Genomic DNA, 57354 nt, shown 5'->3' with positions numbered 1-57354 from the left:
ACCTGCGTGTAATAAATCCGGTACCCAGGGCCATGGGTCAGGCGCATCTCGGAAACGTGATCACCCAGCGATTTGTGATCTCCAAAGTTTCCTTCTTCAGCCCGGTCTCTCCTGGCCAGAACTTTGTCTTTCGCCTTCTGGTCCTTCAGACCATCCACCCAATCATTGAAAAGCTGAGATGCGTAAATTTTGTACATGATCAAAGTGTATCCAACCGAATACAAAAAAACAATGCAGAAATAGTAGGGAATAGTGCAGAAAGATTGACCGCCCCGAACCGCCAGGCCTATACTAATCTTGTCGCTGCAAAATCAGCGATCGGGTTTGGCGACCCGACAACCGGAGAGCACACCGCATCTCCATTCGAGTCTGCGGTTTTTTTGTGCTCAGTGCATGGCACGCTCAGCGTTATGGGGCGGGCCGTGTGGGAGGCCTTCGGGCCTGCCGGTACCGGTTGCCGGTTCGCCAACCCATGCGGTCCCGCCCTCCCTGTTTGGCGACAGGGTGGCGGCACGAAAGCCGACAACCGGAGCATGAACCATGCATAATCACACCCAAGGTGCGCCCGCACCGTCCGGATACCTGGTATTCGAAGGCACTGAACTCACCGTTATTGATCACAATGGCCGCCCATGGCTAACCACTGCTGATCTTGCGAAAGCACTGGATTACTCTGACCCTCGGTCAATCAATAAGATCTACGACCGAAACCAAGATGAATTTACCGATGAAATGACCTTGGTGGTCAATTTGACCACCAAGGGTTTTGGCAACGGCGAATCTATACGACCGGTCAGAGTTTTCTCTCCTCGCGGATGCCACCTCCTGGCCATGTTCGCCCGCACCGACAAGGCAAAGCACTTCCGCAAGTGGGTGCTGGATGTCCTGGACAAAATTTACATGCAACCGCCCGCCGATCGCGCACCCTACCAACTACGCGAACAACTGGCAGCCGCCATCCGTTCCGTTACCGTCGGCTTTCGTGGCAAGGGTGCCTCCTACGCTATCAACGAACGCATCCGCAACCACTTCGGCGTGCGCCGGGTAGAAGACCTCACCACCCAGCAGGCGCAAGACGCCATCTTCATGGTCAAGCAACTGCAGGGCGTTTCACACCGCTGGATTCGCGCCGTGAACAAAGCGGAGAAAGATTTCATCCGCCAGGTGCTGAAAGACGAAACAGGGCCAACCCTCAGTGCGCCTACGCTGGTCTGCCTGGATATCGACAACCAGGGCATCGTCACCCCACTGAAACACCCCGAACTGCAAAAGCTCCAGAAAGCCAACCGCGGCATGCACGACATGCTGGCCCTGTTCCAGGACGAGGAGGAATGATCATGACAAAGGCAACCCAACCACTCAATATCGAACAAATGACTGAATGGCTGTACGGCCGCGCGGAAGAGATCTTTTTGTTGTGCTGCATCATAAACCGCCGGGGTCTGGCGCATGCGTTCTGCGATCTGTCGGGCCACGCGGAAATGCTCGACAGCCACATCCAGCCGATTGATGCCAGCTATCAGACAGGCAACTTCACACCCCCAATAGCAAAGCTCCGGCTGTTTTTGAGAATCGATGATGATTTCTCTGAGGAGACTCAGCAAAGACAATACCTGGAGCTTCAAGAGGAACTAGACACTTACGTCAGTTACCTAGATTACCTCATTGAGCGAAACGAACCAGTAACCATTGAAAGCCAGGAGCACGCTGCGTGAAGCAGACCGCCCTGTTTCCTGAGGATATCGTTATCACCACCGATATGTTCGTCCTGCTCCAGCTTTTCACGAACTACCGGAATATCGATATCGCTCAGGACTTCCATGGGCTGAGCCACGTTTACCACAGCGTCTACACCCAGCCGGACAAGATACCGAAAACCAGCTGGAGCACCGAACGGGTGATGCGCGCCATCGAGAAATGTGAAGAGGCCGACCTCATTGCCTACGGCGAAACCATCACCGGTCACAAGTGGACGATTACTGAGAAAGGGATTGCAGCCAGGCGCGCTGCCTTCCAGGTGAAACGAAGAGGAGAAACTTCACCATGACTGAGCCCGAAAGCTACCACTGCCCAGAATGCGGCGCACCAATGCAGCCCACTAACCCAGCAGCCCCCAGCTGCGATGTCTGGTTTTGCGGTGAGTGCGGTTTCAATGACCTGCAAGAGGCTTATAAGCAGCTGGAGGAACCGCAATGAAAGCAACACAGATCCGAAGAACACTGCAGGCAATGGACATGCTGGAACCAGCGCTGGAACTGAAGCAGATGGATCTTGAAGAGCAGCGTGAAGTTCTGGAACTCCTCGAGGAGCGCGGCAAGTCCATCGAAACCATCAGCCTGCGGGAGCTGTCCCTCGTCATCCAGTATCACCAGAAGCAGAAACGGATATGAGCGACGAGAAACCCAAAGGCGGATATCTGGCCAGGAAAGCTGCAATGCTCTGCCAGGACGATCAGTTCAGGCTTTATCTGGATAGGCGCAGAGCAGCGAAATTCGGGCTGAAGACCCCGGACGGCACCCACACTGAGGAAGACGCCCGGGATTTCATATTGCAGGCCTGCGGCATTAGCTCCAGGGCCGAACTGGATCATAACCATGAAGCTGCAACCATATTCAGACAAATCAAGCATCATTATCGGCGCTGGCATGACAGGCAGATCCGGCGAGGTCCCGGATCTCCATGAAGAGCCCTTCACACACTTCTGCAACCCGATTTGACGCAACGCCGGTGGCCAACACCCTCTGCAACATCCCACCACTGGCAGCAATATCTGCGATCACAACCAGAGTATCTTCGCAGGCAGGAACATCATTGAGTTTTTCATCCATTGTCATCTCGTTACTCCATTGAGAATTGAAAGAAATGTGGCCACGTTTTCGACGCTATACCGAGTCGTCAAAGATGCAAGAGCAAAAATCGGCTTTGGTTACAATTCTTTACATTTTCCAAACCGGTTTTGGCAGCCTAAAATTCGGCTCAACATTGAATTTCAAGCTAACCAATACCAAAATTACTGTATATTTATACAGAAAGGAATTCTACCATGGCGACACAGACAGGCATTGAGTGGACCGAGCAAACTTGGAACCCGGTAACTGGCTGCACGAAGGTGTCACCTGGCTGCAAACACTGCTATGCCGAAACAATGGCGAAGAGACTCCAGGCTATGGGCGCCAACGGCTATGAGAACGGATTTGCAGTATCACTCCACCCGGAACGACTGGGCCAACCCCTGCAGCGCGCCAAGCCGACGACCTATTTCGTCAACTCCATGAGTGACCTCTTCCACGAGGATGTGCCGTTTTCTTACATTGACTCAGTGATGTCGGTGATCGAGCGGTGCCCCCAGCACATCTTCCAGATACTTACGAAGAGAGCCGAACGCATGGCGGAATATGGAAAAGAAGGGAAGATCCCCGAAAACGCCTGGATGGGAGTATCTGTAGAAGACAAGAAATATGGCCTCCCACGCATCGACGTTTTGAGGAATGTACCAGCTGCAACCAGATTTCTATCCGTTGAACCTTTGCTGGAAGATCTGGGATACATCAACCTGGAAGATATCCATTGGGTGATTGTTGGCGGGGAATCTGGATCCAAGGCCCGGCCGATGAAAGCCGAGTGGGCGCTGAACATCAAAGACCAATGCTTGGCAGCGAAGGTACCCTTTTTCTTTAAGCAATGGGGTAACTGGGGCGCGGATGGCGTACGCCGGTCCAAAAAGAAGAATGGCCGGGAGCTCTATGGCGAGCTCTACGACCAATACCCTCTTATCGCGTCGAGTACTTCTTGATAATCTGGCCGGACACCTTTCTAGCCAAGCCTATCGCAACGTTAGAAGGGTTCGATACGGCCAAAAAGAATAGGAAAAGAGGACTATTGTTGTTACGCAAAGTCACGGGATCTGAAACGAAGGGGAACTGCTCCGACAAGCGGTTCTTAACGAACTTCGAAACCCCGTCTACGTTGAGCCTTTCGACTTCACTCTCAGGCTCAGCGCCAAACATATCCTCGATCTGAGGAGCTTCCTTCGGTTTGTATAATTCAGTAATCCAGCGATCAGTCCCCAGCAACCGATTTAGCGTTGCCTCCCACTCTGGCCTGATTCGATTTCCATCTCTCGGGGTCATCCGGAGCAATGTCGATAATGGAAACAACAACCAAAGATCGATCCGCTGAGAGCTTGCAACCACTTTCAGTGATTCCCAATCCAGCTCTGTATTGTAGGGGTCTAACAACAAGACAGCACGATCGTTACTGCCCAGACCAGCACAGAATTCCCGCACAAAATCATTCGCATCCAACTGAGTGATACGGACATCCACTCCGGGATATTCACCAGATAACCTATGAAGCTGTTGGCAAAACTCTTCAGATATATCGTTGAAGTGGTAGACCTGAAACGATTCATTTAGGCTGAGCGCCACCCTTACAGATCCTTCAAAGTCTTCCTCTGGAAACAAAACCGGCTGACCTTCTTCAGTCTTGAGATTCTGATTCCCAGTACCAGCAAAAGCATCTGCATAATGCAGATTAAAGTTTTTATTTTTGAGGGCGGTGGTAAAAAAGCGTACGTAATCCCTAAAAACGTCCAGCTTTAGCTGAGTCCATGGGCCACCGAATTCATGTTTAGTCATACCTGACAGAACTCTCCATTAAATTGTTGGAATCATTCCCACATAGATAGCATGGAATTAATTAGGACGCCAAACCCATCCATCGTATTTGTCGTGAGGCTCCTGCTTGCTGAGGTGCGTATACCGCTGAAGCGTTGACCAGGTTGTGTGCCCGCTCACAGAAGCAACGCGGGGAATATCCCACCCTCGCTCAAACAACCAGCTGATACACTCATGCCGGAGATCATGGAACCGCAGGTCATCGATCCCCAGGAACTTGCACCACTCCCGAAACCTGGTACCGATGCTTTTGCTGTTATCTGGAAATATGCGATCGCCCCGCTTCGGCTGCCGCTGGATGATGGTCCACGCCTCATCAGTTAAGTAGACGCGCTTGTGATTGCCTCGCTTTGCGGTCGGGTGCTTCATATCAGATACGATCACCGTCCGGTTCTTTTCATCAAGACCATCCCAACGGATCCGCGTGATTTCCTCTTGTCTCCGGCCGGAAAACAACGCAAACAGAATGATCTCCCCCATCGGAATGGACCGCTTTCCACTGGGGCGATCGGCATATTCCATCAGCTTGTTGAGCTCTTCCAGTGTCGGGCGACGATCCCTCGAATCTGGCTTGGCAACCAGGCGCTCGCGACGGCAGGTTTCCGCTGCGTCATTGATCACGTTGAGATCGACGGGCATACCCCAGGCTGTCCTCGCCACTTTGAATACCGACCTGAGCCAGATGATGTCATTATTCGCGGTCTGAGGTTTTACGTGCTGAAGCCTGCCCATAATGTGAGTGACGATATCTTTCGTCTGGAGCTCCAGCGCATCTAGCTTTGCAAGATCAAAGGTGAGCATGTATTCCAGGTGTGACGCTTTGCTGCGACCAAAATTCGCGCCGAACTCCAGCTGGTACCGCTCTATCAAATCACCGATTGTCACGCCACGGTGACGCACTCTGTCGATCGCGCCAGGCTCCTGGAGCTCCAACTCACGACGAGCAGCCCAATCCTTCGCCAAAGCCTTACGGTCAAAGGTGCGGCTTTCCTGATAGACTAAACGTCCTTTCCGTTTGATGCGTATGTCAGCTCGGTAGGATTTGGTCCCGTCTGCTCGAGTACGGGCAATGATTGAGGCCACGGTGCTACACGTCCTTTTCTGTAGGATTTTTGTAGCACCAATAGTAAGAAAATGGGTAAAAACGGGCAAGAAATGACTGAAAATAGTGCAGCTAAAAAGGCAGGAAATTCAGCGGTAAGCAGCGGAATTACAGGGAAGGAGCCTTCACGCAGGTTCTGCATCGCTCCAATGATGGACTGGACCACCCCCCATTTCCGGTATCTCGCCCGCATTCTTAGCCACCGCGCCCTGCTCTATACGGAAATGGTGACCACCGGGGCGCTGATTCATGGCGACACCGAACGATTCCTGCGTCACGATCCTTCCGAGTATCCGCTGGCACTGCAGCTTGGCGGCAGCGATCCTGCGGAACTGGCCCAATGTGCGCGGCTGGCGGAACAGTTCGGTTTCGATGAAGTGAACCTCAACGTGGGCTGTCCAAGCGACCGGGTGCAGAACAACATGATCGGTGCCTGCCTGATGGGCCACCCGGAGAAAGTCGCCGAAGGTGTGGCTGCGATGATCGCGGCGACCGATTTGCCGGTCACGGTCAAGCATCGGATCGGCATTAACGGCCGGGAATCCTGGGACGAGCTGTGCGAGTTTATCGAAAAGGTCTCGGCGGCCGGCTGCAGGACGTTTATTGTGCATGCCCGCATCGCCATCCTTGAAGGTTTGAGCCCCAAGGAAAACCGGGACATTCCCCCGCTGAAATACGACTGGGTCTATCGTCTCAAACAGACGTTCCCGCACCTGGAGATCATCATCAACGGCGGCATAAAGACGTTTGATGAGTGCCACGAGCATCTTGGGCACACCGATGGCGTGATGCTGGGGCGTGAGGCGTACCACAACCCCTGGCTGCTCGCTGGTGTTGATACCGAATTCTTTGGCGAGCCTGCGCCCATTGCCAGCCGCCATGAAGCGTTACGGGCCATGCTCCCGTTCATTCAGTCGGAACTGGATCGGGGCGTGTATCTCACGCATATTTCCCGACACGTGATGGGACTGTTCCACGGCATGCCGGGCGGCCGTCAGTTCCGTCGCCATATCAGTGAGAATGCCCACAAACCGGGCAGTGGCCTGGAAGTCATTGAGGCCGCTCTGGCAAAGGTTCGTGAACCCGAGCCGGTCACGATGGCCGAAGTCTGAACACACCCTAACCATTTGTTGTCTTGTTCCTGTCAGAACAGCCCGTTATTGTAGGGAAAAGACCGGCATTCAGGATTGGAATGCCAGAGAACAGCGACCATCAGGACGACAGGACGAATGACGAACAAGCTCGACCAACTCAAGACCATGACCACGGTGGTGGCGGACACCGGTGACCTCGAAGCCATCGCCCATTGGCGCCCGGAAGATGCGACCACCAATCCCTCACTGCTGCTGAAGGCGGCTGCTTCCGAAGCCTATCGCCCCATGCTGGACAAGGCAGTGGCGGAGGCCCTGCGCCAGGGCGGATCCAGCTCGGAACAGCTGACGGTAGCCACCGACATGCTGGCCGTACTTGCCGGCCAGGAAATCCTGCAACGGATTCCCGGCCTCGTCTCTACCGAGGTGGATGCGCGGCTGTCGTTCGACACCCAGGCAACCCTGGACCGGGCGAGACGGCTGATCGAGTTCTACGACCAACAAGGTGTCGATACCAATCGGGTACTGATCAAAGTGGCCGCTACGTGGGAAGGCATTCGCGCGGCGGAGCAGCTTCAGAAAGAAGGCATTCGCTGTAACCTGACCCTCCTGTTTTCGTTCATCCAGGCAGCCGCCTGTGCTCAGGCCGGCGCCTTTCTGATCTCGCCATTCGTCGGGCGTATCCTGGACTGGCACCTGGCCAACAGTGGCCGTGACCACTTCCCCGCAGCCGAAGATCCCGGAGTGCAGTCGGTCACCCGCATCTACCAGTACTACAAGGCCAACGGCTTCGATACCGTGGTCATGGGCGCCAGTTTCCGCAACACCGGCGAAATCGAGATGCTCGCGGGCTGCGACAAGCTGACCATCAGCCCGACCCTACTTCAGGAACTCCAGGACGACTCCGGCGAACTGACTCGCCGACTGGCACCGGATAATGCCAGCACGCAGGATCGCTTTGGCAACATTGACGAGAAGCTGTTCCGCTGGGAATCCAATGAGGATGCGATGGCTACCGAAAAACTGGCAGACGGTATCCGACGATTCACGGCAGATCAGATCACCCTGGAGAATCAGGTGCGTCAATTGGCCAGCGCGGCATAATTCGCACTTTGTCAGGGGTAATCGCCTGTCATGATTGAACATCTGAAACGACTGTTTTCCGGGCCCGAACCGCAACGGGAGAAGCCGGACCATCAACAGCTGGCTGTGGCAGCCACGGCCCTGATGGTGCAGCTCTCACGGATTGACCGGGATCAGGATGAGCGGGAACTGCAGACCATCGTCGATTGTGCTGTGGCTTCCCTCCACGTAACCCGGCAAGAAGCTCAGGCCATCCTCCAGGAGGCACTGGATCACGCGGATGACGCCACATCCCTGTACGAATTTACCGGGATGATCAACGATCAGTTCGACCAGGACGCCAAGCAGGTGCTGCTGGAGAACATCTGGCGAGTGGCCTTCGCGGACGGGCGTATCGACAAGTACGAGGAACACCTGATTCGCCGTATGGCAGAGTTGCTGCATCTTAACCACAGGGAATACATGCAGGCGCGGCATCGGGCAGAAGCAGCCGGCTGATATAAGGAGAGAACATGCTTGCCATTCTTCACCCCAACACAGCCCTCGACAGCGAGGCCTACCGGCAGACGATGCACTACCTGGAGAATATTCCGGGCGTCTCGTTGAGAGTTCATGAAATTCAGGGCGCCAGCCAGCGGCTGACGGAGATCTACCTCCTGGGCGACACCAAGTCCCTGGACAAGGAGGAAATCGAAGCCCTGCCGGCGGTGGAACGGGCAATTCGCATTTCCGAGGATTACCGGATTCTGGGGCGTCACCACGACGACCGGCGGCAGAGTGGCTTCAGCTATAATGGCGTGGACTTCAATCAGCAAAATCTTAACGTTTTTGCAGGTCTCTGCGCCGTGGATGTGCCCGAGCACGTTGAAATGATGATGCAGGCACTGGAGGAGCACGGCGAGGTTTGCACTCGCATGGGTGCCTACAAGCCGCGCACCAACCCCTACTCGTTCCAGGGACATGGCAAGGGCTGCTTGCCATGGGTCTTCGAGAAGGCCGGCAAGCATGGCATCAAGGTGATTGCCATGGAAATCACCCATGAGAGCCATATTGAGGAGATCGACACCTGCCTCGAAAAGCTCGGCCGACCAACCGGAGTGATGCTGCAGGTTGGCACCCGGAATACCCAGAATTTCGAACTGCTCAAGTCGATTGGTCGCCAGAGCACCTACCCGGTTCTGTTGAAGCGTGGCTTCGGCATCACGCTGAACGAATCACTGAACGCCGCGGAATACCTGGCCAGTGAGGGTAACGCCAACGTCATCTTCTGCCTGCGCGGAATGAAAACGGAAGCCGGCCAGCCCCACCGTAATATGGTGGATTTCGCCCATGTGCCGGCGGTTAAGCGCCTGACACGCATGCCGGTGTGCGTCGACCCATCCCACTCTGTCGGCAGCCGGGAACAGTCACCCGACGGAATCCTGGACGTCATGCACGCCACGGCCCAGGGGGTGGTGGCGGGCGCCAACATGGTGCTGGTGGACTTCCATCCGAAACCGGAAAAAGCCCTGGTGGATGGCCCTCAGGCACTACTGATGGAAGAGCTACCCACTTTCCTGGAAGATGTGCGCCTGTGCCATGACACCTGGAAGAAACGGCAACAGATCCACCAACGCCTGAAGGACGCCGCGTCAGAATGATTGTCTACGGACATCGGGGAGCCAAAGGCGAAGCCCCGGAGAACACATTGCCCGGTTTTGAGCATGCCTATCGGCATGGTATCCGGTATTTTGAGCTCGACCTTGTGCTGTCGAAAGACGGGATTCCGGTGATGGTGCACGATCTCACCGTGGACCGCACAACCGGCCTCAAGGGTGGCGTCTGTAATTACACGGCGGCGGAGCTCCACGAGATGGATGCCCGGCGCAATACCAGCTCATGGCCTCGCAAGGTGGGTATCCCCAGGCTTGAGCAGCTTCTGGACCGGTTCGGAGACCTTGAACACCTGCAACTGGAGGTCAAAAAGGATTCCAGACAACGTCTGAACGTGCTTTGTAACCGCCTGACCGAAATCATACAGAGACGAAACCTCTACCAGATGGTCGCCATCACATCGGCGGACACCTGGTTCCTCAAGGAGATTCGGCGACGGGACAAGAAAATCGCCATTGGTCTGGTGGCAGAACGAAAGTTTCCCCGCCCGCTGAACATTGCCACTCGCCTCGGGTGCACCTATTTCTGCGCGAACTGGAAGATTCTGAGCAAGCCGATGGTGGAGATCGCCCACCGCCGGGGCATGCATGTCTCCACCTGGACGGTGAACCGGATCCACGACATGCTGCAGATGGAGGAGATGGGCGTGGACAGCATCATCACGGACTATCCGACCAGCAGCCGCATGTTCTTCGACAACCGTGCCCGGGCACTCTTGAGCCTGCCCAGCCGCGGCAACCTCCCGGAAGCCAGCGAACTGCCGCATCCGGAAGCCGGTGTCAGATCGGATCCGATCTGACACCGCTACCCTTCCCGCAATCAGAAGATACGGTTCAGCCCATTTAACGCCGCCACCCGGTAGGCTTCCGCCATGGTGGGGTAGTTGAATGTGGTATTGATGAAGTAATTCAGGGAATTGGCTTCACCCGGCTGGTTCATGATGGCCTGGCCGATGTGCACGATCTCCGCGGCCTGGTCTCCGAAGCAGTGAATCCCCAGAATTTCCCGACTTTCCCGGTGGAACAGGATTTTCAGCATGCCCACCGCCTCACCGGTAATCTGCGCCCGTGCCAGATCCTTGAAGAAGGCCTGCCCGACCTCGTAGGGCACTTTCGCCTCGGTCAACTCCCGCTCGGTTTTGCCGACGGAACTGATCTCGGGAATCGTATAGATACCGGTGGGCACGTCGGACACGAACCGGAAATATTCATCCTTGACGATATCGGATGAAGCAGAACGCCCCTGATCATAGGCCGCACTAGCAAGGCTCGGCCAACCGATCACATCACCAACGGCGTAGATGTTCTCCACGTCGGTGCGATAGTGGTCGTCTACCGCCAATTGCCCTCGTCCGTTTGGCACCAGCCCCACGTTCTCCAGCCCGAGCGTATCGGTATTCCCGCTTCGGCCATTACACCACAGGAAGGCGTCCGCCCGGATTTTCTTTCCGGATTGCAGCGAGAGTACAACACCGTGATCGTCGCCCACGACCGACTCATACTGCTCGTTGTGACGCACCAGCACGCCGTTGTTACGGAGGTGGTAGCTCAGGGCATCGGAAATCTCATCATCCAGGAACGTCAGCAGCCGGCTGCCCGGGTTGATCAGGTCAACCTTCACGCCCAGCCCTGCAAAAATCGAGGCGTATTCCGAACCGATGACGCCAGCACCATAGATCACCAGTGTCCGGGGGGTGTGGGACAGGCTCAGGATGGTATCCGAGTTGTAGATCCGGTGGTGCCGGAAATCCACATCGGGTGGCAGATAGGGCCGGGAACCCGTGGCGATGATCGCCTGTTTGAAATGCAGGGTCTCAACCGACTTGTTACCACGAATCTCGATCCGGTTGCGGTCGAGGAACGAGGCGCGACCGTTGAGCAGGTCAACACGGTTCCGGGCGTAGAACTGGGTGCGGAGTTTGACCTGCTTGCCAATCACCTTCTGCGCATTCTGCAGAACCCGGGGAAAGGAAAACCAGCGGGGCTCGCCAATATCCCGGAACATCTGATTGGTGTTGAAGGTAATGATCTGCTTGACCGAGTGGCGCAATGCCTTGGACGGAATGGTTCCCCAGTGGGTGCAGTTACCGCCAACCGTTGGCTTGTCTTCGATGATCGCGACACGCTTCCCGTGTTTGGTCGCATTCATCGCCGCGCCTTCGCCGGACGGACCGGCGCCGATAACGACGACGTCGTAATGATGCTCTGCCATGCGCGCAGCAACTCCTTATCTACGTCGTGTATGTGTGTGTGTCGAGTCGGGTCTTACCGGAAATCAGCGACCGTCCGGACGGGCCGCATCGTAGGCCAGATCCTCTGCATCCACACCTGCCTGTTCGCGGCGCTCGTTCTCTTCCTTGCACTTCTGGGTATTGCCGCCACAAATATCACAGGACGTACCCAGCCCCAGTGCACCGATGCCGCCACAGGTACCGCTGATTGGCTTACGACCGAAAATGACGCCGACGGACATGGCGGCCACCAGCAGAATCACGATGAACAGAACCAGAAGAAAGGTACCCATGTTGCCCTCCCCTTATTGAATCACGTAGGACGAAAATGCGGGCGTCTGATGCGTTTCAAAGCCCTTGTCCGTCCGTACGATGAAGTAGGCCGGAATGTTTTCCCGGGTCGCCAGCTCGGAGGCCCGTTGCCACCCCATCACATTAAACCCGGTTGCCAGCGCATCTGCAGTCATACAATCGTCTGTAATGACACTGACCGACGCCAGATGATGCGTGATCGGGCGACCGGTTTCTGGGTTTATTGTATGCGAAAACCGCTTCCCGTCAGATTCGTAATAGTTACGATAGTCTCCGGAGGTTGCCATCGCCTGGTCCGTCAGCGCAACCACACGGTTCACCTGGCGGCCCTCGGTAACCGGCTGTTCAATGGCCAGTCGCCAGGTTTCACCCCCGGGCTTCTTTCCCCGTACCCGGACTTCACCACCGATTTCCACGAGGTACGAATCAATCCCGTGAGCGTCCAGATAACGGGCTACGGTATCCACGCCATAGCCCTTGGCAATGGCTGACAGGTCGAGATAGAGGCGGGAGTCCGCCCGTATTGCACGCGGCTCTTCCCGGAGGTGGAGCTTCTCATAGCCGACCTCAGACAACCTCTGGGCCAGTTCCTGGTCGGAAGGCACCTTCTCCGGCCGAGACTCGGGACCGAATCCCCACAGGTTCACCACCGGACCAATGGTGATATCAAAGGCACCGTTGGTCACTTTCGAGATTTCCTGCGCCTTGGAAAGGACGGTGTACAGGGATTCGGACACCGGTACCCAGTCGGTCTGGTCCTTCAGTTCGTTGAAACGGGACAGTTCGGAATCCGGTTTCCAGGTGGACATGGTCATGTCCACGTCTTTCATGGCCTTTTCGATACCATCGGCGAGCTTGGACAGGCGCTCCTGGTCGTCTTCCATCACCAGGCTGATGTGATAGGTGGTACCGAAAATGCCGCCGGACACTTCCCAGATTTCTTTCTCAGGCTTAAACGAACAACCCGCCAGGGCGGCGAGCGCCAGCGCGATAAACGCGCCGGCCAAAGCCACCCTGGCGGGTCGGATCATGCGGGATGTCATGTGAGTAAATTAACCCCCGAAATCGTCCAGCATGATGTTTTCGTCTTCCACACCAAGATCCTTGAGCATCTTGATGACAGAGGCGTTCATGATGGGGGGCCCACACATGTAGTACTCACAGTCTTCCGGAGCCGGATGGTCCTTCAGATAGTTTTCGTACAGCACATTGTGGATGAATCCGGTCGGCCCTTTCCAGTCATCGTTGGGAAGCGGGTCGGACAGGGCTACGTGCCACTCGAAGTTGTCATTTTCTTCCGCGAGCTGGTCGAAGTCCTCAACATAGAACATCTCACGAACACTACGCGCACCGTACCAGAAGCTGATCTTGCGCTTGGACTGCAGACGCTTGAGCTGGTCGAAGATGTGCGAGCGCATCGGGGCCATACCGGCACCACCACCAATGAACACCATCTCGGCATCGGTCTTCTTGGCGAAGAACTCCCCGAACGGTCCCATGACGGTCACCTTGTCGCCCGGCTTCAGGTCGAACACATAGCTGGACATGATGCCCGGTGGATAGTCCGTGCCCGGGGGCGGCGTTGCGATACGGATGTTGAACTTGAGCAGACCCTTCTCTTCCGGATAGTTCGCCATGGAATAGGCCCGGATGGTCTCTTCCTTGTTCACCGCCTTGAAACGCCAGATGTCGTGCTTGTCCCAGTCTTCGTGGAACTCTTCCTCGATATTGAAATCCTTGAAGTCGATTTCGTAGGGAGGGCACTCGAGCTGCACGTAACCGCCGGCACGGAAGTCCACTTCCTCGCCTTCCGGCAGCTTCAGGACCAGCTCCTTGATGAAGGTCGCGACGTTGTGGTTGGAGATAACCTCACATTCCCACTTCTTGACGCCGAAGAACTCTTCCGGCACTTCAATCTTCATGTCCTGCTTCACCGGAACCTGACAGGACAGGCGCCAGCCTTCCTTTTCTTCCCGGTTGGTGAAATGGGTCTTTTCCGTCGGCAACATGGCACCACCGCCGTCAAACACCTTGCATTTACACTGCGCACAGGTACCGCCGCCACCACAGGCGGAAGACAGATAGATACCGCTATTCGCCAGGGTGCCCAACAACTTGCCGCCGGCACTGGCCTTGAGCGTATGCTCAGGATCGTCGTTAATTTCGATGGTCACATCACCGGTGCTGACCAGCCTGGAGCGGGCCGCGAGGATAATCGCGACCAGCGCCAGAACGATCACGGTGAACATGACCACGCCGAGAATGATTTGTGTACTCATGATCTCGCCTTTTCGTTAAACCGAATCACCGGATGCGTTACAGGGATATGCCGGAGAACGACATGAAGCCCAGAGACATCAGCCCGACCGTAATGAACGTGATACCCAGACCGCGAAGTCCCGGAGGCACATCGCTGTATTTGAGCTTTTCACGAATGCCGGCCAGTGCCACAATCGCAAGGGCCCAGCCCAGTCCGGCACCAAAGCCGAACACCACACTCTCACCGAAGTCGTAGTCACGCTCGACCATGAAGAGGGCCGCACCAAGGATGGCGCAGTTAACGGTGATCAGCGGGAGGAACACACCCAGGGCGGCGTACAGCGCAGGGATGTACTTGTCCAGCACCATCTCCATGATCTGAACGATGGCGGCAATAACGCCAATGTAGGTGATCAGGCCAAGGAAGCTCAGATCCGTGTTCGGCAGGCCGGCCCAGGCCAGCGCACCTTCACGCAAGACGTCATTGTAGATCAGGTTGTTGATCGGAACGGTAACGGTCAGAACCACGATGACCGCGATGCCCAGACCAATGGCCGCTTCGATCTTCTTGGAGATGGCGATGAACGTACACATCCCCAGGAAGAACGACAGGGCCATGTTTTCAATGAAGACGGCCTTAACCAGAAGGCTCAGATAATGTTCCATCAAAAGGCCTCCTTGACTTTATGGCGGGACAGTTTGTAATCCGCTTCTTCAACCTGGTCCGGCTTCCAGGTACGCAATGCCCAGATCGTCAGACCGATAATGAAGAACGCACTCGGCGGCAACAGCAGCAGACCATTGGTAACGTACCAGCCGCCCTCATTAACCGGAGTCAGAATGGTAAAGCCGAACAGGGAACCGGAACCGAACAGTTCGCGCCAGAAACCGACGAACAGGAGCAGAACCGAATAGCCAAGACCGTTACCCACGCCGTCGAGGAAGCTCAGCCAGGGACCATTCTGCATGGCAAACCCTTCGGCGCGCCCCATCACGATACAGTTGGTGATGATCAGCCCCACGAACACCGACAGCTGTTTACTGATCTCGTAGGCGAAGGCCTTGAGCAGCTGATCCACCACAATAACCAGGGAGGCGATGATGGTCATCTGGACGATGATCCGGATGCTGCCCGGGATCTGGGCCCGAATCAGCGACACCGCCATGCTGGAGAACGCCGTCACCGCGGTGACGGAAATACACATTACGATGGTTACACTCAGACTGGAGGTAACCGCTAGCGCAGAGCAAATACCCAGAATCTGCAGTGCGATCGGGTTATTGCTGAAAATCGGTTCGAACAGAACCTGTTTGGCTGATGCACCTGCCATGATCAGACCTCCCCATTCCGCAAATGTTTCAGGTATTCCGCGAAGCCCCGCTCACCCAGCCAGTAGTTCACCAGGTTCTGGACACCGCGACTGGTCAGAGTCGCACCCGACAGAGCATCCACTTTATGCTCCTTGTTTTTGGTGTTCTCGCTGACACCGCCCTTGACCAGACGGATTTCCGGCTGGGTCATGTCGTTGCCATACACGACCTTGCCCTGCCACTGTGCTTTCCAGCGCGGGTTATCAACCTCACCACCAAGACCCGGGGTTTCGCCCTGCTGGTAGAAACCGAGGCCCTCAATGGTATTTGCGTCACCCTTGAGTGACACGAAACCATACAGCGTGGACCACAGGCCATACCCGTGAATGGGTAGAACCACTTTCTGCAACGCACCAGAATCGTCACGCAGTACGTAGACCTTGGCAACATCCGGACGACGGCCAATGCCGGCCATGTCCTGATCCTGCGGAATGTCCTTGGACAACTTGGGGTTGGAAGCCGCCTTGTACATGTCGTACTTCATCGGGTCCTGGACGCCGACGTAATCCGGCTGCACGTACTCACCGCTGTCCAGCTTAACGAGCTTGACCTCGAACCTGGAGAACAGGTCCTCGATCTGCTGGGCACTGGCGCCGTTCGGCAACATGTCTGCAGCTGCCAGGATGTTGGTCTTGATGTTCAGGTTCTGGTTCTTCACCTGATACGGCTTGAGCAACACCGCCGCGGTGGACACGATCACCGAGAAAAATACACTCAGAACCAGCGCCACAATGACCGTTCTGGAGACAGTTTCTTTACCTTTAGCCACGAGCAAGCCTCCGTTTGATGTTGGCCTGAACCACAAAGTGGTCGATCAGCGGTGCAAACAGGTTGCCGAACAGAATGGCCAGCATGATGCCTTCCGGGAAGGCCGGGTTGACCACACGGATCAGCACGGTCATGACACCGACCAGGATACCGAAGCACCAGCGCCCGGTGTTGGTCATGGATGCCGATACCGGATCCGTTGCCATGAACATCATGCCGAAGGCAAATCCGCCCATCACCAGATGCCAGTATGGCGGAACTGCGAACATCGGGTTGGTATCGGAACCGATCAGATTGAACACCAGAGACATGCCAATCATGCCGATCAACACACCGCCAACGATACGGTACGAGGCAATTTTCATGACCAGCAGGATCAGGCCGCCGATCAGGACAGCCAGCGTCGAGGTTTCCCCGATGGATCCCTGGATGTTGCCAACAAACGCGTTCATCCAGCCAATGTGTTGCTGCAGGGCCTCAACACCGCCAGACGCCGCCCAGCTCAGGGAAGTCGCGCCGCTGAAGCCATCGACTGCCGTCCAGACGGTATCGCCGGACATCTGCGCCGGATAGGCAAAGTACAGGAACGCTCGACCCGTCAGCGCCGGGTTCAGGAAGTTCTTGCCGGTTCCACCAAACACTTCCTTGCCGATCACCACACCGAAGGTAATACCCAGGGCAACCTGCCAGAGCGGCACGGTAGGCGGGCAGATCAATGCAAACAGGATAGAGGTCACGAAGAAGCCTTCGTTGACCTCGTGGCGACGGACAGTCGCAAACAGCACTTCCCAGAAACCGCCGACCACGAAAGTCACGAAATACACGGGAATGAAGTACGCCGCACCGTAGACCAGATTATCCCAGATGCCTGCACCGGCACCGGTGACTGCCAGGGACTGGATAAACGCTGCGCGCAGACCACCACCGGCCACCATGGCGTCCGGATTGGCCGCCAGGAAGCTGTTGGCCTGGAAACCGATGTTCCACATACCAAAGAACATGGCGGGGAACGTACACAACCACACGGTGATCATGATGCGCTTCAGGTCGACGCCGTCGCGAACATGAGCCGTGGTGGAGGTTACCTTGCCCGGGGTGTAGAAGATTGTGTCGACCGCTTCGTACAGCGCGTACCAGCGCTCGTACTTGCCGCCTTTTTCAAAATGATGCTCGATGCCATCGAGAAACTGTCTGATTGCCATCGTTTTAGCCCTCGATCTCGATTCGGGTCAGGTTCTCTCGGAGAATCGGACCGTATTCATATTTGCCGGGGCACACGAAGGTGCACAGCGCCAGGTCTTCCTCGTCCAGCTCCAGGGCACCCAGTTTCTGTGCCATTTCGGTGTCGCCCACGATCAATGAACGGAGCAGCTGGGTGGGAAGGATATCCAACGGCATCACCTGCTCGTAGGAACCGACCGGCACCATGGCGCGCTCACTGCCATTGGTTGTGGTGGTGAAATTGAACCGTTTGCCACCGGCCAGCTTGGACAGGTAGATGTTCAACACCGAGAATTTGTTGGCACCCGGAGAGAGCCACCCCAGAAACTCGCGCTTGTTGCCTTCTTCCAGGAGAGACACCTGGTTGGCAAAACGCCCGAGGTAGGCGCAAGGTCCTTCGCCACGCCGGCCGCCAAAGACCGAACCGGAGATCGCCCGGACCTCGGTATCTGTGGCAGCTTCACCCTCCAGAAGTTCCTGAAGGCTGGCACCCAGGCGGGTGCGAACCAGGCGAGGATTGACGGCTTTCGGACCGCCGATCGCCACCACACGCTCAACCGGCAATTCACCGGTTTCGAACAGGCGCGCAACGTCGATAACGTCCTGATATCCGATGGACCAGACGGTTTTGCTGGCAGACACGGGATCAATGTAGTGAATGTGCGTGCCCACGTTGCCGGCAGGATGGACGCCGTCGAACTGACACACTTCAATGGCGTCGGATTTCGGCACGGACACGTTTGAGCCCGGCTTACCGGTCACGAACACTTTGCCACTGGTCAGCCTGGAAAGGATCGTCAGACCCCTCTCGAAGGCCTCGCTGTTGTCGCCGATGATAACCGTCGGATCGGCCGCCAGCGGGTTGGTATCCATCACCGATACGAAAATGGAATGGGGCGCAGAGTCAATGGCGGGCACTTTGCTGTAGGGGCGGGTCTTGAAAGCCGTCCACAGGCCGGATTCGACCAGATTGTCGACCACTTGCTGGCGTTCCAGCCCGGCCAGATCCGCATCGCTGTAGCGCGCAAAGGATTCCGCGTCATCACCGTCGATTTCAATAACAATCGACTGGAAAACGCGACGCTCACCCCGATTGATTTCTTTCACCACACCGGCCGCCGGTGAGGTATAACGAACGCCTTCGGTCTTCTTGTCCGTGAACAGCAGCGACCCGCGCTTGACACGGTCTCCTTCTTTAACAGCCATCGTCGGCTTCATGCCGTTGTAGTCAAAACCGATCAACGCCACATGGCGGACAGGTTTGCCGTCTGTAATGGTCTGTTCGGGAGCGCCGCTGATGGGAAGATCCAGGCCTTTCTTGATCTTGATCATTAGCCTCGTCCAATCATCAGAAACTGGTTTATGGATTCGTAACGCCCGGCCCCTGCGGCCCAGGTTTCCTTCCGGGTTGTACCAGAACGGCTGAACCTTGTCTGTCGTACGTTCGTGCTATTGCTGCCGACCAACGTCCGACGCAGGAAAGGATGAGAAACGGGGTGCCAGACATACCCAAAATCGCGCCAATTATAGAGATTAAGGAATCCTATTTCCACCAGAATGCGAAACAGGTTTGCCGAAAAACGAAACACCAACCGGCGCGACGGCCAATCACAAAAAAGCCCCGGCGCATGCGCAACCGGGGCTTCTCGGGTCCTGGCGACCCTAGCTGTCACCGACGGAGTCAGTCACGAGCACGTTTCGGAAAAATCGGATACGTGACACCTGCCATCTGGTTGACGCAACGAATCACCTGGGCGCTGTAGCCGAATTCGTTGTCGTACCATACGTACAGGATCAGGCGCTTGCCATTGGCAATGGTGGCCTGCGCATCAACGATGCCCGCGTGACGGGAGCCAACGAAATCCGTGGACACCACCTCCGGAGAGTTCACAAAGTCGATCTGCTTCTGGAGTTCGGAATGGAGCGCCATGTCCCGCAGATACTCGTTCGCACCGTCGACAGTCACGTCCTTTTTCAGGTTCAGATTCAGAATCGCCATGGAAACGTTCGGCGTCGGAACCCGGATCGCGTTGCCACTCAGCTTGCCTTTCAGCTCGGGCAGAGCCTTGGCCACCGCTTTGGCCGCACCTGTTTCGGTAATTACCATGTTCAGCGGGGCACTGCGGCCACGACGGCTGCCCTTGTGGTAGTTGTCGATCAGGTTCTGGTCGTTGGTGTAGGAGTGAACGGTCTCGACGTGGCCGTCCTCAATACCGAATTCGTCATTGATGGCCTTCAGAACCGGCGTGATGGCGTTGGTGGTACACGAGGCGGCCGACAGGATCTTGTCCTCGTCGGTGATCCAGTCGTTGTTGATGCCATAGACGATGTTCTTGATGTCGCCCTTGCCCGGCGCGGTCAGGATCACACGGCTGACACCCTTGGATTTCAGGTGCAAGCCCAGGCCTTCCTCGTCGCGCCACTTACCGGTGTTGTCGATGACGATGGCATTGTGGATGTCGTACTGGGTGTAATCCACCTTGTCCGGGCCATCGGAATAAATAACCTTGATGTAGTTGCCGTTGGCGATCAGGGCCGACTCTTCCTGATCGACAGTGATGGTGCCATCGAACGGACCGTGCACCGAATCACGACGCAGCAGGCTGGCACGTTTCTCGAGATCGTTCTCGGCACCACCCTGGCGAACGACGATCGCACGCAGGCGCAGGTTGTTACCGCCACCCGCCTTTTCGATCAGGATGCGCGCGAGCAGACGACCGATCCGGCCGAAACCGTACAGAACAACGTCCTTGGTGTCCTTGTGCGCGTCTTCTTCTGACTGGGACTGGTACTGACCCACGATCGGGCCGATTTCCCGCTTGAGGAACTCGGTGAGATCTCCGCCCTCCTCCTTGAACTTGACCGCCAGCTTGCCGATATCCACGTGGGCGCGACCGAGGTCCAGCTTGTCCATGGCTTCAAGAATCGGCAGCGTGTCGCACACGGACAGCTCGCTGTCCTCAACCTGACGCACAAAACGGTGAGCCCGAATGATATCAATGACGGACTGATTGATGATGGCACGGCCATACACCGAGGTAACCACATTGTTCTTGCGGTAGAGACGGCCGATCAGGGGGATCATCGCCTCAGCGGTGGACTCACGTTCCGTCCAGTTAGACAGGTGCTGATTGATCTGTTCGTGACTCACGATTGGGACCTCTGTTTCGCACTGGTAATATTTGGGGGCGCACATTATCCAACTTATGCACCCGGACGGCAAATACGTTCCTACCCAAACATCGTATGCCTTGAGCTGGCTCAAATGCCGGCTTGCCGCGACGCCATGACACTGTCATTCGCGGACGGTAGAATACGTCGCTTTCTCTCCCCGGATACCAGCTTCAGGAGATTCCAACCGATCATGAGCCAGGCGCCCAAGCGATCAGACCAGCGACTTGTTGCCCCCGAACTCCCGAGCCGGGCTGCCGACCACCGAATCTGGGGGGAACTGCATGGCAGCAGCGACGCATTGGCCATCTGTGAAAGTGCCCGGAATCATCCCGGACTGACACTGGTGATTACCCGTAGTACCAGCGATGCAATTCGCCTGGAGCAGGCCCTGCGGTTCTATCTGGGGCTGCCAGCCGACGAGGAAGGTCGCGCGGTCACCGCCGACGGGCTGGAACTGCTGTCGCTGCCGGACTGGGAGACCCTGCCCTACGACCTGTTCTCCCCACACCAGGACATTACCTCACGCAGAATCCGCACTCTGCACCGGCTGCCGTCCATTCACCGTGGCCTGCTGGTGGTTCCCGCCCGGACGCTCATGCACCGGCTGCCGCCGGTGAACTACCTCCAGGGCAACACCCTGATCCTGGAAGTCGGGCAGACACTGGATATCGACAGCTGGCGCCTGCAACTGGAGTCGGCTGGCTACCGGTACTCGGAAAACGTTTATGAACATGGCGAATTTGCGGTCCGTGGTGCCATTCTCGATATTTTCCCGATGGGAGCCGACCAACCCTACCGCATCGACCTGTTCGACGACGAAATCGAAACACTGCGCACCTTTGATCCGGAGACCCAGCGTTCCGTGGACCGGATCGAGCGCATAGAACTATTGCCGGCCTACGAGTTTCCCTGGCACAAGGAAGCCCGCTCCGGCTTCCGCAACCGGTGGTTCGAGCAGTTTCCCGACGCAGACCGGGACAGCCCGATCTACCAGGATGTCAGTCATGGCATTACCCCGCCCGGCATCGAATATTATCTGCCCCTGTTTTTTGATAACACGGCCACCCTGTTCGACTACCTGCCAGGCCAGAGCCTGGTGTTCACGGCCGAGGGTCTGAACGAGGCCGTCAACCAGTTCGACAGCGAGACCCGCAACCGGTACGAGGATCGTCGCCACGACCGCCTGCGCCCGATCATGCCACCGGAAACCCTGTTTCTTCGCCAGGACGAACTGTTCGGTCACCTGAAGGCATTCCCCCGCATCACCACGACTAACGAACGAGCCGACGCAGCCGGCGCCGTGAACTGTCCGACCCAGGCACTTCCGGATGTCAGCATGGACGGACGGGCCGCAGATCCGGCGGCTCGCCTCAAAGCCTTTCTTGAGGACTTCGGCGGCCGCGTGCTGATTGGTGCGGAATCCTCGGGGCGCCGTGAAGCACTGATCGACAACCTCACCACCCTCGGCGTAAAGCCGCAGCACCAGGACAGCTGGCAGAACTTCCTGTCGGACGCGAGTTGTTCTCTTGGCATCACCATCGCACCGATGGAACAGGGACTCGCCCTGCCCGGGCACAAACTCGCGCTGATCACGGAGACCGCGCTGTTCGGAGAACGGGTGCTGCAACGCCGCCGACGGGAGAAGCCGACCGAAGTCGATGACAGCGGCTACAGGGACCTGTCGGAACTTCGCATCGGTTCGCCGGTTGTTCATATCGACCACGGCGTTGGGCGTTACCTTGGCCTGGAAACCATTACCGCCGGTGGTGAATCGAATGAATTCCTGATGCTGGAATATGCCGGCGGTTCCAAACTGTACGTGCCGGTATCCAGCCTGCACCTGATTTCCCGCTACGCCGGCGCCGACACCGAGCATGCCCCGCTGCACAAGCTCGGGACCGAACGCTGGAGCAATGCCAAGCAGAAGGCCCTGGAAAAAATCCGGGATACCGCTGCCGAATTGCTGGACGTATACGCCCGTCGGGAAGCCCGCAAGGGATTCCAGTTCGAGGATCCGAAGGAAGCCTACCGGGCATTTGCCGCCGGCTTCCCCTTTGAGGAAACGCCGGATCAGGAGGTGGCGATCCAGGCCGTCTTCGAGGACATGACCGGCGAACGACCGATGGACCGGCTGGTTTGCGGGGATGTGGGTTTCGGAAAAACCGAAGTCGCCATGCGGGCAGCGTTTCTTGCCACCTGGTCAGGCAAGCAGGTAGCCGTCCTGGTGCCGACAACCCTGCTGGCCCAGCAACACTACGAATCCTTCCGGGATCGCTTCTCGGACACGCCGGTGCAGGTGGAACTGCTCAGCCGGTTCCGCAGCGCCGGCCAGACCAGCAAGGCGGTCGAGGCCATCGAGAGTGGCAACGCCGACATTGTCATCGGCACCCACAAGCTGCTCCAGGGCGACATTCGTTTTAAAAACCTGGGACTGGTCATCATTGATGAGGAGCACCGATTCGGCGTGCAGCAGAAGGAAAAGCTGAAAGCGCTCCGGGCGGAAGTCGACATGCTGACCCTGACCGCCACGCCGATCCCGAGAACCCTGAATATGGCGATGGGCCACCTGAGAGACCTTTCCATTATCGCAACGCCCCCCGCCCGCCGGCTCTCGGTCAAGACCTTTATCCGGCAGCGGGACGAGCCGATGGTGAAGGAAGCCATCCTCCGGGAAATTCTGCGCGGCGGCCAGGTGTACTTCCTGCACAACGACGTAGCCACCATTGAAAAGACCGCCGAGGATCTCCGGCGCCTGATACCCGAAGCCCGGGTCGCGGTGGCCCACGGCCAGATGCGCGAACGTGATCTCGAACAGATCATGTCCGATTTCTACCACAAACGCTTCAATGTGCTGGTGTGCACCACCATTATCGAAACGGGCATCGACATACCGAGCGCCAACACCATTATCATCGAGCGCGCCGACAAGTTTGGCCTGGCCCAGCTGCATCAGCTTCGTGGCCGGGTGGGCCGGTCTCACCACCAGGCCTATGCCTACCTGCTCACGCCCCCGCCGAAGGCCATGACCTCAGACGCCAAAAAGCGGCTGGATGCGATTTCCGAGTCCCAGGATCTGGGCGCGGGCTTCATGCTGGCCACCCACGACCTGGAAATCCGGGGTGCAGGCGAACTGCTCGGCGAAGAACAGAGCGGGCAGATCGAAAGCATCGGATTTACCCTTTACATGCAGCTGCTGGATGAAGCCGTTAAAGCGATTCGCGAAGGCCGGACGCCAAACGCCGACCTGCCGCTCAGCCACGGGACCGAGATGAACCTGCGGATTCCGGCGCTGATTCCGGAAGATTATCTGCCGGACGTCCACAACCGCCTGATGCTGTACAAGCGGATTGCCAGCGTGGACAACAAGGACGCATTAAAGGAACTTCAGGTTGAAATGATCGACCGGTTCGGATTGTTACCGGAACCGACGAAAAACCTGATGCGCCAGACCGAACTTCGCCTTCAGGCCGAGGCGCTGGGTATCGTCAAGATTGACGCTGGCAAGGAGTGGACCCGGCTGGAGTTCGGATCCTCCACGCCGGTCGATCCCCTGATTCTGGTTAAAAAGATGCAATCTGCGCCGGACCAATATCGCCTGGATGGCGCAAACAGCTTCCGATTCAGGCTGAACGACGTCTCGACCGATGGTAAACTCGACGGCATTTCACACATGCTGGACGAGCTGGCGCCGGACGACCTCAAACCCCAGGGCTGATGCTCGAAGAAACCGGGAGTAGACTGTTGCAACCCATCACCGATTGTTACCGCCGCGTGGCCGGCCGAGTCATCGCACTGTGCCTGCTTGCCGTGCTGGCGACGGCTGCTCACGCACAAGAGAACGCCACCGGAACCACTCAATCGGTGCCGGATGATTACTACCGGGCCGAGTTCGTCATTCTCGAACGCATCGTCGATCCCGCAGACATCGAAGAGAAAATGTCTGGCCGGGAAGTCACGCCTCCCGAGCAGACTGATCAGGTGCTCTGGGCCGTCGGCCAGGATGGTACCCCCGAAACGACCCTGGACCTGGTCAAGGACAGCGAGCTTTACCTGAACACCGCCGCCCAGCGACTGGAACGCAGTGGCAAATACCGGGTGCTGATGAAAGCGGGATGGTACGAAGCATTCCCACCCGGCTACGAAGGCGACCCCCTGAAAGTGAGCATCGGCAATTGGCTGGACGGAGCCCGGCAACGGGAAATTCAGGGCACGATCACTATCGACCGCAAACGCTACCTCCACGTCAAGGTCAACCTGAACCAGTGGCAGCCCGCCCCGGAACGCCCCTCGGAAGAGCAGCCTGGCATGACAACCGTTCAACCGGACCAGCCCGGAACCGCACCATCAGCAGAAGCCGCGGGCAAGGCTGCAGAGGCCCCGGCGACCGCACAAACGGCGATGCCCGAGACCATGGCGGCCCCGACACCGGTACAACTGCTGACCTGGATTCACGAAACCCGCCGCATGCGGAGCGAGGAAATCCATTTCCTGGATTCCCCGACCATCGGCGTGCTGGTCTTCTTCAAGAAGGTTGAGGCAAAGGACTGAGTCGACCCAATTCCGCCATCGAGTCGGTCAGGATGCGTTTGACACCAGACATCCCCTGCTCGATGGCTTCCTCGATTTCGGCCATGGTGATGATGTGGTCGGACTTTCCCGCCGCCCAGTTAACCACCAGGCCCAGACACACGTAACGCATCCCCAGTTCGGCGGCGAGTACGGCCTCCGGCATACCGGTCATTCCGACAATGTCACAGCCATCGCGCTCCAGGCGCCGGATCTCCGCTGCGGTTTCCAGACGCGGCCCCTGAGTCGCACCATAAACGGCCGAATCCGAACACGGAACACCGGCCTCAGCGGCGGCATGGATAAGCGCCTGACGCCCCTCATGATCGTAGGGCCAGGTAAAATCGATATGGGTGACAGCCTCAAGATCACCCTCGAAGAAGGTGCTCGGGCGTCCCCAGGTGTAGTCGATGAGCTGGTCGGGAACCACAACCCGGGCCGGGCCCATATCCTCGCGTATACCGCCCACGGCGTTGACCCCGATGACGGTCCGGACACCCGCGTCGTACAGGGCCTGAATATTGGCGCGGTAGTTCACCTGGTGCGGCGGAATCCGGTGCGGATTGCCATGCCGGGACAAAAAGATCACCGATTGACTCCCCAATCGCCCTTCCACCAGGGGAGCCGAAGGCTCGCCCCAAACCGTGGTTGACGGGTGCTCACCCAGGATTTCGAGCCCGGAGAGCGTGGTCAGTCCGGTACCGCCAATGATGCCCACCGGTGCATTCAGTTCTGCCGTCATTTTGCCTGCCCTGCGGATTCTGTTTTTTCGGAAGTCTGGTTCTGACTGGGCGCAGCGCGCCCTTCCCCTTCACTTTCCCTCACCTCAGAGGAGGACACCTGAATGCCTTCCGGCAGATGCAGGGTCCTTGTCGGGAATGCCACTTCGGCGTCGTGGCTCTCGATGATTTCGCTGATTTTCAGTAGCACATCCTGTTTGATTTCATGGTAACGAACCCACTGGGTCGTCTTGGTGAACGTGTACACCATGATGTCGAGGGAGGAGTTGTTGAACGCCACGAAATTGACGATCAACGTCTGACCGGTATCGATTTCCTCGTGATTCTCCAGCATCGACCGGATCTCGGAGACGATCGTCGCCATTTCGGACACATCGGCATACCGGATGCCGATGGTTTCGTAGATCCGGCGATTATGCATTCGGGAAGGGTTTTCTACGGATATGGTGGTAAAGGCCGCATTCGGTACATACAGGGGGCGCTGATCGAACGTCCGGATGGTGGTCACCCGCCACCCGATATGTTCAACGGTGCCTTCGATGTTGCGGTCGGGTGACCGTACCCAGTCACCCACCTTGAACGGTCGGTCCAGGTGCACAATCATGCCACCAAAAAAATTGGCCAGCAGATCCTTGGCGGCAAAACCGACTGCAATACCGCCCACACCTCCGAATGCGAGCACGCCGGAGATGCTGTACCCCAGGCTTTGCAGCACGATCAGGGCCGCGGTGATGATGACCACCGCACGGGACAGTTTGCTCACCGCATTCACGGTGGTGTAGTCCATGGGCCGCTTCATTTTCAGCGGCGACACCAGGATCTTTTCAGCCTGCTTGATCAGCCTCAACAGCGTCCAGACCACCACCCAGATGAAGCCCAGCTCCAGCACTGTGCGGTTGGCCCGGAACACCTCCGCCTTGGAATAGTGATGGGCCACCTCAGCAGCCCAGTAAACGCCCTGCAACCAGACAAACAGCACCACCGGCTTTCGCAGCGCATGAAGCAGCGCGTCGTCCCAGAGATTCCGGGTCTTATCAAACTTCCGCTCGATGGCGCGGATAAGATGGCTCATGAGGTAGGCCACCACCGCCGTGGCGAACACCAGCACGAAGATCATCACGCCCACGCGCCAACCCTGGGAGAGAACGCCGAACCCTTCAATCCAGCGATTGACTAATCCCAACAGTTCTTCAACCATCGATTCCCTCGATTTCCGACAAATTACTGGATAGACACGCGGACGCCGGGCCGGACCCGGGTAAACAGTTCGATTACGTCGCGATTGCGCATACGAATACAACCATGGGATGCCGCCACACCCATTGGTTCGGAATCCGGTGTCCCATGAATGTATATGAAGCGCCGGAAGGTATCGACCCTGCCGCCCCGATTACGACCGGGTTCGAGCCCGCAAAGCCAGATGATACGACTCAGAATCCAGTCCCGGCCGGGATGACTCTCCGCCAGCGACCGGCTGTAGATTTCGCCGGTGGGGCGTCGCGCGCGAAACACCGTATTTTCGGGCAAACCATCGCCGATCATCGCCCGGATATAATGCATGCCCCTGGGGGTACAACCGGATCCATCCCGTTCCCCGGGTCCGTTCAGCCCGGTAGAGATGGCGTAGCGTGTCAGGACTCGATCCTGCGGATCCAGGACAGACAGCGTCTGATCGGCCAGTGAAATGGACAGGCAGGCGATGTTCTGGTCAGGGGGGGTCAAACCGGTCAGGCTCCGCTCTGGACGTTTCAAGAGCTGAAGCCTAACCGACGGAACAGAGGTCAGGCAACCGAGATTTTACTGTCCAGGGGCGGTGTCAGCATGGGATTCTCTGCCTGCATACCGGCCGCGAGGAAGGGGACAAGACGGAGAGCGATCTCCTGCACCGAGGTCTCGACCCCGGTTTTGTTCTGGAGAATGTCCCGCAAGGCATCGGAACTCGACATGGTGAATGCTGTTGCACCAAGCATGAACTGGATCCGCCAGTAGCGATCCACCGCCGAAAGTTGCGGTGTCGCCTGCTTCAGGAGGCGCATGAAACGGCTGAACGGCTCGCTGTATTCCTGCTCGAGAAATTTGCGCAAGTGACCCTGGGACTGGGTGTAGGCCAGGCCCAGCAGCCGCATGAAAATGGCAATGCCTTTCTCGTTCCGCTGCGGCATACGAATGGAGCTCTCGGTCAGCGCCCAGAGTGTTTCGTTGAGTGTCGGGGGATGGTCGCCGCAACGCTCTTCCAATTCGTCAAACGCCTGCTCAAGGGTCGCGGAAAACGGCGTCAGAAATCGTGCAAACACGGCATGAATCAGCGCGTTCTTTGAACCAAAGTGGTAATTGACAGCAGCGAGGTTTACTTTAGCCTTACTGGTAATCATTCGGAGCGAAGTTTCAGAGAATCCCCTCTCGGCAAACAGCTCCTCGGCCGCATCGAGAATTCGGTCAACAGTATCGGATTGCGCCATTTTGTTATCGGTGCCTCTAGCAAACGTCTGTTTGAAACATACGTTTGAGACACTCTGTTGTCAAGTTCGCGGCTCCGGCTCTGCCGCCACGCTCTGCCACCCCCGATCAATTGCTACCTGATTGCCCTCAAAGAACGCCTGCTGAACCCGCCCATACGCCTTTTCCGCTTCCAGAAGGAAAATCAGGTACAGCCGCACATGCTCCCGTCGGGTCAGGTAACGGGGTAAAGCCCGGCGTTCAGAAAGACGCACCAATTCACTGAACCGGGTGTTTTTCAGAGCGGGGTTAAAATCCGCCATCCCGACGCACTGCCAGACCAGCCCGGCCTCACCTTCCAGATGCGCAGCGTGTTTTCGGGCATCGGAGAGAAGACGCTGGCGCAACAGCACCAGGTCCAGAAAGGAAGGTTTGGACGAATACACCCGGCGAATAACCGGGACCCCCAGCAACAGGATGATCACGAAAGCGCCGAAAGCGCCACCCGCAAGCCAGGCGGGCACGAAGCTGCTGAGCCCGCTCAGAAAGAGCGCGGCTGCAATCACTGCGCTGAGCGTCCAGATGTCCCGACGACGACGGGCCGCTGCCATGGAGTAATTATCCGGCCACCCACTCATCGCCAGCACATCAAAATCCATCAGCAGGACACGATCACACTGCCGGAGCAGAAGACGCAGCTTCCGCTGCCGCGACTCGGCCAGCATACGTTCCGGCGCATCCGGTTCGGCGCCTTCGTCCGTCCCCGACTCCGCTCCCTCGGACTCCCGAACCGGCGATTCCGACACCGCTTCAGGGTTCGGTTCTGCAGGCGTTCGCCCGTCGGGTTTCCCGGCCTCTCCCGCACCGGCCCTGGCCGGCAATGGATCCGCTGCCCGCCCGGGACGCAGTATGGGTTCACTGGTGGTGTCCGGTGCCTGTTGACCGGTTTCTGGGTTTTCCGCCATAGCCTTGACCGACCCGATAAATGAAAACACTCTTTAAAACGTATCGGCGCCCAACGCTATTCCTTGAATCGCTCTGCCAAACCGAGGTCCGCCGTTCTTGGCAAGGCGGTGCCGGAACGGCTATGCTTCCAGCCTTTCCGCACGCACGCATTACCAGCCAGTCACGAGGTCCGATATGTTCACAGGAATCGTCCAGGGGATTGCCATGGTCGAGGAAGTCACCGCCGTTACCGGTCTCAGCACCTTCGCACTGCGGTTTCCGGAGGACAGGGTTCAGGGCGTTACCATCGGCGCTTCGGTGGCAATCAACGGCACCTGCCTCACCGTAACGCGCCAGCGGAACAACATTCTCTACTTCGACGCCATGCAGGAAACCCTGAAACTCACCACGCTGGGATCCCTCAGCGTCGGCGACCGGGTAAATTTTGAAAGGGCAGCGAGAATAGGTGATGAAATCGGCGGCCATCTGCTTTCGGGCCATGTCCACACCACGGCCGACATTGTCGAGATTGAACGTCCGGAGAACAACGTAACTCTCTGGTTCAGCCTGCCTGAGAACTGGGCACGATACGTCTTCCCGAAAGGCTACATTGCAATCAACGGGGCCAGCCTGACCATTGGTGAGGTGACGGGCACCCGATTCAATGTCCACCTGATTCCGGAAACCCTCAGGGCAACCACTTTCGGGACGGCCGAGGCGGGAGACCGGGTCAATATCGAAATCGACAGCCAGACCCAGACCATCGTGGATACCCTGGCACGGCTTGGCTACGACCGCCCGGCTTCGAACACCACAAATTTCGGATCGGCATCAAGCTGACGAACGGACGAGAAGATCGTCTTCAGTGATCGGTGATAACCCAGGTGCCGGTTGCCTACCATCAGCATTCGGCCCTGAGTCGACAGATGTCGTGCTGCGCCCCTGAAAAGCCGCAGGGCCACGTGATCGCCCACCACACCACCCTCGTGGAACGGGGGATTCAAAAGGATCAGATCAAACGACCCGAGATGCGCCGGAACGCCGTCTTCGTGACAGAAACGGGCCTGCGCATCGGGCACTGCGCTGATCACGTTGCGACGGGCGCTGAGGATGGCCTGACTGGAAACATCGGTGAAGGTCACCGACAGGTCGGGGCGACGGGCAAGCACGGACACCCCCAGGACACCATTGCCACAGGCCAGGTCCAGCACCGCCGCACCGGACGGAAGGGTCGCTACCGCCTCTTCAATCCACGGCAACAGCAGGCGGGTTCCGATATCCAGCCGCTCACGTGCGAAGACGGCGGGCAACCCGAGCAGCTCGAGGCTTTCATGGAGACGATACCCCCGCCACTGCCCGGTTCCATCGCCCAGCGTTGGCTGCCCTTTTCGACAGACCACCACCCTCGCCTTCTTGCGGGCCGGTAAAACCTGTTCGGTTATCACGGCCTCGGCGAACAGGTCCACGCTCCGATCCGGCAGGTGCTTGATCATCCCGCCCGCCAGCAGACATCCATCGTCGGCAAGCACACCATTCACCCAACGGAGCAGCCAGGCCAGGTAATCAGATTGCCGGGGAATTCTCAGGACAACCAGATCGAACGGACCCTCTGGGGGCGATAGCCAGCTGTGAACTTGATCCCGGGGCTCTATCTCGCCGGGCGCATTGAGATCAAGCGAGGTTACGAGAGTAGCACTGTCGGCAACCAGACTCGGCCCGAAACGACGCAACCCGAGAGAAAGTGCCCCGAACTGGTCGTCGACAACAAGAATCCGGGCTTTGCCTTTTGTCTCGAGCCATTGACCAGCCACCTCCAGCAGGCGTTCATCGGCTGCATCCCAGGCCCGAAGCGATTTGTCGCCGCCTCCCGGCCGACGGAGGACGACAGGCCCCGAAGGTGTTTGAAGCAATGAAGTTGTCATTTCAGGCATAGAGGCTGGCTCGGTTCCCACACATTCCAATCTAGGCTGATTACTCTAGAAATTGTCCTTAAAGTTTGAAGGGTTCATGCAATTCACCCTTCGCCCCGCACCCCAGGGGCTTTTTTTTTGCCTGCCGCTTCAGCGGCGAAACGCACGGTAGACCGTAAACCGCCCGCTCTCAAGCACCCGCTCGACACCTGTCAGATGTCGCTTCATTGGCTCTTCATAAGGCAGGAAGTGATTCGCCACCAGGCGCAATTCACCACCGGGTTTGAGGTGGTTTGAGACACTCTCCAGAAAGCGCTCTGTCATGGAGGTGTCCGTTTTGATACCGGTGTGAAACGGGGGATTGGTTACAATAGCGTCCCAGGCACCCTGGATACCCGTCAGGCCGTCCGACGGCTCGATAACGCCTTCGCAGCCGTTCCTCCGATAGGTTTCCCGGGCACAGATCAGGGCCTGTGACTGGACATCAACGCCGTCCACCGGAGTCATCGCCTGGCCCGTGTCTCGCTGACGGACCTGGAGCCAGCTGCCGATGACCCCGGCTCCACAGGCAAAATCCAGAATCCGATCGGCATGCAGTGGCCGTTCCATCAGCGAGTCGAGCAACAGCGATGTGCCCTCATCCAACCTGCCAAGACTGAAGACTCCGGGCAGACCGGCCACATCAACCGACGTGTCCCGGTGACTGACCCGGCTCCAGGACAGCCAGTCCGAGAGGTCGAACGACGCAGAAGGGCGCACATCGTCGGCACACCAGACCTGGCAGTGCCTGGCGCTATCGACTTTGGCCGCGGACGGCGCCAATGCCTTGAGTTGTTTGACCGCGCCGGCAATACCTTCCTTCTTTTCCCCGATCAGCATCAGCAAGGCACCGGGGGCTGCCAGCCAGAGCGCCAGCGTCAGCCGCAGGTCGAGCTCGGCCCGGGCCTTGGGCAGGAAGACCACCACCGAATCGATACTACCCGCCTGCAGGGTGCCGTCGTCGTAACCAAAGGCCGCAAGCCAGCCATCGACCGACGCTATGGACTCGTACACGCCAGCGTGGTCGGTGAAGGCCAGGCCCGGCATTTCAAAATGAGAAAGCAACCGGGCATCCCGGACACCCAGCAAACCTATCCGGCCTGTCAGTCGATGCCGGTTTCTGAGCAATGCTTCGTGGGAATTGGGTAATGCAGACATGAAAGACATATCCCGCCATGGAACATCAAGCGGGATATGCTAACAGGAAAGAACAGCGGAAGTCCGGCCGTTTATTTGTAGCGGGATACCGTGCCGATTCGCAATGCGTCTTCCGGGGACATGCCCCAGTCTTCCTCACGGTGACGTCCGGGCTCTGCCATCGCGGCCTTGCGACCCTGCTGAGCGGATTCATTGTGCTTACGCTGGGCGATGGCGCTGAGTGCTTTGTGCATCAATTCTTTCATGGTGACCTCCCGTGCTACAACGATTCCCACTGTAGCAAACGGTAAGGTGACCATCTGTGACGACGCCACCGGTCAACAAGTGACGTGAATCACGAATTTTTGACGCCGTTTAACATTTCAATCAGACCGTTTCTTGACGCCCGGATCTCACAGGGCGACGCACAAGCTCCTCAACACTCTGTTGCCGCACGGTCTCCCGCTCCTCCTCGTTCGAGATGGACATCCCCATATCGCGAAGCAGGCCGTCGGATACGTCGTACACGAAACCGTGAACGGTCAGCGGCTGCCCCCGGCGCCAGGCCTCCTGAACAATGCTGTTCTGGCATACATGCCCCACCTGCTCCACCACGTTCAGCTCACAAAGCCGATCAATTCGATCCTGCTCGGTCGGAATGGCGTCCAGGATCGTCTGGTGCCGATCCCGGACATCCTGAACATGGCGCAGCCAGTTGCTCATCAGTCCGAAGCCCTCGTTCAGCAATGCCGCCCGGACGCCGCCACAGCCATAGTGACCGACCACCAGGACATGCTTGACCTTGAGCACTTCAATTGCGAACTGCAGTACCGAGAGGCAGTTGAAGTCTGTGTGGACAACCACATTGGCCACGTTGCGATGGACAAACAGCTCGCCGGGCAACAGATCCGTGATCTGGTTGGCGGGCACCCGGCTATCCGCACAGCCGATCCACAGGTATTCCGGTGCCTGCTGATTGGACAGACGGTCGAAGAACTTGGGATCAACGGACTTGATACCGTTGGCCCAGGCCCGATTCTTGTCCAGAAGATGATCTAGCTGCCCCATTTACTGCACTCCCGCTCTTGATATAGAGCCACCGATTGAACGCAAATCATTGCTCCAAAGCAAGTCCCTCTTGGTATTAGGCCTCAGACCCCCTGCTGCTGGTGCATGGTGCTCTGGGCCAGATCCAGCAACTCCCGCAGGGCCACCGAGAACATGGCGTACTCAGGTTCTCTGGCACTCTTGAGCTCCGACAGCATGGACTTCCAGCGCCCGATCATCGGCTCGTGGCGCTGAAGCCATTGCTCGACGCTGTTGCCCACATCGTCGGGCGAGGCGGCCTGTTTGAGAACCCCGGTGGTCAGAGCACGCTGCTGCCAATCCAGATCTTCCCGGAAGCTCTCCCGGGCCAGCGCCTCCCAGTGGGAGCCTGGCTGCAGCTTCGCGATGGAATCGGCAAACCAGTTCAGGTCGAGCCGCTCGCCCAGCTCGTAGTAGAGGTTAGCCACGGTTTTCAGCGGCATGTCGACCGCCTCTCTCGCCTCAATGATGCCAAGAGACGAGTAAAGATGGCCGGTACCGGCCAGCACGGAAGCCAGTTCTTTGGGCAGTCCGCTCTCCACGAGTCTGTCGTGGCGGGATGCCCAGGTCTGCCGGGCCTGATCGCCGAGGTAATCCGGGAGATTGGCCGTGATCGCCCAGACATTGTCGGCAAACCGTTCCATGTGGCTCTGAATGTTGAGCTCGGCCCGACGATTGCGTAACAACCAGCGAACCGACCTGCGCATCAGGCGCATCAGATCCTGCATCAATTCCATCTGTATCTGGGCCGGAATGTGGAAATCCTGTGCCTCGATGCGGTCCCACCAGTTGTCGATCCGGAACACATCGCGGGCAATGATCCAGGCCAGCGCGATGGAGGCCGCATCCGCGCCGGTGGACTGGTTCAGACGCTCCACAAACGTGATGCCCATGTGATTCACCATGTCATTGGCGATCTGCGTGGCAATGATTTCCCGACGCAGCTGGTGCTCGCCCAGCTCCCTGGAGAACTGCTGGGTCAGGGCCCGGGGAAACACTTTGTACATCTCGCCCGCCAACGAGGGGTCATCCGGCAGGCTGCTGTTGATGAGCGTCTGTTTGAGATCTCCTTTAACGTAGGAGATCAGAACAGACAGCTCCGGACGGGTCAGCCCCTTCTTGGCCAGCTTCCGCTCGGAAAGCGTCTCGTCATCCGGCAGAAACTCGAGGGCGCGGTTGAGCTTGCCTTCGCTTTCGAAGGTGTTCATCAGGCGACGATACTCCTCAAGCCGCACACCGGCATCCTCGCTGGCGATGCTGATTGCCTGGGTCTGACGATAATTGTTCTTCAGCACCAGGTTGGCCACATCGTCGGTCATTTCCTCCAGCATCACATTGCGCTGCTTGCCGGTCAGATCCCCCATGGCAACGGCCCGGTTGAGCAGGATCTTCATGTTTACTTCATGGTCCGAGCAATCAACACCACCGGAGTTGTCAATGAAGTCCGTATTCAGACGGCCACCATTGAGGGCAAATTCGATCCGGCCCAGCTGGGTCAGCCCCAGGTTGCCACCCTCACCAACGACCTTGCAGCGGAGTTCCCTGCCGTTGATCCGCAGACCGTCGTTGGCCTTGTCACCGACATCGCCATGGGACTCGGAACTGGCCTTGACGTAGGTGCCGATACCTCCCACCCAGAGAAGATCCACCTGGGCCTTGAGGATATGACTGATCAGCATGTTGGGCGGCACCCGGTCGGCCTTGATCCCGAGCAGTTTTTTCATTTCCGCACTGACGGGAATCGACTTCGCACTTCGACTGAAGACCCCGCCGCCCTTGGAGATCAGTTTCGGGTTGTAGTCGGTCCAGGCCGACCGCGGCATTTCGAACAGGCGCTTGCGCTCCTTGAAGCTGGCTTCAGGGTCCGGCGCCGGATCAATGAAGATATGGACGTGGTTGAACGCGGCAACGAGGCGCGTTTTTTCCGAACAGAGCATGCCATTACCGAAGACATCGCCGCCCATGTCGCCAATGCCAATTGCGGTGAACTCATCCAGGGCCGGGTTAATTCCCATCTCCCGGAAGTGTCGCTCCACTGACACCCAGGCGCCACGGGCGGTAATGCCCATTTTCTTGTGGTCATACCCGTTACTGCCACCGGAGGCAAAGGCGTCGCCCATCCAGAAGCCATATTCCGCGGACAGGCCATTGGCGATATCCGAGAAAGTGGCGGTGCCCTTGTCGGCGGCGACGACCAGGTAATGGTCGTCCTCGTCGTGACGGATCACCCGCTCGGGTGCCTGAATGCCCGAATCAACCAGGTTGTCGGTAATATCGAGCAGGCCCCGGATAAAGGTTTTATAGGCCTCGATGCCCTCGGCCTGGAAGGCTTCCCGATCAGACGGATCAGGCAGGCGCTTGGCAACGAATCCGCCCTTCGCACCCACCGGAACAATGACCGCGTTCTTGACCTGCTGGGCCTTGACCAACCCGAGGATCTCGGTCCGGTAATCCTCGAAGCGGTCAGACCACCGCAGCCCACCCCGGGCGACCTTGCCACCACGCAGGTGCACACCTTCCACCCGGGGCGAATAGACGAAAATCTCGAACATGGGCAATGGCAGAGGCATGTCCGGAATCTGGGAGGGATCGAACTTCACGCTGATATAGGGCTTGGGCCGTTCGGCGCCGTCCAACTGGTAGTAGTTGGTGCGCAGCGTGGCCTGCATCAATTCCATGTACAGCCGCAACACCCGGTCTTCGCTGAGATTATCCACCTCATCCAGTCCGGCATTGAACTCGATTTCCAGCTTCTGCTGGACGGCTTCGCTCTTGCCCGCGCTCTGGAAACGGTCGGGATTGAAGCGCACCTCGAAATATTCCAGCAACAGGCGGGTGAGCGGCTCGTGGTTGACCAGGGTGTTGGAAATGAACGTCTGACTGTTGGAAAACCGGATCTGCCGCATGTAACGGGCGTAGGTGCGCAGCAGCGCGATCTCCCGCCAGTTCATGTAAGACGAGAGCATCAGCCGGTTGAAGGCGTCGTTTTCGGCCTCCCCGTGCCAGACCCGACGGAACAGCTCTTCGAAAATCGGACGGATCCGGTGGATATCAACCACATCGCCCGTGTGAGCCTGTAACGTGAAATCGTGGATCCACACGGATTTGCCGTGCCGGTCCAGAACCTCGAAGGGGTGTTCGCCCAACACCCGGAATCCGAGGTTATCGAAAATCGGCATCACATCGGACAGGGGCAGCGGCTCATCCGGGAAGAATAATTTGAAATGCAGTGTATTCTCGTCTTCTTCCAATGCCCGGTAGAAGCTCATGGCCAGGTCATCGTCGTCGACCGCGGCGGCAATATGTTCCAGGTCGATGGCTGCGCGACGGGGAGAAAACATGTCGGTATAGCTGGCAGGGAAACCGCCGGCCCAGAGCCGGTAATATTCATTCCCACGCTCTTCACCGTAGGCCTCACTCAAGGAATCGTAGAGACCATCGCGCCAGGATTGCGCCAGGGAGATGACCTTGTCGCGAATCTCCGCCAGGGGCAGCTCACGATTCTCCACCTGGGGCACGCGGATGGTGAATTGCACCCGGGCCAATACCGATTCGGAGAAATGGGTGACGAACTCGATGTCTTCCGCTTCCAGGCTGTCCAGCAACACCTGCTCGCCTTTCAGGCGAAGCTCGGTGTTGTAGATATCCCGCGGGAAGAAGGCGAGACAGGTTACGAACTGTCCGTAGACATCCTCGCGCATGAACAGTTCGATGCGCCGACGTTCCTGGATGTAGAGAATACTCTTGGCAACCCGCAGCAGCTCGTCCGTCTTGATCTGGAACAGCTCATCCCTGGGGTAGAGGGTCAGAATCTGCTCCAGCTCCTTGCCCGCGTAGTCGTTCCGGAGGAACCCGGACCGCTTCATCACGCTCTCGAATTTACGACGCAGCAGCGGAATCTCATCCGGGCGTTCGTTGTAGACCCGGGCGGTGTATAGCCCGAGGAAACGGCGCTCGCCTACCACCTCGCCTTTCTCATCGAATTTCTTGACGGCTATGTAGTCCGGGTAGGCCGGCCGGTGAACCCGGGAACGCTGCGCCGATTTGGCAAAAATGAAGATGTCATCGGAGCGGGTCATCTCATGACGGGTCCGCTGCGGCAATTCATCCAGCCGTACCCGATCCGAGCGCTCGTTATTGACCCGGAGTATCCCCAATTCCGAATTCTCGACCCGTCGGACGATAATGCCATTCTTGTCCTTGGCGAAGTCGTATTCGTCATAGCCAAGGAAGGTGAAATGGTCAGACACGAGCCATTTCAGAAACGCCCTGGCCTCGTCCTTTTCTTCTGCACTGATGCCGGCTGTCGTGGTGTCCAGCTCATCAATGCTCTCATTGACCTTGTCGATCACCAGGTCGAAATCCGACACTGCAATGCGGACCTCATGCAACACTGTCTGGAGCGCTTCTTCCAGTTCCTTCAGGTCTTTCGGGTCGCTGTGGCGATCGATTTCCAGAACGATGAAGGCTTCGTACTGTGCGTCCGCCCCTGCCTTCTTGGTGGAATAGAGCTTCTTGAGCTTGCCATCGCTGTCACGATCCACCCTCAGAATGGAGTGCTGGATCGAATGCGTCCCGATCTCACGCTGATTGATCGCAATCCGCAGGGAGTCGATCAGAAACGGCATGTTCGGGTGAAGGATAAACACGACCGTATGGGTTGACTGCCAGCCGTCGCTCTCCAGGTCGGGGTTGAAAACCGACACCGGGGTCTGGTCTGCACTGCGCTTCTGCAAAAACTGCCAGGCAGCCAGGATGGCGCCGTAGGTATCCTGGAATCGTCGACTCACCAGTTCTTCAAGGGGAATATGCGCGTAATGCTGCTTGGCAAATTCACTGATCTTCTTCGCTTCCGTTTTGGCAATCTTCTGGGCGAAGGCTTCTGCCAGGTGCTCAAAAAACTGTTCCTTGCTGGCCACAGTCAGCGCGTTCATGTGTTACCTCTGGTCTGTATGAAATAAACGTAATCGACGTATCGTCACATAAGCATAGTCAAACCCTTGATTTTTGCCGGTCAGACGCCAAAACTGCGGCAACTACTTACGCACAATACATTTCGTCGAAAGAACATCGGACAAGGGGGTTGTCGAATCCAATGTCACTACAGCATACGTTCGGTGAGCTGCGGTCTCAGTTAGCCAATCGGATAATCGGGCAGGAAAAGCTCGTGGATCGATTGCTCATCGCCTTGCTGGCCGACGGACATCTTCTGGTGGAGGGAGCCCCCGGCCTGGCTAAAACCACGGCCATCAAGGCTCTGGCGGACCATCTCGACGGAGATTTCCACCGGATCCAGTTCACACCAGACCTCCTCCCGTCGGACGTCACCGGCAGTGAGATCTACCGGGCCGAAACCGGACAGTTTGAATTCCAGAAAGGCCCGATCTTCCATAACCTGGTGCTCGCCGACGAAATCAACCGTGCGCCCGCCAAGGTACAGTCCGCGCTCCTTGAGGCGATGGGCGAACGCCAGGTCAGCGTTGGTCTGCAGACCTTCCCCCTCGACAAGCTTTTTCTGGTGATGGCGACCCAGAACCCCATCGAACAGGAAGGTACCTACCCGCTTCCGGAAGCCCAGCTGGACCGCTTCCTGATGCACGTCATGATCGACTACCCCTCACCCGAGGCAGAGAAAGCCATCCTGCATCTGGCGAGGAACGACTACCGTCAGGGCGTGCCAAAAACCGAAACACGCATTACCGCCGAGCAGGTGTTCGCGGCTCGGGCCGAGGTCGCCGAACTCTACATGGCAGAATCGGTCGAACAGTATTTACTGGCGCTGGTGCTGGCGACCCGGGATGCCGCCAGCCTTGATCCGGAGCTGGCGCGCTGGACGGCCTTCGGCGCCAGTCCCCGGGGCACCATTGCCCTGGATCGCTGCGCCCGCGCCGCCGCCTGGCTGGATGGACGGGATTACGTGACACCGGAAGATGTCCGGGCCATGGCGTTCGACGTCCTTCGGCACCGGATTCTGCTGACCTTCGAAGCCGAAGCCGAAGGCATGACCGCGGACACCGTTATCCAGCGACTGATCGACCGGGTTCCGGTCGCGGCCTGATCACCAGAACTCGCACCAGACAACCTCATCATGGTCACTCGCGACGCCGCCACACATATCGACTTGCCGGATCTGATCCGGCTTCAGGCCGATGCCAGAGCCCTGAAACTGCCTTCGGCCCGTCCGTCCCGCGCCCGGCAGTCCGGTCTCCGGCGATCTCCCCAGAAGGGCCGTGGCATGGCATTCGCCGAAGTCCGGCAGTATCAGCCCGGCGATGACATCCGCAGCATCGACTGGCGGGTAACGGCAAGGCGCCAGTCCCCTCACACCAAGCTGTACGAGGAGGAACGCGAGCGTCCGGTTCTGCTGTTGTGCGACCTGAGCGCGAGCCTGTTCTTTGCCAGCACCGGTGCCTATAAACAGGTTCGCTGTGCCCAGGTGGCATCGATCCTTGCCTGGCTGGCGCTCTGGGCCGGAGACCAGGTGGGAGGCATCGTGTTCAACGGCCCGCACATGGCCGTGCTGCGCCCGGCCCGGCGCAAGAAGTCGGTCCTGAGACTGCTCGATGCGCTTGCCGAGCAGCAACACAAGCCCGGTGAAGACATCCAGCCTGCCAACGATACGACGGCCTCCCTGAGCGCTCTCGATCAGGCGCTCCAGGAAGCGCGCCGGGTGGCCCACACGGGAAGCCGGATCTTTGTCATCAGCGACTTCCTCCAGATTACGGACGAGACCCCCTCGCTGCTCGTCGCTCTGGCACGCCACAATCAGGTCAATGCGCTGCGCATCGTTGATCCCCTGGAACAAACGCTGCCTGAACAGGGTCGATTCGCGATCGCCGGCCCCGACGGTCCGGTGTGGTTCAACGCCGGCAACCCCCGCTTCCAGGCGGCCTGGCGGGAGAAGGTCGACGCCCACGAAACCGCCCTTTCCGCCTGCTTCCAGAAATCCGGTGTCCTGTCTGCGACACTGATGACCGGTGACGATCCGGCGACGGCATTAAAGCCGCTGCTCGGGCCGAGGGGGCGGATCGGATGAATCCTCAGGATCCTCTCGGCCAGCTAAGGGACATTCACTTGCCAGCCACCGGCGGGTTCTGGCCGCCGGCACCCGGCTGGTGGCTACTGGCGCTGGTTCTGATCGGACTGATCGTGCTGGCGACGGTGTTCTGGGTACGGCGTCGTCAAAGGAGACGCTGGCGCTTCCTGGCCCGTCAGGAGCTGATCCGACTCGAACGCGACGCCGAAGCCACATCGGCCTGGTTCAATCACCTGAATACGCTTCTGAAACAGTGTGCCCGGCAATGTCATCCGGACGCCCAGCCGGATTCTCTCAGCGGTCAGGTCTGGATTGATTTTCTCCTGAGCACCGCCCCGGAAGACCGGATTGCCTCCCGACCAGTGGTCGAGGCCATGGTAGAAGCCTGCTGGAATCCCCACACAGAAGCGGATCCGGGGCACGCCCTTGGCTTCGCCAAACGGTGGCTGGAGGGACAGAAATGCTGAATCTCGCCTATCCCTGGATACTGCTGCTGGTACTGCTTCCCCTGTTAATCCTCTGGCGGCGCCCGGCTCGAAAGCCAGTGGATGCTCCGGTATTACCGACGGGACACTGGCTCTCCGGATTACCCGGAGTCAGTCGCCAGGGCAATACCACGCCGCTGTGGCAAAAACTCCTGCTGATGGTGCTCTGGATACTGGTCGTGATCGCGCTTGCACGTCCCCAGTACGTGGGAGACCAGATGCAGCTGCCGGTAACCGGTCGCGACCTGATGCTTGTGGTGGACATTTCGCCCTCAATGGATGAGCAGGACATGGTGATCCAGGGTCGGAGCATCAATCGCCTGCAGGCAGTCAAGCACGTACTCAACGATTTCATCACCCGCCGTAAAGGCGACCGCCTCGGTCTTATCCTCTTCGGTTCCGAGCCCTATATTCAGGCACCGCTGACGTTTGACCTCGAAACGGTCCGGACGCTGATGCTGGAATCAGGCCTGGGCATGGCAGGTCGTGCCACGGCAATCGGCGATGCCATCGGTCTGGCGGTCAAGCGTCTCCGCGATCGCCCCCAGGACCAGAGGGTGGTCGTTCTGCTCACCGACGGTGCCAATACTGCCGGCGAAATCAGTCCGGACAAGGCCACCGAAATTGCCGCGGCTGCCGGTGTCCGCCTTTACACCATCGGGATCGGCGCTGAATCCATGGTCCAGCGCGGTCTACTGGGCTCCCGACGAGTCAATCCGTCCCGGGATCTGGACGAAGCGCTGCTGACCCGCATGGCCAAACAGACTGGTGGTCAGTACTTCCGCGCCAGGAGTTTGCCGGAGTTGTCCATGATCTATCAGAGTATCGACCAGCTCGAACCGATCGAGCTTGAGGGCAAATACTACCGACCGGTCACTGACCTGTTTTACTGGCCCGCCGGGGCAGCCGCCATCCTGGCCCTTCTCTGGTGGCTCGGGCGGCTGATCCGACTCCGGCGCAACCGGTTCAACGAGGGAAGCGGAGGGCTGACCCGTGGCTGAGTTTCACTTCCTCCGCCCCATCTGGCTGGCACTGGTATTGCTGGCGCCCGTGATCGCATTGATTGTTCGCTCGGCTGCCCGCGGCGACAGCGGCTGGGATCGCTGGATCCCCCAGCCCTTGCTTGCACCGCTGATCCGACACCGGGGCCAGAAGACCGGCGCCTCCCGTTCTCCCCTCTGGCCGATCACAACGGCAGTCGTTGTCCTGGCCCTGGCCCTTGCCGGTCCCGCTTGGCGGGAAGCACCCACACCGCTGAAACGTCCCGGGGACAGCCTGGTTGTCGTGCTGGACCTGTCGCTGTCGATGCTCGCCACAGACGTGAAGCCCGACCGGTTAACCCGCGCCAAACGCAAGATTCGGGACATCCTGGATGCCCGCAAGAGCGCACTTAACGCATTGGTCGTCTATGCGGCAGACGCTCACGTGGTAACGCCCCTGACCGACGACGCCCGAACCATCGAGGCGATGCTGGACGTGCTTGATCCGGTGATCATGCCGGCACAGGGCAACCGGGCGGACCTGGCCATCGACCAGGCCCGCAAACTCCTGGATCAGGGAGCACCCGGTCCGGGCCGGATATTACTGATTACCGACGACGTATCGGACCGGTACCAACAACGCATCGAGAAAGCGCTTGAGGGGACCTCCTTCACATTGAGTACCCTGACCGTCGGCACACCCGAGGGCGGCCCCATTCCGCTCGCCAAACGCGGGTTTATCCGCGATAACGGGAATATTGTGATTGCCCGGTCCAATCCGGAGGCATTGTCGTCGCTGGCCCGACAGAATGGCGGGCTGAATCATCACCTGACCCTGGACAACACCGACATCCGGGCGCTGGAACTGACACCATCAGCAGACGCAGACTGGCAGTCGGAAAACAGCGACCTCAAAGTCGAGCGCTGGCAGGATGACGGCTACTGGCTTTTGTGGCTGTTCGTGCCACTGGCGTTGCTGGGCTGGCGCCGCGGCGGATTTGCCATGCTCGCACTCCTGATTGTTCTCCCGCTTTCTCCCCGCCCTGCAATGGCGGCCAGCTGGGACAGCCTGTGGCAGCGGGAAGATCAGCGGGGCCCGGCTCTGATCGAGCAGAATCCTCAGGAGGCGGCCCACGAGCTTGACAGCCCCGAGTGGAAGGCATCTGCACTGTACCGCGCAGGCCAGTACCAGCAGGCGGCAGATCTGTTCAAAACGCTGAAGGGCGCCGATGCCGACTATAATCGGGGAAACGCCCTGGCCCGGGCCGGCAAGTTGAAAGAGGCCCTCGCGGCTTACGACGATGCGCTGGATAAGGCTCCGGACATGAAAGACGCCCGAACCAATCGGGACATCGTCCAAAAACTGCTCGAGCAACAGAAAAGCCAGAACCAGCAGGGCAAGGATTCAAAGAAAGGCCAAAACCAGCAGGACAAAAACAACAAACGGAACAATCCGTCCGACTCCTCCAGCCAGAACGGGCAGTCCGACCAGAGCGATAACCAGAGCCAGTCGCGGTCCGGCGAGGATTCGTCCCAGACCAATCAGGACTCGTCAAAAGACACCAAAAGCGGTCAACAAAAGAAGCCCGGCGACAAACAGGATCAGCAGAATAATGCGCAGGCGTCCGGCGCACAAAAGGATTCAAGCGACAAGCAGCCGGAACAACAGGAAAAACAGACGGCCGAGGCTCCGGCGCCAATCTCGGAGCAACCCCTCAGTCAGGGGCAGGAGCAATGGCTTCGGCGGATACCCGACAACCCTGGCGGATTGCTGCGCCGCAAATTCCTGCAGCAGTACGAAGAACGTCAGACACCATCCGATGAGGGCGACACACCATGGTAAAACGGATTCTGGCCACGCTGACCGGATTGTGCCTCTTGCTGGCGCTGATACCGGCGAGTTATGCCGACGGCCTGACGGTGGAACCGGACCGGACCCGGCTGTATGAGGGTGAGGTGCTGACGGTCACCGTCAAGGGCACGATGAAACTGGATATTAATCTGAGCAATCTGTTCAATTTCGACCTTTCGGAGCTACCCGCACCGGATATCGACAAGGTCAAACCGGACTTCGAAATATTGGGCCAGAACCAGCGGTACAGCATTCGAACGGTGAATAATGACATGGTGGGAGAGATCACCTGGACCTACCAGCTGGCGCCCACGAAAACCGGCAAGCTCACTATCCCCGCACTCACATTCAAGGATTCGACGTCCAAACCCGTCACCATCGAAGTGGTTTCCGGTTCTCCACCGGACCAGCAGAATTCAGCAGCCAGGGACAGTTTCATCGAGTTGTCTGCAGACAAGGATCAGGTTTATGTCCAGGAGCAGCTGATCCTGACCATCAAGCTGTTTTTCACCGGCAACCTGATTCGGGGCGAGCTGTCCGAACCCGAGGACCCGGATACCATCATCGAACCCCTGGGCAAACAGTCGGAGTACACCCGGTACCGCGACGGCATCCGTTATCGTGTGGTGGAGCGACGCTACGCCCTCTACCCGCAAAAGCCCGGCGAACTGAAATTGCCCCCGATACGGTTCGAGGGACAGGCCCGAACGCCCGAGGGCCAGTTGAAGTTCCTCCGTGACAGCCAGGAATTCTTTGCCGTGACAGTCAAGGATATACCGGCGGATTTCACCGGTGACACCTGGCTACCCGCCAGCGACCTGTCACTCGAGGAAAGCGGTTTGCCGACAACCGGCAAGGTCGACACCGGTGAAAACCTGACCCGGACACTGACACTCAAAGCCTCGGGACTGCCGGCGGAAACCCTGCCACCGCTACCGGACAAGGCTCCTGACGGTATCCGGGCCTACCCGGAGCAACCCCAACGCTCAACCGACACCACACCGGATGGGCTCAATTCGGCCCTGAGTCAGACCACCGCGCTGGTTCCTGTCCAGGCCGGAAAGAAAACACTGCCGGAAATTCGGATTCCATGGTGGGATACGGATACCGACACCCAGAAGGTCGCGGTGATCCCGGCCACAACCCTTGACGTTGCCGATGCCGGATCAGTCACGGGCTTGCAGTCGTCCACCTCGGCCCCTCCCGGCGGAGCCTCAAGCTCGCCAGACGGGCAAAGCCCTTCTGATACCCCCGATCCAGACGCGTTGAAAGGCAATCCCACCGCGGAAGCTCCGAGTTATTGGCCCTGGATCAGCCTGGGCCTGGCCGTGGCCTGGCTGGCCACCCTACTGGGATGGCTCTGGTCCCGCCGTCGCGGAGCCGGTAATGCCGGCGGTGACACCATCGAGGAGGATCCCGATGAGCAATGGCTGTTTGACCAACTCATCGAAGCCGTTCGACACGGCTCGGCCTCTGTACCGGGGTTACTGACCCGGTGGATGCAGCGCCGCTTTCCGGACGGCGATTTTCAGACCACAGAAGATGTGGTTCGTTTTACCGGTGATGCCACCTTGCGGATCGAGCTTGAGCGGCTGCAGGCCCGCCTGTTCGCGCCGGATGGGGAAAGAGAGAACGCGGAGCCGGATTTGCGGGCTTTGTCGAAGGCATTGGAGCAGTTGAGAAAGCAGAAGGCCAGCCGGGAAAAGGGCGATACCCTTCGCCCCCTTTATCCCGGCAACCTTTCGTCTGGCTGAACGACCAGACGGTCAGTCGGTAAGCTGATGGTCGATCACCAGTTTAACCGGAGTCTGATCATCCGCGACAACCGGCACCGGTTCGCCAATGCGACCCTGCCAGTCTCCCGGCTGAGCCGCCACGGAGCCTGAACGGCTGAGCCGCGCCGTCACCATCACCCGGTCGGCATCGGAAATCTTCATTCTCGGTGACATGGAATCGGTGTCGTCCAAGCGAACGGTCGTCGGCAAAGCGCCGGCGGTGAGACGAACGACGGCCAGCGGTGGTCCGGCTTCACTGCCGGCCTTGCGGGCAAACACAAAGAGCGTGGTGTCGGCGGGTACCTGTCCCTTGAAGGCATCATCCAGGGACAGGCTCACGGTGACGCCTGCGCCACTCGCTGCCGCCATGTCACGTTTCGGTGGCGTCTCACCCAATCGACGGTAAGCCTCGTCGACCCCACCTCGAATGGCCGCGATCTGCGGATGATCGGGGGCGACCTTCTCGATACGCTCCCAGAACTCAATGGCTTTCCGGTAATTCTTCTGGCTGAAGGCGTGAATGCCCAGCAGTCCGAGGGAATTCACTTCGTCCGGATTCAGGCTTCGGGCCTGTGAAATCACCTGACGAACCTCGTCCGTCATTTTGCCTTCGCTGCCAAAGAACAGCGCCTGGGCGGCCAGGCCCAGCGCAACCGCCTGGGCCCGGTCGTCCGAATCCACCACCGACGCCAGTTGACGGTATGCCCAGGCGGCATCGTCATACCGTTCCAGACGCATGTAGCTACGACCAAGCATCGCCCAGCCATCCGGGTTATCCGGACTGGCCTCAAGCTTCTCCCGTAACTGACCCACCAGTTCCGACATGCGGGCCGCACGATCCCCGGTGCCCTGCTCCATCTTCTGCATGGTTACATACTGCTCGACCTTGTCCATGCCGCCCCAACGTTCGTACAGGAAAAACGCCGAGGCCGGCAGCAGCAGGATCGCTATCAGTCCAACCGCCATGGCACTCCTGCGACCACTCCGGGACGGACGGACCTGCTCGGTTTCGGGCACATCATCCAGCATGGTGCCGGCAAGCTCCTCACGGAGTTGCCGATAGTTGTCTTCGTCGATCTGACCGGCACCGAACTCCTCGTCCAGTTCCTGCATGCGGGAACGGTAGGCCATCAGATTCTGCTTGCGAAGGTCGGCCTTTTCCCGGGCCTCGGAACGATGGAAAAACACGGGGTAGAGGACAAACGCCAGGGCAAGAATGATCAATGCCGCTGCGGCAAACCAGAAAGTATCAGTCATGGGGTATTCAATGGTCCGAGATGGGTTGGAAACATTCAGCTATCGGTGCCGCGATCACGGTCGTCCTGCCCGGACAGGATGCGCGCTGCACGAGCGCGTTCTTCGTCGGACAGCGGCGCCCCTTCACGGTCTCGCCGTCGGGCGCGGACGATCACCACGGCAACGGCCAGCAATCCGATTAAAACCGCGATGGCCGGAGTGGCCCAGAGAAGAAAGGTTCGCGCATTGAACGCAGGTTTGAATCGCACGAACTCCCCAAAACGAGCTACCAGTGAATCTACGATTTCTTCGTTACCAGCACCGTCCTTCATCATGCGATACACCTCATCCCGCATGTCCGCAGCGATGGGTGCATCAGAGTCCGCAATATTCTGGTTCTGGCATTTTGGGCATCGTAGCTCCGAAATCAGCTCCTGATAGCGGGTTTCCTGACCGGGATCCTTGAACTGATAGAGATCCTGAGCCTCGGCGTGCGCAGAGCCTACGTACACAAACATCAATAGTGTCAGCAACAACCTGATCATGACGTCCCGCTCCGCAATTTCTCGATGAGCGGACTCAGTTCTTCCTTCCAGACTTTCTCGTCGACCACACCAACATGGCGATACCGAACCACACCATCCGAGTCGATGACAAAGGTCTCTGGCGCCCCATAGACACCGAGATCAAATCCAAGCTTTCCCTCGGCATCAAAGATCGTGACCTCGTAGGGATTACCCAGGTCTTTAAACCATTTCAAGGCTTCCGGACGGGTGTCTTTGTAGTCCAGGCCGACCAGGCGGACGCCCTGGGTTTTGGACAGCCAGATCAGGAATGGATGTTCCTGTCTGCAGGACGGACACCAAGTCGCCCATACATTCAACAACGTGACTTGCCCTTTGAAAAGCGACTCATCATGGACCCGATCCGGATTCTGCAAATCTGGCAGCGAGAACGTCGGGACCGGCTTGCCGATCAGCGCAGAATCCAGTGTCGTGGGATCCTTGCCAATACCGGCAAACAGAACGAGGCCAAGAATGACAGCAGCGATCAGGGGCAAAAACAGCAAAACACGCTTCACGACACCGCCTCCGCGCTACCCTTGACCGGCAGTCTGGCTCCCCGGGTTTCGCCAGCGGTTTCCTCGGAATTCTCACGGATGCGATAGCGCCGGTCGGAGATCGCGAAAAATCCCCCGATGGCCATTACGACCGCACCGAGCCAAAGCCAGCGGATCAGCGGCTTGTATTGCAAACGGATGGCCCAGGCACCGTCGGAGATATGTTCGCCGATAGCGACGAAGATATCCCGGGACAATCCGGCATCGATATCCGCTTCGGTCATAACCCGCATTCCGACGCTGTACTGGCGCTTTTCCGGATGCAGCACGGCAATCCGCTCGCCGCCTTTCATGACATCGAAGGTGCCGTATTGCGAGGTATAGTTCTGACCCTGGCGCTGCCCCATCGCCCGAAACGCAAACTGGTAATCGCCGACAGTGGCGACATCCCCGGGGCTCATCCGGACATCCCGTTCAATACCGTAATTGGAGACGACGGTCACACCGGCGATGGTCATCGCCAGGCCAAGATGACCCAGCACCATCCCCCAGTAGCTGCGGGACTGGCGCTTCAGGCCATGGAGGCGGCCCTTGCGGGAACGGGATTTGTCATTCAGGTCCCAGAGGGTCGCAACCGCAACCCAAACGGCCGTAAAGACCCCGGCAAACGCCCAGGGTTTGAACCCGCCGTATCCGATCACCACTGCCGTCGTCACGACCACACTGATGGCCAGCGGCCAGAGCAGTTTGCGCCCGAGCCAACCGCCATCGGTCTTCTTCCACCGGGAAAAGATGCCTGCGCCGAGCAGCAGACCGGTGGCGATCGCCAGCGGTGTGAACGTGGTGTTGAAGAAAGGTTCACCGATGGAGAGCTTGCCCATATCGAGATAGTCGAGGACCAGCGGGTAAAGCGTGCCAATGCCGACCAGCAGGGTCGCAGACACCAGCAGGACGTTGTTCAGCAACAGGAAGATTTCCCGTCCCAGTGACCCATAGCGGGAACGCACATGAACCACCGGTGCCCGGAAGGCATAAAGCGTCAGGCTCGCAATAACGGTGACCGCCAGGAGCATGAGCAGGAACGTGCCTCGCTCCGGATCGGAGGCGAAGGCGTGTACCGACGTGAGTACGCCGGAGCGCACCATGAACGTTCCCAGCAGGCTCAGGGAGAATGCAATAATGGCCAGCAGCACGGTCCATGATTTGAACACGCCCCGCTTTTCTGTCACCGCCAGCGAATGCATCAGCGCCGTTCCTGCGAGCCAGGGCAGCAGCGAAGCGTTCTCCACCGGATCCCAGAACCACCAGCCACCCCAACCGAGCTCGTAGTAGGCCCACCAGCTACCCAAGGCAATCCCGACCGACAGAAACGCCCAGGCCACGGTCGTCCAGGGACGCGACCAGCGGGCCCAGGCCGCGTCCAGACGGCCGTTGATCAGCGCTGCAATGGCAAACGCAAACGCCACCGAGAAGCCGACGTAGCCCATATAAAGCATCGGCGGATGCATGATCAGGCCGATATCCTGAAGCAAGGGGTTCAGGTCGGCTCCGTCTGCCGGAATGTTGGGGAGCAAACGATCGAAGGGATTGGAGGTCAGGATGATAAACAGCAGGAAACCCACAGAGATCATGCCCATGACCGACAGCACCTGCGAGATCATGACCGCCGGCAACCGACGACTGAAAATCGCGACTGCCATCGTCCACCCGCTCAACAACAGGATCCACAACAGGAGAGACCCTTCGTGACCGCCCCAGACTGCGCTGAACTTGTAAAACCATGGCAGCAGGCTGTTGCTGTTATTGGCCACATAGGCGACCGAGAAATCATCGGTCAGGAACGCGTGGACCAGGAGCCCGAACGCCATTGCGATGAAGACGAACATTCCCGACGCCAGAGGGCGTGCAAAGGCCTGAAGCTGCTCCCGTCCTGTCAGAGAGCCCACCAGCGGCACAACGGAAAGGAGCACTGCCAGTAACAGCGCCAGTATCAGTGCGATCTGTCCGAGTTCCGGAAACATCACGATCCCCTATTCATGCTTCGGGTGGTTAATCAATACGATGCGGACTGAGCAGCGCCATTGGCCACAGGCTGTCCATCAGCGGTTTTCTTCAGTGACTCCGCCACTTCCGGTGGCATGTAATTCTCGTCGTGTTTGGCCAGCACCTGGTCGGCAACAAAACTGCCACCAGCATCAAGTTTGCCCATGGCCACAACCCCCTGCCCTTCGGCAAACAGATCGGGAAGAATGCCTGTGTACTCGACTGGCACGGAGGACTGGAAATCGGTCACCCGGAACCGGACTTTCAGGGACTCCGGATCACGCACCACCGAGCCCTTCTCGACCATACCTCCGGCCCGGATCCGGACATCGTGTGGCGCCTCACCGGCGGCAATCTGGCTGGGATCATAGAAAAGATTGATGTTCTGGCGCAGGGCATAGGTCGTCAGCCCCACGGCGACACCAATTCCGGCCAGAAGGAAAAGTACGATGGTAAGCCGTTTTTTTCGGATCGGATGCATGCTGAACCTGCCTGTCAGTCTTGGGAAACTTCCACTCGGGTGAACGTGGCTGCCGGCCGGTCTGCCCGACCCGGCTCTTTGCCCTGGCACATGAAATTCCGCCGACAGGCGTCCAGCATGGCCCGGCGCCGGCGCAGGGACGAGATCATCAGCGCCGCCATCAGCACAAAGAATGCCCCGTAACTGCTCCAGACGTAGGGACCATGCCCACCCATTGTGAGAAACGCGGAAAAAGAATCAAAAGCCATGGATCAGTGCCTCCCCGCCATTACCAGATCTTTGACCCATCGGGTCTTCTGCTCCCGCGCAAGAATTTCTGTCTGCATCCGGATACACGCAAGCCAGCCAAAGATCAGATACATCCCCAGTACCGCCAGCAACAGCGGCACCCACATCTCGGCGGGCATTGAGGGCTTCTCGGTGAGCTTGAACGTGGCAGGCTGATGCAGGGTATTCCACCATTCCACCGAATATTTGATGATCGGGATGTTTACCACGCCGACCAGCACCAGAACCGCGACCGCACGGGCAGCGGATTTTTCATCGTTAATCGCCCGATCCAGGGCAATGACCCCGCCATAAAGGAACAGGAGAATCAGCATGGAGGTCAGGCGGGCATCCCAGATCCACCAGGTGCCCCAGGTGGGTTTGCCCCATACTGCGCCGGTAAACAGGGAAAGAAAAGTAATCACCAACCCCACCGGAGCGACAGCCTTGACAAAAACATCGGCCAGTTTCATTCGCCAGACCAGCGTCACAACTGCGGCAACCGCCATCATGATATAGGCCGACTGCGCCAGAAACGCGGTCGGAACGTGAATGAAGATAATGCGGTAGCTATCACCCTGCAGATAGTCCTTCGGCGCAAACGCAAGGCCCCAGACAATGCCCGCCATCAAAAGGGCTGTACCAATAACGAGCAGCCAGGGCATCAACCGGGTTGAAATCCCGTAGAACCATTTAGGTGATCCCAGCTTGTGAAAAAATTGCCACATCGATTGCTACCCGTAAATCCGACCGTTTTGATTAGCTGTTGGACAAACTTATTTTCAGGGCCGCCGCTGACGCGAACGGTGCCAGGGTCACCGCCAACACCAGAAATGCACCCATCAACGCCAGATACGCACCCACTGGCGCGCCCTCTGAGGCGGCTGCCACCGTCCCCGTTCCGAAAATCAGCACGGGAATGTACAGCGGAATGATCAGCAGGGACAATAACACTCCCGCCGACCGCAATCCCAGCGTCAGGGCCGCTCCGATCGAACCGATCAGGCTCAGCACCGGCGTGCCGATCAGCAGCGTTAGACACAGAACTGCGATGGAGTTCCCCGGCAACTGCACCATAACCCCTAAAACCGGTGTCAGCACTACCAGTGGCAACCCGGTCAATATCCAGTGCGCCACCGTCTTGGCCAGCACCAGCAGGAACAGCGGCTGGGGCTGGAGTACCAGCTGTTCCAGCGTTCCGTCGTCAAAATCGTGGCGGAACAGGTGATCCAGAGACAGCAACACAGACAATAGAGCCGCTACCCACAGGATACCGGCTCCGGCTTCGCGCAGAAATGACACTTCCGGACTAACCCCAAGGGGGAATAGGGTCACCACCATGACGCAGAAAAGCAGGGGGTTGAGCAGATCCTGCCTCTGACGGAACGCGACCCGCACATCCCTCAGGAAAACACTTTTCATGGCCTGCGCCACCCCGACACTGGCGGTCACCGGCCGTATGTCCGGCGCTTTAGCTGTCATCCCAGTCACCTTCGCCCAGGGAAATCCGTTGCATGGCCGGCAGATCCAGGTCGTGGTGAGTCGTGACCACCACCGCGCCTCCCTCTTCCGCACGCTGTTGCAGCAATGCCTCAATCGCCTCAACGCCCTGGACATCAATGGCAGTGAACACTTCGTCCAGTAACCAGAGAGGCTCATCTGCGATCAATAACCGCGCCAGGGCGACCCTGCGCTGCTGACCCGCGGACAGATTCCGGCTGGGTACGTGCTCGAAGCCGTCCAGGCCCGTCCCGGAAAGGGCGCGGAGCAACACCTCGTCGTCCATGGGATAGCGGCCGGCTGTCAGGGCCCGGAGATTTTCCAGGGGCGTCAGCAAGGGCTTGATGCCGGGGCGGTGCCCCAGGTACAGCATATTTCTTAGAAAGCTTTCGCGCCTCAGGCGCCGCGGCTCCCCGCACCAGAGCAACTCTCCGGTCCAGGCATCGTTCAGCCCGGCGAGAATCCTCAGGAGCGTGGTTTTACCAGAGCCATTCGGACCCTCGACACGCGTCACTGTACCGGGCAGTATTGAGAAAGAAAGGTTGCGGAACAGCGTCCGCTCATCCCGTTCACACTCAAGATTGATAGCCTGTAGTAACGGCTCGGACATCAGGGCCTCAGATCCAGGCGATGCTCGGTTTAGTGGCATCACATACATTCATGACTGACACGACGGGTGCAGACATCACTCACGGCAACCGGTGCCGGCGGCGCGTATTATAACGAAAGCGCCTCCGGAATACTCTTGCTCAGCATCAAAATTGGCCATTATGAAGCTTCCCGGCAACCTGCCCATTCAGCCCTCGGGCCAGCCCTCCGCCCAATCGGGCTCTTCCTTCGCCAGCCCGCTTCCGGCGGCGCGCCAATTGCTGGACCAGCTGCAACTGCGAAATAACGACACCGTGCTGGCACGGGTCGCGGAAGTGATACAGAAGAAGGGCGCACCGCCTGAGTTGCTGCTGGAGGTCCGCAACAAACCTCTGCTGGTGGAGGCCGCGCTTCGGGAAGTCAAAGTGGAGCCCGGTGACTGGCTTCGGGTCATGCGTGCCGGTAACGAACTGCGCCTGATGGGGAAATTGCCGGAAGCGCCCGAGGCAACCATTGCCCGTGCGCTAGCGCAAAGACTGCCGTGGCAGCAGTCACTGGGTCCCGGCCTTGCCACATTGGCAAAAGCACTGACCAGCGGTCTCCGACCGGATCCCGGCCCCGGACAGTTGCCCTCGATGGTGACAGCCCAGGCACTTCCCGAACCAGCCCGACAGGCATTGGAACAGGTGTTGGCGCGAATGCCCGACCCAACCAGCTTCAAGCCCGGATCGGGGCGCTCGGAACAGGCGCCGGCGACGATCCGCCAGTGGCTGGCGGACAGCGGCCTCTTTGCAGAAAGCCAACTGGCACGGGCATCGGAGACCCCGGCTGCAGACCTGAAACTTGCCCTGATGAAGGTGGTGTCGGCCCTTCTCGCCCAGCGCAGCCAGCCAATCAGTGAATTCAACCGGATTGTACCGCTGCAAAGCCCGGAACTCCTGCAGGCCCCCCTCCAGTTTCCTACGGCCCAGCCGGCGCCTGCGCCCGCCGCCGGGCAGTCAGGTGAAGCAGCCTCGGTCGGCCAGACACTCAAGATGTTGGCTGGCATGCTCAATCGAATTACCGTCAACCAGTTACACAGCCAGGTTTTGACCACCAGAGCGGGCGGCGAAACCGGCGCGCCGACATCGACCATGTTGCTGGAATTGCCCTGGCTCAATGCTCAACAGGAGCCAAGGGTGGCTCAACTGAGAATCGAACAGAACGATCGAGAAGGCAGCGAAGCCGACTCGGCCCGGAAACGGACGGTCAGTGAATGGCGACTGAACCTGGTGATCGACCTGGACGAGGCAGGCCCCCTGCATTTCGACGTGGCCATCAGCCAGACATCCGTCGGCGCGAAGGTTTGGGCTGAGCGACAATCCACGCTCAGGCAGGTGAACGAACAACTTCCGACGCTGAGAAAAAGCCTGAGTGATCTCGGGCTGGAGGTTACGGAGCTGGAGTCCCGCCTTGGAAAACCCCGGCAGACCGAGACACGTCTCGAACACAGACTGGTGGACACCCGCGCATGAATCAGACGGACGATCAACGAAACCCCGAAGGATCCCGCGCCGCCGTCGCCCTCAAGTACGACGGCGAACGAGCGCCAACCGTTACCGCAACCGGCACTTACGAGCTGGCCGACGAAATTATCCGGATCGCCCGGGAGCACAATGTGCCTCTGTACGAAAACCCGGAACTGGCAGCCATACTTGCGAGACTGTCGCTGAACGACGAAATACCGGAGACGCTGTACCGCGTCATCGCCGAGATTCTGGCCTTTGCCTTCCATATCCAGGGCCGGACACCGGACGATGCCGGCCAGGACAAGCCATCCCCCTCAGCGGATCAGTGATCGCATCGCCCACACCTGTTCCCAGTGTGTGCCGCGACGTCCGGAAACCGTGGTTTCGAAATAATGCCTGAGACGACGGCGATCCTCGGGCTGATCCTTCAGGGCTGACCCGATCACGTGATGCATCAGATGCTCCACCGTCAGCGCGCCGCCACCGTAATACCAGGCATTCAGACTGGCCGCGTGAGCTACCGCGACCGCTTCGGCTGTCGACAGGGCGGCTCCGGCCAGGCGGTCTGTACTCCGGCCGTCCAGGGTCTGGCCGTTACGGAGTTCGTGGAACATGGTGACCAGAACTTCGAGTGCCGCGTCATCCGGCTCGGCAGCCACACCGGCCGCTGCATTCGCTTTCCGGACTTCACTCAGAACCACATCCAGTTCGTCGGCCAGATGTGGAATCGGACGAATCTCCTCAAAATCCATCCGGCGCTTGAGCGCGGCGCTCATGGCGTGGACGCCCTCGTCAATGCTGTTGGACGTGGCGACCACGTTAAACCCTTCCCGGGACAGGACGACGCCCTCCTCACCCTCGAGTTCAGGAATGATCACCACCCGGTCGGACAGCACCGACAGCAGCGCATCCTGCAGTGCCTGGGGGCAACGAGCGACTTCCTCGAACCGAACGAGCCGGCCTTCCATCATGCCCCGAAGCAGCGGGCTGGGCACCAGAGCCTCACGGCATGGCCCTTTCTGTTTGAGTATGGCTTCGTTCCAGCTGTATAGCAGTTGCCCTACCTGGCTGATGGCGCCACCCTGCAGGGTCAGCGTGGACGAACCGGAGATCGCTGCTGCCAGGAGTTCAGAGAGCCAGGATTTTGCGGTTCCCGGTTCCCCGACCAGCAAACAGCCACGTGTGGTACATAGCGAGATGATAATCCGGATCACCATGGCCCGGTCGGCCACGAACTTCCGTTCAATGCCCTGTTCCGGATCCCCGAGCACGAAAGTTTCAACCGCACGGGGAGAGAGCAACCAGCCGGGAGGCACCGGCCCCGAGTCCGTCTCCGCCAGCCTTTTCAGCTCATCGGCATAGACTACTTCGGCGGGCTCCCGCTGGGCCGCCTTGGGTCCAAGAGTAGGATTTGAGTCTGTCATGGTTGACTCCTGCGGCCGCCCCGGATTTCCGGAGCCATTCGCTCCCGGGGCAGGATACGCGGTAATTCTGACAGGGGGATAATTCCCTCGATCACCTGGTCCAGGGCACTGTCACGCATGGTAATCAGGCCGGCGTCCAGGGCGCGCCAGCGCAACTCGCCTATGGGGGGCTGGCTGGAGATGGCGTTCCGGATATCGGCATTTACCTCAAGGTACTCGACGATCGCCACACGACCGACCGTTCCGCGACCGTTGCACTTGTCACAGCCTTCGCCCTCGAAACACTGGAAATTCGCCGGCGCCCCGTCCGGAAACAGCTCCGACAGGATCATCGGCTCCGGCTCTGCCGGCCGCCGGCAATGCGTGCAGATGCGTTTGGCCAAGCGCTGCGCAATAACCGCCAGCAGTTCGCCTGCGATGGAGTTGGGGTGAATCCCCAGATCATAGAGTCGCTGCAAGGAATCCACTGCATCGTTGGAGTGCAGCGTGGACAACACAACGTGCCCGGTCTGGGAAGCCCTTATCGCCTCCAGGGCCGTTTCCTGGTCCCGGATCTCGCCCACCAGGATGACGTCCGGATCCTCACGGACAAAGGCCCGCATGGCATCGGCAAAGCTGAAACCGATGTCGGCCCGAACCCGGGTCTGCTGAATGTTGTCGATCGAATATTCGATCGGGTCCTCGACGGTGATCACCTTTCTACGGCCATCATCCGCCAGGGTCTGGAGACCGGCATACAGGGTCGTGGATTTGCCCGACCCCGTTGGCCCCACCACCAACACCAGTCCCGCCGGGTTGTCCAGCAAACGCTGGTAACGGGCGCCAATCACTCTGGACATGCCCAGCTCCGAGATCGTCATTGCCCGGCCGGTCTGGGGAAGCAACCGGATAACCGCATGCTCTCCGTGAAGGGATGGTTGGGTCTGTACCCGCAGGTCAAAGCGATTGTCGCCCATCTTGAGCTGGGAACGACCACCCTGGGGCAATCGGTGTTCTGCAATATTCAGCTCGGCCCGAAGCTTGATCACATTGATAACGCCGCGCAGTTCGCGGGGCGTTAGCTGGTATTGCGGGAGGTCGTGTAATTCGCCGTCTACCCGAAGGCGAACCCGGACCCGCTCGTCGTATTGTTCGATATGGATATCACTGGCCTTCTCGCTCACGGCATCCAGCAGGATGGCCTCATAAACGGAGACCAGGTACGGGCTGACATGGTGATGGCCGGAAGCGTCTCCCAGAGGCTCGGAGCGGGACTGCGCTGGCTCCGGCTGTTCTCCGGTTGGCTGGGAATGATCGGCCACGAACTGACGCCCCTTGGCG

General features: G+C 58.6%; 56 protein-coding genes (2 of these 56 only partly in view). 21 read left to right on the top strand and 35 right to left on the bottom strand.

The genetic code is table 11. The features are described from left to right. Positions 1–197, bottom strand: partial view of a type II toxin-antitoxin system RelE/ParE family toxin gene (locus MLD04_RS03800; protein ID WP_248154912.1) — the 5' portion only. 109 nt of this gene lie to the left of the window's left edge; only the first 197 of its 306 coding nucleotides appear in the window; the start codon lies at positions 195–197; its stop codon lies off the left edge, out of view. Between the two features lie 343 nt (positions 198–540). Between MLD04_RS03800 and MLD04_RS03795 the strand changes: the two genes are divergently transcribed. From MLD04_RS03795 to MLD04_RS03780, 4 genes are all read left to right on the top strand, one after another. Then, positions 541–1335 (top strand): BRO-N domain-containing protein, encoded by a 795-nt coding sequence (locus MLD04_RS03795; RefSeq protein ID WP_248154910.1) that lies wholly within the window; start codon positions 541–543, stop codon positions 1333–1335. A gap of 2 nt (positions 1336–1337) precedes the next feature. Further along, a complete protein-coding gene (locus MLD04_RS03790) occupies positions 1338–1715 on the top strand; it encodes a hypothetical protein (RefSeq protein ID WP_248154908.1) in 378 nt (125 codons plus the stop codon). After that, positions 1712–2047, top strand: coding sequence for a hypothetical protein (locus MLD04_RS03785; protein ID WP_248154906.1), 336 nt, complete (start codon positions 1712–1714; stop codon positions 2045–2047). The genes MLD04_RS03790 and MLD04_RS03785 overlap by 4 nt, the downstream gene beginning before the upstream one ends. A gap of 145 nt (positions 2048–2192) precedes the next feature. Then, a complete protein-coding gene (locus MLD04_RS03780) occupies positions 2193–2390 on the top strand; it encodes a hypothetical protein (protein ID WP_248154904.1) in 198 nt (65 codons plus the stop codon). 231 nt (positions 2391–2621) lie between these two features. On the opposite strand, the gene MLD04_RS03775 is transcribed toward MLD04_RS03780, so the two are convergent. Next, positions 2622–2828, bottom strand: a complete 207-nt coding sequence (locus MLD04_RS03775) for a hypothetical protein (protein WP_248154902.1) — start codon at positions 2826–2828, stop codon at positions 2622–2624. A 215-nt stretch (positions 2829–3043) separates the two neighbouring features. On the opposite strand from MLD04_RS03775, the gene MLD04_RS03770 reads away from it, so the two are divergent. Next, positions 3044–3793: a DUF5131 family protein gene (locus tag MLD04_RS03770; protein ID WP_248154900.1), complete on the top strand. Its 750-nt coding sequence runs from the start codon at positions 3044–3046 to the stop codon at positions 3791–3793. Here MLD04_RS03770 and tcmP read toward each other — a convergent pair. After that, the gene (gene tcmP / locus MLD04_RS03765; protein WP_248154898.1) at positions 3771–4637 is read right to left on the bottom strand and encodes a three-Cys-motif partner protein TcmP; all 867 of its coding nucleotides are present in this window, start codon (positions 4635–4637) and stop codon (positions 3771–3773) included. The two genes, MLD04_RS03770 and tcmP, sit on opposite strands and share 23 nt — an antisense overlap. Positions 4638–4694: 57 nt before the next feature. Beyond that, on the bottom strand, positions 4695–5759 hold the full coding sequence (locus MLD04_RS17705) for a tyrosine-type recombinase/integrase (protein WP_248154897.1): 1065 nt from the start codon (positions 5757–5759) through the stop codon (positions 4695–4697). A 72-nt stretch (positions 5760–5831) separates the two neighbouring features. Here MLD04_RS17705 and dusA point away from each other — a divergent pair, with 72 nt between their 5' ends. From dusA to MLD04_RS03735, 5 genes are all read left to right on the top strand, one after another. Then, positions 5832–6890: a tRNA dihydrouridine(20/20a) synthase DusA gene (gene dusA / locus MLD04_RS03755; protein ID WP_282451717.1), complete on the top strand. Its 1059-nt coding sequence runs from the start codon at positions 5832–5834 to the stop codon at positions 6888–6890. A 117-nt stretch (positions 6891–7007) separates the two neighbouring features. Further along, complete coding sequence (tal, locus tag MLD04_RS03750) at positions 7008–7973, top strand: transaldolase (protein ID WP_248154893.1); 966 nt, start codon at positions 7008–7010, stop codon at positions 7971–7973. Positions 7974–8003: 30 nt separating this feature from the next. Continuing rightward, positions 8004–8450: a tellurite resistance TerB family protein gene (locus MLD04_RS03745; RefSeq protein WP_248154891.1), complete on the top strand. Its 447-nt coding sequence runs from the start codon at positions 8004–8006 to the stop codon at positions 8448–8450. 14 nt (positions 8451–8464) lie between these two features. Further along, on the top strand, positions 8465–9592 hold the full coding sequence (locus tag MLD04_RS03740; protein ID WP_248154889.1) for a 3-deoxy-7-phosphoheptulonate synthase: 1128 nt from the start codon (positions 8465–8467) through the stop codon (positions 9590–9592). Further along, a complete protein-coding gene (locus MLD04_RS03735; protein WP_248154887.1) occupies positions 9589–10404 on the top strand; it encodes a glycerophosphodiester phosphodiesterase in 816 nt (271 codons plus the stop codon). Before MLD04_RS03740 ends, MLD04_RS03735 begins: the two co-directional genes overlap by 4 nt. A 20-nt stretch (positions 10405–10424) precedes the next feature. Here the strand turns inward: MLD04_RS03735 and sthA are convergent, their stop codons facing one another. From sthA to MLD04_RS03685, 10 genes are all read right to left on the bottom strand, one after another. Further along, entirely contained in the window at positions 10425–11816 is a 1392-nt protein-coding gene (sthA, locus tag MLD04_RS03730; protein ID WP_008938749.1) for a Si-specific NAD(P)(+) transhydrogenase, read from the bottom strand. 63 nt (positions 11817–11879) lie between these two features. Then, a complete protein-coding gene (gene nqrM, locus MLD04_RS03725; protein ID WP_248154885.1) occupies positions 11880–12128 on the bottom strand; it encodes a (Na+)-NQR maturation NqrM in 249 nt (82 codons plus the stop codon). A gap of 12 nt (positions 12129–12140) precedes the next feature. Beyond that, positions 12141–13178, bottom strand: coding sequence for an FAD:protein FMN transferase (locus MLD04_RS03720; RefSeq protein ID WP_345799601.1), 1038 nt, complete (start codon positions 13176–13178; stop codon positions 12141–12143). A gap of 21 nt (positions 13179–13199) precedes the next feature. Continuing rightward, the gene (gene nqrF, locus MLD04_RS03715; protein WP_248154881.1) at positions 13200–14426 is read right to left on the bottom strand and encodes an NADH:ubiquinone reductase (Na(+)-transporting) subunit F; all 1227 of its coding nucleotides are present in this window, start codon (positions 14424–14426) and stop codon (positions 13200–13202) included. 37 nt (positions 14427–14463) lie between these two features. Beyond that, positions 14464–15072, bottom strand: a complete 609-nt coding sequence (nqrE, locus tag MLD04_RS03710) for an NADH:ubiquinone reductase (Na(+)-transporting) subunit E (protein WP_008938753.1) — start codon at positions 15070–15072, stop codon at positions 14464–14466. Next, a complete protein-coding gene (locus MLD04_RS03705) occupies positions 15072–15737 on the bottom strand; it encodes an NADH:ubiquinone reductase (Na(+)-transporting) subunit D (RefSeq protein ID WP_008938754.1) in 666 nt (221 codons plus the stop codon). Before MLD04_RS03705 ends, nqrE begins: the two co-directional genes overlap by 1 nt. A 2-nt stretch (positions 15738–15739) precedes the next feature. Further along, a complete protein-coding gene (locus MLD04_RS03700; RefSeq protein ID WP_248154879.1) occupies positions 15740–16546 on the bottom strand; it encodes a Na(+)-translocating NADH-quinone reductase subunit C in 807 nt (268 codons plus the stop codon). Beyond that, positions 16539–17747 carry an NADH:ubiquinone reductase (Na(+)-transporting) subunit B gene (locus MLD04_RS03695; RefSeq protein WP_248154877.1) on the bottom strand — a complete coding sequence of 403 codons (1209 nt, stop codon included), beginning with the start codon at positions 17745–17747 and terminating at the stop codon, positions 16539–16541. Before MLD04_RS03695 ends, MLD04_RS03700 begins: the two co-directional genes overlap by 8 nt. A gap of 4 nt (positions 17748–17751) precedes the next feature. After that, a complete protein-coding gene (locus MLD04_RS03690) occupies positions 17752–19098 on the bottom strand; it encodes a Na(+)-translocating NADH-quinone reductase subunit A (protein ID WP_248154875.1) in 1347 nt (448 codons plus the stop codon). Positions 19099–19447: 349 nt separating this feature from the next. Continuing rightward, complete coding sequence (locus MLD04_RS03685) at positions 19448–20851, bottom strand: glyceraldehyde-3-phosphate dehydrogenase (protein ID WP_379883602.1); 1404 nt, start codon at positions 20849–20851, stop codon at positions 19448–19450. A gap of 279 nt (positions 20852–21130) precedes the next feature. Here MLD04_RS03685 and mfd point away from each other — a divergent pair, with 279 nt between their 5' ends. Together mfd and MLD04_RS03675 are read left to right on the top strand one after the other, a co-directional pair. Next, positions 21131–24655 (top strand): transcription-repair coupling factor, encoded by a 3525-nt coding sequence (gene mfd / locus MLD04_RS03680; RefSeq protein ID WP_248154871.1) that lies wholly within the window; start codon positions 21131–21133, stop codon positions 24653–24655. Between the two features lie 26 nt (positions 24656–24681). Next, positions 24682–25488, top strand: a complete 807-nt coding sequence (locus MLD04_RS03675) for a CsiV family protein (protein ID WP_248154869.1) — start codon at positions 24682–24684, stop codon at positions 25486–25488. Here MLD04_RS03675 and MLD04_RS03670 read toward each other — a convergent pair. From MLD04_RS03670 to MLD04_RS03650, 5 genes are read right to left on the bottom strand one after another with little or no spacing between them, the layout of a single operon-like run. Continuing rightward, positions 25463–26248: an S-methyl-5'-thioinosine phosphorylase gene (locus MLD04_RS03670; protein WP_248154867.1), complete on the bottom strand. Its 786-nt coding sequence runs from the start codon at positions 26246–26248 to the stop codon at positions 25463–25465. The genes MLD04_RS03675 and MLD04_RS03670 overlap by 26 nt on opposite strands. Continuing rightward, positions 26245–27444 (bottom strand): mechanosensitive ion channel family protein, encoded by a 1200-nt coding sequence (locus MLD04_RS03665; RefSeq protein ID WP_248154865.1) that lies wholly within the window; start codon positions 27442–27444, stop codon positions 26245–26247. Before MLD04_RS03665 ends, MLD04_RS03670 begins: the two co-directional genes overlap by 4 nt. A gap of 23 nt (positions 27445–27467) precedes the next feature. Continuing rightward, entirely contained in the window at positions 27468–27968 is a 501-nt protein-coding gene (locus MLD04_RS03660; RefSeq protein WP_282451715.1) for a L,D-transpeptidase family protein, read from the bottom strand. Positions 27969–28027: 59 nt separating this feature from the next. Continuing rightward, entirely contained in the window at positions 28028–28705 is a 678-nt protein-coding gene (locus tag MLD04_RS03655; RefSeq protein WP_248154863.1) for a TetR/AcrR family transcriptional regulator, read from the bottom strand. Positions 28706–28765: 60 nt separating this feature from the next. Beyond that, the gene (locus MLD04_RS03650) at positions 28766–29647 is read right to left on the bottom strand and encodes a hypothetical protein (protein ID WP_248154861.1); all 882 of its coding nucleotides are present in this window, start codon (positions 29645–29647) and stop codon (positions 28766–28768) included. A gap of 175 nt (positions 29648–29822) precedes the next feature. Here MLD04_RS03650 and MLD04_RS03645 point away from each other — a divergent pair, with 175 nt between their 5' ends. Then, positions 29823–30467, top strand: coding sequence for a riboflavin synthase subunit alpha (locus MLD04_RS03645; protein WP_248154859.1), 645 nt, complete (start codon positions 29823–29825; stop codon positions 30465–30467). Here the strand turns inward: MLD04_RS03645 and MLD04_RS03640 are convergent. The 5 genes from MLD04_RS03640 to MLD04_RS03620 all read right to left on the bottom strand — a co-directional run bounded on the left by MLD04_RS03640 (position 30416) and on the right by MLD04_RS03620 (position 38733). Then, positions 30416–31549: a class I SAM-dependent methyltransferase gene (locus MLD04_RS03640; RefSeq protein WP_248155397.1), complete on the bottom strand. Its 1134-nt coding sequence runs from the start codon at positions 31547–31549 to the stop codon at positions 30416–30418. The genes MLD04_RS03645 and MLD04_RS03640 overlap by 52 nt on opposite strands. 138 nt (positions 31550–31687) lie before the next feature. Beyond that, positions 31688–32734, bottom strand: a complete 1047-nt coding sequence (locus tag MLD04_RS03635) for a class I SAM-dependent methyltransferase (RefSeq protein WP_248154857.1) — start codon at positions 32732–32734, stop codon at positions 31688–31690. A 71-nt stretch (positions 32735–32805) separates the two neighbouring features. Beyond that, a complete protein-coding gene (locus MLD04_RS03630; RefSeq protein ID WP_248154855.1) occupies positions 32806–32979 on the bottom strand; it encodes a hypothetical protein in 174 nt (57 codons plus the stop codon). A gap of 121 nt (positions 32980–33100) precedes the next feature. Continuing rightward, positions 33101–33781 (bottom strand): carbonate dehydratase, encoded by a 681-nt coding sequence (can, locus tag MLD04_RS03625; RefSeq protein ID WP_248154853.1) that lies wholly within the window; start codon positions 33779–33781, stop codon positions 33101–33103. Between the two features lie 83 nt (positions 33782–33864). Then, complete coding sequence (locus MLD04_RS03620; protein ID WP_248154851.1) at positions 33865–38733, bottom strand: NAD-glutamate dehydrogenase; 4869 nt, start codon at positions 38731–38733, stop codon at positions 33865–33867. Positions 38734–38894: 161 nt separating this feature from the next. Here MLD04_RS03620 and MLD04_RS03615 point away from each other — a divergent pair, with 161 nt between their 5' ends. The 6 genes from MLD04_RS03615 to MLD04_RS03590 are packed head-to-tail and all read left to right on the top strand — an operon-like array spanning position 38895 to position 45906. Further along, on the top strand, positions 38895–39857 hold the full coding sequence (locus MLD04_RS03615; RefSeq protein WP_008938772.1) for an AAA family ATPase: 963 nt from the start codon (positions 38895–38897) through the stop codon (positions 39855–39857). Between the two features lie 30 nt (positions 39858–39887). After that, a complete protein-coding gene (locus tag MLD04_RS03610; RefSeq protein WP_248154848.1) occupies positions 39888–40835 on the top strand; it encodes a DUF58 domain-containing protein in 948 nt (315 codons plus the stop codon). Then, positions 40832–41302, top strand: a complete 471-nt coding sequence (locus MLD04_RS03605) for a DUF4381 domain-containing protein (protein WP_248154846.1) — start codon at positions 40832–40834, stop codon at positions 41300–41302. The genes MLD04_RS03610 and MLD04_RS03605 overlap by 4 nt, the downstream gene beginning before the upstream one ends. Then, positions 41296–42321 carry a vWA domain-containing protein gene (locus tag MLD04_RS03600; protein WP_248154844.1) on the top strand — a complete coding sequence of 342 codons (1026 nt, stop codon included), beginning with the start codon at positions 41296–41298 and terminating at the stop codon, positions 42319–42321. Before MLD04_RS03605 ends, MLD04_RS03600 begins: the two co-directional genes overlap by 7 nt. Beyond that, a complete protein-coding gene (locus MLD04_RS03595; RefSeq protein WP_248154842.1) occupies positions 42314–44143 on the top strand; it encodes a VWA domain-containing protein in 1830 nt (609 codons plus the stop codon). The genes MLD04_RS03600 and MLD04_RS03595 overlap by 8 nt, the downstream gene beginning before the upstream one ends. Next, a complete protein-coding gene (locus MLD04_RS03590) occupies positions 44137–45906 on the top strand; it encodes a BatD family protein (RefSeq protein WP_248154840.1) in 1770 nt (589 codons plus the stop codon). Before MLD04_RS03595 ends, MLD04_RS03590 begins: the two co-directional genes overlap by 7 nt. 12 nt (positions 45907–45918) lie before the next feature. Here MLD04_RS03590 and ccmI read toward each other — a convergent pair whose 3' ends face one another. From ccmI to ccmA, 9 genes are read right to left on the bottom strand one after another with little or no spacing between them, the layout of a single operon-like run. Further along, positions 45919–47184 (bottom strand): c-type cytochrome biogenesis protein CcmI, encoded by a 1266-nt coding sequence (gene ccmI / locus MLD04_RS03585; RefSeq protein WP_248154838.1) that lies wholly within the window; start codon positions 47182–47184, stop codon positions 45919–45921. 35 nt (positions 47185–47219) lie between these two features. Beyond that, the gene (locus MLD04_RS03580) at positions 47220–47708 is read right to left on the bottom strand and encodes a cytochrome c-type biogenesis protein (protein ID WP_248154836.1); all 489 of its coding nucleotides are present in this window, start codon (positions 47706–47708) and stop codon (positions 47220–47222) included. Further along, complete coding sequence (locus MLD04_RS03575) at positions 47705–48244, bottom strand: DsbE family thiol:disulfide interchange protein (RefSeq protein ID WP_248154834.1); 540 nt, start codon at positions 48242–48244, stop codon at positions 47705–47707. Before MLD04_RS03575 ends, MLD04_RS03580 begins: the two co-directional genes overlap by 4 nt. After that, complete coding sequence (locus tag MLD04_RS03570) at positions 48241–50244, bottom strand: heme lyase CcmF/NrfE family subunit (protein WP_248154832.1); 2004 nt, start codon at positions 50242–50244, stop codon at positions 48241–48243. Before MLD04_RS03570 ends, MLD04_RS03575 begins: the two co-directional genes overlap by 4 nt. A gap of 32 nt (positions 50245–50276) precedes the next feature. Beyond that, complete coding sequence (gene ccmE, locus MLD04_RS03565; protein ID WP_248154829.1) at positions 50277–50747, bottom strand: cytochrome c maturation protein CcmE; 471 nt, start codon at positions 50745–50747, stop codon at positions 50277–50279. A gap of 14 nt (positions 50748–50761) precedes the next feature. Beyond that, the gene (gene ccmD, locus MLD04_RS03560) at positions 50762–50995 is read right to left on the bottom strand and encodes a heme exporter protein CcmD (protein ID WP_248154827.1); all 234 of its coding nucleotides are present in this window, start codon (positions 50993–50995) and stop codon (positions 50762–50764) included. A 3-nt stretch (positions 50996–50998) separates the two neighbouring features. Continuing rightward, positions 50999–51742 carry a heme ABC transporter permease gene (locus MLD04_RS03555; RefSeq protein ID WP_248154825.1) on the bottom strand — a complete coding sequence of 248 codons (744 nt, stop codon included), beginning with the start codon at positions 51740–51742 and terminating at the stop codon, positions 50999–51001. A 31-nt stretch (positions 51743–51773) separates the two neighbouring features. Further along, a complete protein-coding gene (ccmB, locus tag MLD04_RS03550; RefSeq protein ID WP_248154823.1) occupies positions 51774–52496 on the bottom strand; it encodes a heme exporter protein CcmB in 723 nt (240 codons plus the stop codon). Further along, positions 52486–53124, bottom strand: a complete 639-nt coding sequence (gene ccmA, locus MLD04_RS03545; protein ID WP_248154821.1) for a cytochrome c biogenesis heme-transporting ATPase CcmA — start codon at positions 53122–53124, stop codon at positions 52486–52488. Before ccmA ends, ccmB begins: the two co-directional genes overlap by 11 nt. A 160-nt stretch (positions 53125–53284) precedes the next feature. On the opposite strand from ccmA, the gene fliK reads away from it, so the two are divergent. Next, positions 53285–54616: a flagellar hook-length control protein FliK gene (fliK, locus tag MLD04_RS03540; RefSeq protein WP_345799606.1), complete on the top strand. Its 1332-nt coding sequence runs from the start codon at positions 53285–53287 to the stop codon at positions 54614–54616. Beyond that, a complete protein-coding gene (locus tag MLD04_RS03535; protein WP_248154817.1) occupies positions 54613–54939 on the top strand; it encodes an EscU/YscU/HrcU family type III secretion system export apparatus switch protein in 327 nt (108 codons plus the stop codon). The genes fliK and MLD04_RS03535 overlap by 4 nt, the downstream gene beginning before the upstream one ends. Here the strand turns inward: MLD04_RS03535 and MLD04_RS03530 are convergent. Both MLD04_RS03530 and MLD04_RS03525 read right to left on the bottom strand, forming a co-directional pair. Continuing rightward, positions 54925–56034, bottom strand: coding sequence for an ATP-binding protein (locus MLD04_RS03530; RefSeq protein WP_248154815.1), 1110 nt, complete (start codon positions 56032–56034; stop codon positions 54925–54927). The two genes, MLD04_RS03535 and MLD04_RS03530, sit on opposite strands and share 15 nt — an antisense overlap. Continuing rightward, positions 56031–57354, bottom strand: the 3' portion of a protein-coding gene (locus tag MLD04_RS03525; RefSeq protein WP_248154813.1) for an ATPase, T2SS/T4P/T4SS family. It continues 959 nt past the right edge of the window; only the last 1324 of its 2283 coding nucleotides appear in the window; its start codon lies off the right edge, out of view; it ends in the stop codon at positions 56031–56033. The genes MLD04_RS03530 and MLD04_RS03525 overlap by 4 nt, the downstream gene beginning before the upstream one ends.

The organism is Marinobacter koreensis (assembly GCF_023156285.1).
In the GTDB taxonomy this organism is placed as follows: domain Bacteria; phylum Pseudomonadota; class Gammaproteobacteria; order Pseudomonadales; family Oleiphilaceae; genus Marinobacter; species Marinobacter koreensis.
The sequence above is the reverse complement of the archived record's forward strand: the minus strand, read 5'-3'. Positions and strand labels throughout refer to the sequence as shown.

Bases quoted from the DNA above. Each gene is read 5' to 3' on its own strand.
- MLD04_RS03795 (WP_248154910.1), top strand. From the start codon at position 541: ATGCATAATCACACCCAAGGTGCGCCCGCACCGTCCGGATACCTGGTA.
- MLD04_RS03790 (WP_248154908.1), top strand. From the start codon at position 1,338: ATGACAAAGGCAACCCAACCACTCAATATCGAACAAATGACTGAATGG.
- MLD04_RS03780 (WP_248154904.1), top strand. From the start codon at position 2,193: ATGAAAGCAACACAGATCCGAAGAACACTGCAGGCAATGGACATGCTG.
- MLD04_RS03775 (WP_248154902.1), bottom strand. From the start codon at position 2,828: ATGGATGAAAAACTCAATGATGTTCCTGCCTGCGAAGATACTCTGGTT.
- MLD04_RS03770 (WP_248154900.1), top strand. From the start codon at position 3,044: ATGGCGACACAGACAGGCATTGAGTGGACCGAGCAAACTTGGAACCCG.
- tcmP (WP_248154898.1), bottom strand. From the start codon at position 4,637: ATGACTAAACATGAATTCGGTGGCCCATGGACTCAGCTAAAGCTGGAC.
- dusA (WP_282451717.1), top strand. From the start codon at position 5,832: ATGACTGAAAATAGTGCAGCTAAAAAGGCAGGAAATTCAGCGGTAAGC.
- tal (WP_248154893.1), top strand. From the start codon at position 7,008: ATGACGAACAAGCTCGACCAACTCAAGACCATGACCACGGTGGTGGCG.
- MLD04_RS03745 (WP_248154891.1), top strand. From the start codon at position 8,004: ATGATTGAACATCTGAAACGACTGTTTTCCGGGCCCGAACCGCAACGG.
- MLD04_RS03740 (WP_248154889.1), top strand. From the start codon at position 8,465: ATGCTTGCCATTCTTCACCCCAACACAGCCCTCGACAGCGAGGCCTAC.
- MLD04_RS03735 (WP_248154887.1), top strand. From the start codon at position 9,589: ATGATTGTCTACGGACATCGGGGAGCCAAAGGCGAAGCCCCGGAGAAC.
- sthA (WP_008938749.1), bottom strand. From the start codon at position 11,816: ATGGCAGAGCATCATTACGACGTCGTCGTTATCGGCGCCGGTCCGTCC.
- nqrM (WP_248154885.1), bottom strand. From the start codon at position 12,128: ATGGGTACCTTTCTTCTGGTTCTGTTCATCGTGATTCTGCTGGTGGCC.
- MLD04_RS03720 (WP_345799601.1), bottom strand. From the start codon at position 13,178: ATGATCCGACCCGCCAGGGTGGCTTTGGCCGGCGCGTTTATCGCGCTG.
- nqrF (WP_248154881.1), bottom strand. From the start codon at position 14,426: ATGAGTACACAAATCATTCTCGGCGTGGTCATGTTCACCGTGATCGTT.
- nqrE (WP_008938753.1), bottom strand. From the start codon at position 15,072: ATGGAACATTATCTGAGCCTTCTGGTTAAGGCCGTCTTCATTGAAAAC.
- MLD04_RS03705 (WP_008938754.1), bottom strand. From the start codon at position 15,737: ATGGCAGGTGCATCAGCCAAACAGGTTCTGTTCGAACCGATTTTCAGC.
- MLD04_RS03695 (WP_248154877.1), bottom strand. From the start codon at position 17,747: ATGGCAATCAGACAGTTTCTCGATGGCATCGAGCATCATTTTGAAAAA.
- MLD04_RS03690 (WP_248154875.1), bottom strand. From the start codon at position 19,098: ATGATCAAGATCAAGAAAGGCCTGGATCTTCCCATCAGCGGCGCTCCC.
- MLD04_RS03685 (WP_379883602.1), bottom strand. From the start codon at position 20,851: ATGATCCCCCTGATCGGCCGTCTCTACCGCAAGAACAATGTGGTTACC.
- mfd (WP_248154871.1), top strand. From the start codon at position 21,131: ATGAGCCAGGCGCCCAAGCGATCAGACCAGCGACTTGTTGCCCCCGAA.
- MLD04_RS03670 (WP_248154867.1), bottom strand. From the start codon at position 26,248: ATGACGGCAGAACTGAATGCACCGGTGGGCATCATTGGCGGTACCGGA.
- MLD04_RS03665 (WP_248154865.1), bottom strand. From the start codon at position 27,444: ATGGTTGAAGAACTGTTGGGATTAGTCAATCGCTGGATTGAAGGGTTC.
- MLD04_RS03655 (WP_248154863.1), bottom strand. From the start codon at position 28,705: ATGGCGCAATCCGATACTGTTGACCGAATTCTCGATGCGGCCGAGGAG.
- MLD04_RS03650 (WP_248154861.1), bottom strand. From the start codon at position 29,647: ATGGCGGAAAACCCAGAAACCGGTCAACAGGCACCGGACACCACCAGT.
- MLD04_RS03645 (WP_248154859.1), top strand. From the start codon at position 29,823: ATGTTCACAGGAATCGTCCAGGGGATTGCCATGGTCGAGGAAGTCACC.
- MLD04_RS03640 (WP_248155397.1), bottom strand. From the start codon at position 31,549: ATGACAACTTCATTGCTTCAAACACCTTCGGGGCCTGTCGTCCTCCGT.
- MLD04_RS03635 (WP_248154857.1), bottom strand. From the start codon at position 32,734: ATGTCTGCATTACCCAATTCCCACGAAGCATTGCTCAGAAACCGGCAT.
- MLD04_RS03630 (WP_248154855.1), bottom strand. From the start codon at position 32,979: ATGAAAGAATTGATGCACAAAGCACTCAGCGCCATCGCCCAGCGTAAG.
- can (WP_248154853.1), bottom strand. From the start codon at position 33,781: ATGGGGCAGCTAGATCATCTTCTGGACAAGAATCGGGCCTGGGCCAAC.
- MLD04_RS03620 (WP_248154851.1), bottom strand. From the start codon at position 38,733: ATGAACGCGCTGACTGTGGCCAGCAAGGAACAGTTTTTTGAGCACCTG.
- MLD04_RS03615 (WP_008938772.1), top strand. From the start codon at position 38,895: ATGTCACTACAGCATACGTTCGGTGAGCTGCGGTCTCAGTTAGCCAAT.
- MLD04_RS03610 (WP_248154848.1), top strand. From the start codon at position 39,888: ATGGTCACTCGCGACGCCGCCACACATATCGACTTGCCGGATCTGATC.
- MLD04_RS03605 (WP_248154846.1), top strand. From the start codon at position 40,832: ATGAATCCTCAGGATCCTCTCGGCCAGCTAAGGGACATTCACTTGCCA.
- MLD04_RS03600 (WP_248154844.1), top strand. From the start codon at position 41,296: ATGCTGAATCTCGCCTATCCCTGGATACTGCTGCTGGTACTGCTTCCC.
- MLD04_RS03590 (WP_248154840.1), top strand. From the start codon at position 44,137: ATGGTAAAACGGATTCTGGCCACGCTGACCGGATTGTGCCTCTTGCTG.
- ccmI (WP_248154838.1), bottom strand. From the start codon at position 47,184: ATGACTGATACTTTCTGGTTTGCCGCAGCGGCATTGATCATTCTTGCC.
- MLD04_RS03580 (WP_248154836.1), bottom strand. From the start codon at position 47,708: ATGATCAGGTTGTTGCTGACACTATTGATGTTTGTGTACGTAGGCTCT.
- MLD04_RS03570 (WP_248154832.1), bottom strand. From the start codon at position 50,244: ATGTTTCCGGAACTCGGACAGATCGCACTGATACTGGCGCTGTTACTG.
- ccmE (WP_248154829.1), bottom strand. From the start codon at position 50,747: ATGCATCCGATCCGAAAAAAACGGCTTACCATCGTACTTTTCCTTCTG.
- ccmD (WP_248154827.1), bottom strand. From the start codon at position 50,995: ATGGCTTTTGATTCTTTTTCCGCGTTTCTCACAATGGGTGGGCATGGT.
- MLD04_RS03555 (WP_248154825.1), bottom strand. From the start codon at position 51,742: ATGTGGCAATTTTTTCACAAGCTGGGATCACCTAAATGGTTCTACGGG.
- ccmB (WP_248154823.1), bottom strand. From the start codon at position 52,496: ATGACAGCTAAAGCGCCGGACATACGGCCGGTGACCGCCAGTGTCGGG.
- ccmA (WP_248154821.1), bottom strand. From the start codon at position 53,124: ATGTCCGAGCCGTTACTACAGGCTATCAATCTTGAGTGTGAACGGGAT.
- fliK (WP_345799606.1), top strand. From the start codon at position 53,285: ATGAAGCTTCCCGGCAACCTGCCCATTCAGCCCTCGGGCCAGCCCTCC.
- MLD04_RS03535 (WP_248154817.1), top strand. From the start codon at position 54,613: ATGAATCAGACGGACGATCAACGAAACCCCGAAGGATCCCGCGCCGCC.
- MLD04_RS03530 (WP_248154815.1), bottom strand. From the start codon at position 56,034: ATGACAGACTCAAATCCTACTCTTGGACCCAAGGCGGCCCAGCGGGAG.